General features: G+C 72.4%; 50 protein-coding genes. 14 read left to right on the top strand and 36 right to left on the bottom strand.

Annotated features, from left to right (window positions below):
• Positions 1-55 precede the first annotated feature (55 nt).
• Positions 56-1699 (top strand): CDP-glycerol glycerophosphotransferase family protein, encoded by a 1644-nt coding sequence (locus ACWDS7_RS09865; RefSeq protein WP_451928920.1) that lies wholly within the window; start codon positions 56-58, stop codon positions 1697-1699.
• A 21-nt stretch (positions 1700-1720) separates the two neighbouring features.
• Here ACWDS7_RS09865 and ACWDS7_RS09860 read toward each other — a convergent pair whose 3' ends face one another.
• Positions 1721-2752 (bottom strand): glycosyltransferase family 2 protein, encoded by a 1032-nt coding sequence (locus ACWDS7_RS09860; RefSeq protein WP_451928921.1) that lies wholly within the window; start codon positions 2750-2752, stop codon positions 1721-1723.
• A 65-nt stretch (positions 2753-2817) separates the two neighbouring features.
• Here ACWDS7_RS09860 and ACWDS7_RS09855 point away from each other — a divergent pair, with 65 nt between their 5' ends.
• Together ACWDS7_RS09855 and ACWDS7_RS09850 are read left to right on the top strand one after the other, a co-directional pair.
• Positions 2818-4329 (top strand): LCP family protein, encoded by a 1512-nt coding sequence (locus ACWDS7_RS09855; RefSeq protein WP_451928919.1) that lies wholly within the window; start codon positions 2818-2820, stop codon positions 4327-4329.
• Between the two features lie 96 nt (positions 4330-4425).
• Positions 4426-4773 carry an STAS domain-containing protein gene (locus tag ACWDS7_RS09850; RefSeq protein ID WP_306859136.1) on the top strand — a complete coding sequence of 116 codons (348 nt, stop codon included), beginning with the start codon at positions 4426-4428 and terminating at the stop codon, positions 4771-4773.
• A 64-nt stretch (positions 4774-4837) separates the two neighbouring features.
• Here the strand turns inward: ACWDS7_RS09850 and ACWDS7_RS09845 are convergent, their stop codons facing one another.
• From ACWDS7_RS09845 to ACWDS7_RS09835, 3 genes are all read right to left on the bottom strand, one after another.
• A complete protein-coding gene (locus tag ACWDS7_RS09845) occupies positions 4838-5287 on the bottom strand; it encodes a dihydrofolate reductase family protein (RefSeq protein ID WP_451928918.1) in 450 nt (149 codons plus the stop codon).
• The gene (locus tag ACWDS7_RS09840; protein ID WP_451928917.1) at positions 5241-5570 is read right to left on the bottom strand and encodes a hypothetical protein; all 330 of its coding nucleotides are present in this window, start codon (positions 5568-5570) and stop codon (positions 5241-5243) included. Before ACWDS7_RS09840 ends, ACWDS7_RS09845 begins: the two co-directional genes overlap by 47 nt.
• Before the next feature lie 129 nt (positions 5571-5699).
• Entirely contained in the window at positions 5700-6863 is a 1164-nt protein-coding gene (locus ACWDS7_RS09835) for an acyl-CoA dehydrogenase family protein (protein ID WP_451928916.1), read from the bottom strand.
• 145 nt (positions 6864-7008) lie between these two features.
• Here ACWDS7_RS09835 and ACWDS7_RS09830 point away from each other — a divergent pair, with 145 nt between their 5' ends.
• Both ACWDS7_RS09830 and ACWDS7_RS09825 read left to right on the top strand, forming a co-directional pair.
• The gene (locus tag ACWDS7_RS09830) at positions 7009-8328 is read left to right on the top strand and encodes a UDP-glucose dehydrogenase family protein (protein WP_451928915.1); all 1320 of its coding nucleotides are present in this window, start codon (positions 7009-7011) and stop codon (positions 8326-8328) included.
• A 231-nt stretch (positions 8329-8559) separates the two neighbouring features.
• The gene (locus ACWDS7_RS09825) at positions 8560-8796 is read left to right on the top strand and encodes a YdeI/OmpD-associated family protein (protein WP_451928914.1); all 237 of its coding nucleotides are present in this window, start codon (positions 8560-8562) and stop codon (positions 8794-8796) included.
• A 200-nt stretch (positions 8797-8996) separates the two neighbouring features.
• On the opposite strand, the gene ACWDS7_RS09820 is transcribed toward ACWDS7_RS09825, so the two are convergent.
• From ACWDS7_RS09820 to ACWDS7_RS09790, 7 genes are all read right to left on the bottom strand, one after another.
• Positions 8997-10610: an OmpA family protein gene (locus ACWDS7_RS09820; RefSeq protein WP_451928913.1), complete on the bottom strand. Its 1614-nt coding sequence runs from the start codon at positions 10608-10610 to the stop codon at positions 8997-8999.
• A 324-nt stretch (positions 10611-10934) separates the two neighbouring features.
• Positions 10935-11123 (bottom strand): DUF397 domain-containing protein, encoded by a 189-nt coding sequence (locus ACWDS7_RS09815; RefSeq protein ID WP_451928912.1) that lies wholly within the window; start codon positions 11121-11123, stop codon positions 10935-10937.
• A gap of 214 nt (positions 11124-11337) precedes the next feature.
• Positions 11338-11748: a PIN domain-containing protein gene (locus tag ACWDS7_RS09810; protein WP_451928911.1), complete on the bottom strand. Its 411-nt coding sequence runs from the start codon at positions 11746-11748 to the stop codon at positions 11338-11340.
• A complete protein-coding gene (locus tag ACWDS7_RS09805) occupies positions 11745-11960 on the bottom strand; it encodes a type II toxin-antitoxin system VapB family antitoxin (RefSeq protein ID WP_451928910.1) in 216 nt (71 codons plus the stop codon). Before ACWDS7_RS09805 ends, ACWDS7_RS09810 begins: the two co-directional genes overlap by 4 nt.
• Before the next feature lie 265 nt (positions 11961-12225).
• On the bottom strand, positions 12226-12729 hold the full coding sequence (gene purE / locus ACWDS7_RS09800; RefSeq protein ID WP_451928909.1) for a 5-(carboxyamino)imidazole ribonucleotide mutase: 504 nt from the start codon (positions 12727-12729) through the stop codon (positions 12226-12228).
• A 67-nt stretch (positions 12730-12796) separates the two neighbouring features.
• On the bottom strand, positions 12797-13954 hold the full coding sequence (locus ACWDS7_RS09795; RefSeq protein WP_451928908.1) for a 5-(carboxyamino)imidazole ribonucleotide synthase: 1158 nt from the start codon (positions 13952-13954) through the stop codon (positions 12797-12799).
• Between the two features lie 36 nt (positions 13955-13990).
• Complete coding sequence (locus ACWDS7_RS09790) at positions 13991-14935, bottom strand: hypothetical protein (RefSeq protein WP_451928907.1); 945 nt, start codon at positions 14933-14935, stop codon at positions 13991-13993.
• 295 nt (positions 14936-15230) lie between these two features.
• Between ACWDS7_RS09790 and ACWDS7_RS09785 the strand changes: the two genes are divergently transcribed.
• The gene (locus tag ACWDS7_RS09785; protein ID WP_306859179.1) at positions 15231-15710 is read left to right on the top strand and encodes a GtrA family protein; all 480 of its coding nucleotides are present in this window, start codon (positions 15231-15233) and stop codon (positions 15708-15710) included.
• Positions 15711-15788: 78 nt separating this feature from the next.
• Here ACWDS7_RS09785 and ACWDS7_RS09780 read toward each other — a convergent pair whose 3' ends face one another.
• The 9 genes from ACWDS7_RS09780 to ACWDS7_RS09740 all read right to left on the bottom strand — a co-directional run bounded on the left by ACWDS7_RS09780 (position 15789) and on the right by ACWDS7_RS09740 (position 23094).
• On the bottom strand, positions 15789-17066 hold the full coding sequence (locus ACWDS7_RS09780) for an ATP-binding protein (protein WP_451928906.1): 1278 nt from the start codon (positions 17064-17066) through the stop codon (positions 15789-15791).
• A 3-nt stretch (positions 17067-17069) separates the two neighbouring features.
• Positions 17070-17738 carry a response regulator transcription factor gene (locus ACWDS7_RS09775; protein ID WP_012888073.1) on the bottom strand — a complete coding sequence of 223 codons (669 nt, stop codon included), beginning with the start codon at positions 17736-17738 and terminating at the stop codon, positions 17070-17072.
• Positions 17739-17987: 249 nt separating this feature from the next.
• The gene (gene bfr, locus ACWDS7_RS09770) at positions 17988-18470 is read right to left on the bottom strand and encodes a bacterioferritin (RefSeq protein WP_306859198.1); all 483 of its coding nucleotides are present in this window, start codon (positions 18468-18470) and stop codon (positions 17988-17990) included.
• A gap of 15 nt (positions 18471-18485) precedes the next feature.
• Complete coding sequence (locus tag ACWDS7_RS09765; RefSeq protein ID WP_306859200.1) at positions 18486-18665, bottom strand: (2Fe-2S)-binding protein; 180 nt, start codon at positions 18663-18665, stop codon at positions 18486-18488.
• Between the two features lie 247 nt (positions 18666-18912).
• Positions 18913-19530, bottom strand: coding sequence for an MBL fold metallo-hydrolase (locus ACWDS7_RS09760; protein ID WP_306859202.1), 618 nt, complete (start codon positions 19528-19530; stop codon positions 18913-18915).
• A complete protein-coding gene (locus ACWDS7_RS09755) occupies positions 19527-20612 on the bottom strand; it encodes an S-(hydroxymethyl)mycothiol dehydrogenase (protein ID WP_306859204.1) in 1086 nt (361 codons plus the stop codon). The genes ACWDS7_RS09760 and ACWDS7_RS09755 overlap by 4 nt, the downstream gene beginning before the upstream one ends.
• Positions 20613-20696: 84 nt before the next feature.
• Complete coding sequence (locus tag ACWDS7_RS09750; RefSeq protein WP_451928905.1) at positions 20697-21689, bottom strand: adenylate/guanylate cyclase domain-containing protein; 993 nt, start codon at positions 21687-21689, stop codon at positions 20697-20699.
• A gap of 46 nt (positions 21690-21735) precedes the next feature.
• Positions 21736-22236 carry a PH domain-containing protein gene (locus ACWDS7_RS09745; protein ID WP_306859208.1) on the bottom strand — a complete coding sequence of 167 codons (501 nt, stop codon included), beginning with the start codon at positions 22234-22236 and terminating at the stop codon, positions 21736-21738.
• Positions 22237-22269: 33 nt separating this feature from the next.
• Positions 22270-23094, bottom strand: a complete 825-nt coding sequence (locus ACWDS7_RS09740) for a biotin--[acetyl-CoA-carboxylase] ligase (RefSeq protein ID WP_451928904.1) — start codon at positions 23092-23094, stop codon at positions 22270-22272.
• Between the two features lie 156 nt (positions 23095-23250).
• Here ACWDS7_RS09740 and fdhD point away from each other — a divergent pair, with 156 nt between their 5' ends.
• A complete protein-coding gene (gene fdhD / locus ACWDS7_RS09735; protein ID WP_451928903.1) occupies positions 23251-24099 on the top strand; it encodes a formate dehydrogenase accessory sulfurtransferase FdhD in 849 nt (282 codons plus the stop codon).
• A gap of 115 nt (positions 24100-24214) precedes the next feature.
• Here the strand turns inward: fdhD and ACWDS7_RS09730 are convergent, their stop codons facing one another.
• From ACWDS7_RS09730 to ACWDS7_RS09715, 4 genes are all read right to left on the bottom strand, one after another.
• Positions 24215-24670, bottom strand: a complete 456-nt coding sequence (locus ACWDS7_RS09730; protein WP_306859215.1) for a GNAT family N-acetyltransferase — start codon at positions 24668-24670, stop codon at positions 24215-24217.
• 41 nt (positions 24671-24711) lie between these two features.
• On the bottom strand, positions 24712-27351 hold the full coding sequence (locus ACWDS7_RS09725; RefSeq protein WP_451928902.1) for a phosphoenolpyruvate carboxylase: 2640 nt from the start codon (positions 27349-27351) through the stop codon (positions 24712-24714).
• A gap of 65 nt (positions 27352-27416) precedes the next feature.
• A complete protein-coding gene (locus ACWDS7_RS09720; RefSeq protein ID WP_451928901.1) occupies positions 27417-29033 on the bottom strand; it encodes a hypothetical protein in 1617 nt (538 codons plus the stop codon).
• Entirely contained in the window at positions 29009-29794 is a 786-nt protein-coding gene (locus tag ACWDS7_RS09715) for an ABC transporter ATP-binding protein (protein ID WP_306859220.1), read from the bottom strand. Before ACWDS7_RS09715 ends, ACWDS7_RS09720 begins: the two co-directional genes overlap by 25 nt.
• Positions 29795-30037: 243 nt before the next feature.
• Here ACWDS7_RS09715 and ACWDS7_RS09710 point away from each other — a divergent pair, with 243 nt between their 5' ends.
• The 5 genes from ACWDS7_RS09710 (at position 30038) to ACWDS7_RS09690 (ending at position 34858) form a co-directional block, all read left to right on the top strand.
• Entirely contained in the window at positions 30038-31630 is a 1593-nt protein-coding gene (locus ACWDS7_RS09710; protein ID WP_306859222.1) for an acyl-CoA carboxylase subunit beta, read from the top strand.
• Positions 31627-31824, top strand: coding sequence for an acyl-CoA carboxylase subunit epsilon (locus tag ACWDS7_RS09705; RefSeq protein WP_451928900.1), 198 nt, complete (start codon positions 31627-31629; stop codon positions 31822-31824). The genes ACWDS7_RS09710 and ACWDS7_RS09705 overlap by 4 nt, the downstream gene beginning before the upstream one ends.
• Positions 31825-31925: 101 nt before the next feature.
• Positions 31926-32873, top strand: a complete 948-nt coding sequence (locus ACWDS7_RS09700) for an NYN domain-containing protein (RefSeq protein WP_306859226.1) — start codon at positions 31926-31928, stop codon at positions 32871-32873.
• Between the two features lie 69 nt (positions 32874-32942).
• The gene (locus tag ACWDS7_RS09695) at positions 32943-34343 is read left to right on the top strand and encodes an AlkA N-terminal domain-containing protein (protein ID WP_451928899.1); all 1401 of its coding nucleotides are present in this window, start codon (positions 32943-32945) and stop codon (positions 34341-34343) included.
• Positions 34343-34858: a methylated-DNA--[protein]-cysteine S-methyltransferase gene (locus ACWDS7_RS09690; RefSeq protein WP_306859231.1), complete on the top strand. Its 516-nt coding sequence runs from the start codon at positions 34343-34345 to the stop codon at positions 34856-34858. Before ACWDS7_RS09695 ends, ACWDS7_RS09690 begins: the two co-directional genes overlap by 1 nt.
• A 38-nt stretch (positions 34859-34896) precedes the next feature.
• Here ACWDS7_RS09690 and ACWDS7_RS09685 read toward each other — a convergent pair whose 3' ends face one another.
• The 12 genes from ACWDS7_RS09685 to ACWDS7_RS09630 all read right to left on the bottom strand — a co-directional run bounded on the left by ACWDS7_RS09685 (position 34897) and on the right by ACWDS7_RS09630 (position 45748).
• A complete protein-coding gene (locus tag ACWDS7_RS09685) occupies positions 34897-35826 on the bottom strand; it encodes a hypothetical protein (protein WP_451928898.1) in 930 nt (309 codons plus the stop codon).
• Entirely contained in the window at positions 35823-36470 is a 648-nt protein-coding gene (locus tag ACWDS7_RS09680; RefSeq protein WP_451928897.1) for a hypothetical protein, read from the bottom strand. Before ACWDS7_RS09680 ends, ACWDS7_RS09685 begins: the two co-directional genes overlap by 4 nt.
• A gap of 68 nt (positions 36471-36538) precedes the next feature.
• Positions 36539-39445, bottom strand: coding sequence for a BTAD domain-containing putative transcriptional regulator (locus ACWDS7_RS09675; protein WP_451928896.1), 2907 nt, complete (start codon positions 39443-39445; stop codon positions 36539-36541).
• A gap of 125 nt (positions 39446-39570) precedes the next feature.
• Entirely contained in the window at positions 39571-39999 is a 429-nt protein-coding gene (locus tag ACWDS7_RS09670; protein ID WP_451928895.1) for a pilus assembly protein TadG-related protein, read from the bottom strand.
• A complete protein-coding gene (locus ACWDS7_RS09665; RefSeq protein WP_451928894.1) occupies positions 39996-40538 on the bottom strand; it encodes a TadE/TadG family type IV pilus assembly protein in 543 nt (180 codons plus the stop codon). Before ACWDS7_RS09665 ends, ACWDS7_RS09670 begins: the two co-directional genes overlap by 4 nt.
• Positions 40529-40957 carry a TadE/TadG family type IV pilus assembly protein gene (locus tag ACWDS7_RS09660; protein ID WP_451928893.1) on the bottom strand — a complete coding sequence of 143 codons (429 nt, stop codon included), beginning with the start codon at positions 40955-40957 and terminating at the stop codon, positions 40529-40531. The genes ACWDS7_RS09665 and ACWDS7_RS09660 overlap by 10 nt, the downstream gene beginning before the upstream one ends.
• Positions 40929-41177: a Flp family type IVb pilin gene (locus ACWDS7_RS09655; RefSeq protein ID WP_306859245.1), complete on the bottom strand. Its 249-nt coding sequence runs from the start codon at positions 41175-41177 to the stop codon at positions 40929-40931. Before ACWDS7_RS09655 ends, ACWDS7_RS09660 begins: the two co-directional genes overlap by 29 nt.
• 2 nt (positions 41178-41179) lie before the next feature.
• The gene (locus ACWDS7_RS09650; RefSeq protein WP_451928892.1) at positions 41180-42115 is read right to left on the bottom strand and encodes a type II secretion system F family protein; all 936 of its coding nucleotides are present in this window, start codon (positions 42113-42115) and stop codon (positions 41180-41182) included.
• Complete coding sequence (locus ACWDS7_RS09645; RefSeq protein ID WP_451928891.1) at positions 42108-42995, bottom strand: type II secretion system F family protein; 888 nt, start codon at positions 42993-42995, stop codon at positions 42108-42110. The genes ACWDS7_RS09650 and ACWDS7_RS09645 overlap by 8 nt, the downstream gene beginning before the upstream one ends.
• Positions 42992-44293 carry a CpaF family protein gene (locus ACWDS7_RS09640; protein WP_306859251.1) on the bottom strand — a complete coding sequence of 434 codons (1302 nt, stop codon included), beginning with the start codon at positions 44291-44293 and terminating at the stop codon, positions 42992-42994. Before ACWDS7_RS09640 ends, ACWDS7_RS09645 begins: the two co-directional genes overlap by 4 nt.
• A complete protein-coding gene (locus ACWDS7_RS09635; RefSeq protein ID WP_306859253.1) occupies positions 44290-45045 on the bottom strand; it encodes a hypothetical protein in 756 nt (251 codons plus the stop codon). The genes ACWDS7_RS09640 and ACWDS7_RS09635 overlap by 4 nt, the downstream gene beginning before the upstream one ends.
• A gap of 1 nt (position 45046) precedes the next feature.
• The gene (locus ACWDS7_RS09630) at positions 45047-45748 is read right to left on the bottom strand and encodes a hypothetical protein (RefSeq protein WP_451928890.1); all 702 of its coding nucleotides are present in this window, start codon (positions 45746-45748) and stop codon (positions 45047-45049) included.
• A 336-nt stretch (positions 45749-46084) separates the two neighbouring features.
• Here ACWDS7_RS09630 and ACWDS7_RS09625 point away from each other — a divergent pair, with 336 nt between their 5' ends.
• Positions 46085-46351 (top strand): hypothetical protein, encoded by a 267-nt coding sequence (locus ACWDS7_RS09625; RefSeq protein ID WP_451928889.1) that lies wholly within the window; start codon positions 46085-46087, stop codon positions 46349-46351.
• 225 nt (positions 46352-46576) lie between these two features.
• Entirely contained in the window at positions 46577-51160 is a 4584-nt protein-coding gene (locus ACWDS7_RS09620; RefSeq protein WP_451928888.1) for an FtsK/SpoIIIE domain-containing protein, read from the top strand.
• The last annotated feature ends 125 nt before the right edge of the window (positions 51161-51285 follow it).

Below are 51285 nucleotides of genomic sequence, written 5' to 3'. Positions count from 1 at the left end.
GCGGGATGAGTGGCCGCTACTCCCGTTCCGGTCGGCGGCGGTTTCAACCCCCTGAATGCAGCCGGGCCTGACGGACCTGCTGAACAGGGTGCACCTGGGCCTCACGCTGCGGTTCGCCTTCCGCGAGATGGCCGTGGTCCTCCTGGTCGCGCGTACGGCGGGCACCGACTCGCCCTGGTTGGCGGCCCTGGTCCTGGGGCTGACCGCCCTGCACGGCGTGCGGGCCCTGCAGACCGGGCTGGCGATCGCCTACACCCGCGTCCTCGGCCAGCTGCCGGTGCTGACCCGCAACATCGACGGCGTGCCGGAGATCCCGGCGCCCCCGGCCGACATCCTGGTCGGCCACCGGAGCATGCGAGCGCTCTACCTCGACGTGCTCCCCGTCGGGGGCGCCGCCCTGGGCGCGGTCCTCGGCACCGACCGCCTGGGCGCGGCCGGGGCGGCGCTCGCGCTGGGCCTCGGGAGCGCGGGCGTGCTCGGCGTCCTGCCCCACCTGCGCCGGGTCCGGCCGCTGCGCAACCGGCGCGCCGTGCTGAAGGCGGCCGGCAGGCGCCTGGCCCGGTACCGGCCGGAGGTGATCCTCTACTTCTCCGGGCCGAACGACTCCGCCTACCAGGTCAGCATGTGGCTGCGCCCGCTGGAGCGGATCGACCGGCGGGCCGTGGTGGTCCTGCGGGAGCGGGGGATGCTCCGGACGCTGGGAGAGACCTCGCTGCCGGTGGTCTGCATCCCCTCGGCGGCCGACCTGATGAGCTTCCGGGCGCTCGGTTCGGCCCGGGTGTGCCTGTACCCGTCCAACGTCGGCAAGAACATCCACATGCTGCGCATCCAGGGGATGCGCAGCGTCTTCGTGGGTCACGGGGACAGCGACAAGGAGGCGTCGTTCAACCCGTTCACCAAGGTCTACGACGAGGTCTGGGTGGCCGGGCGGGCCGGGCGCGACCGCTACCTCCGCGCCCGGGTGGGCGTGCGCGACGAGGACATCCACGAGGTGGGCCGCCCGCAGCTCACCGGCGTCCGCACGGCCGGGCCCGGCCTGCCGTACCGCACCGTCCTCTACGCCCCCACCTGGGAGGGGTGGACCGACGACCTGTTCCACACCTCGATCATCACGATGGGGCCGGCGATCGTCCGGGCCCTGCTCGCCCACTCCCCCGCACTCCGGGTGATCTACAAGCCGCATCCGCTGACCGGCTACCGCAACCCCGCCGCCGACCGCGCCCACCGGGAGATCCTCGCGATCCTGGAGGGGGCGGAGCTGTCCCGGTCGATCGCCCGCCACCCCGCCGGTACGGCCCACGCCGAGCCGATCAGGCACCAGGCCGTCACCGGGCCCCGGCCGCCCCTCTACGACTGCTTCAACCAGGCCGACCTGATGATCGCCGACATCTCCAGCGTGGTGGCGGACTTCATCGCCAGCGGCAAGCCGTACATGGTGACCAACGTGGCGGGGCTGCCGGAGCGGACCTTCCGCGAGCGGTATCCGAGCGCGGAGGCCGGCTATCTGCTCACCGAGGGCCTGAGCGAGCTGCCCGCCGTCCTGGCGGGCCTGGACCACGCCGAGGAGGACGCCCTGGCGGCCGCCAGGCGCACGCTGAAGACCTATCTGCTCGGCTCCGGCCCGGACGCCATGGCCCGCTTCAACGGGGCGGTGAACGGCGCCTACGGCCGCGCCGTGCACGGCGGCGGAGACGGCTGAGGCCGTCTCCGCCCGCGCGGGTCAGCCCCGCGTCCTCGCGGGCCTGCTCAGGCTCTTCGGGCTCGTCAGGAAACCCCAGCCCCACGACATGTGCATGGTGATGTAGGCCAGGGGCAGCCGGAGGAGCGAGGCGGCGGGCAGGCCGCTGCCGGTCACCGCCGAGCCGGCCAGGATCGCCGCCAGGTAGGCGCCGGGGACCAGCAGGCCCGGCCAGAAGAACGGGGAGACGGCCAGACCGGCGAGGATGGCCAGCACCGCCGCCGGGGGCGCCAGGTAGCGCAGGTTGATCGTGCCCTCGTGGGTGCGGGCGACGACCCTCCGCCAGCGGCCGTAGTGGAAGTATTGCTTGGCGAGGGCCTTGACCGTGGGCCTGGGCCGGTAGGAGACGCGCATCCGGGGCTGGAACCAGACCAGGCCGCCGGTCTCGCGGATGCGGTGGTTCATCTCCCAGTCCTGCGCCCGCTGGAAGTGCTCGTCGTAGCCGCCGACCCGGTCCAGCGCCGCACGGCGGAAGACGCCGAGGTAGACCGTGTCGGCCGGGCCCGCGGTGCCGCCGGTGTGGAACCGGGCTCCGCCGACGCCGATCTTGGAGGTCATGGCCCGGGCCACGGCCTGCTCGAACGGCGTGACGCCCTCGGCGGCCATGACGCCGCCGACGTTGTCGGCGCCGGTCTCCTCAAGCGTCTCGACCGCGACCTGGAGATAGTCCTCCGGGAGCATGGCGTGGCCGTCCACGCGGGCGATGATCTCGCTGCGGGAGGCGCCGATGGCGGCGTTGAGGGCGTTGGGGGTGCGTCCGGTCGGGTTCGGGACCACGGTCACCCGGGGGTCCTCGGCCGCGATCGCGTCGGCGACCTCCTGGGTCCGGTCCTTGGAGGGGCCGATGGCGAGCACGACCTCGATCGGTCCCGCGTATCGCTGTGCGAGGACCTGGCGCACCGCCTCCCGCAGATGGCGCTCCTCGTTCAGCACCGGGATGACGATGGAGATGGGGGGCCAGACACGTGTCTCGGGAGACGACGCCGGCGCGGGCGAGTCGGGGAACTGCTTCATGGCGTCGCTCACGCTACTGTACGGACGGGTACCTCATCGACCCAGCCGAGCCTAGGGGGCCACGCATGCGCGACCCGGAAGAGGACGACTCGGGTGTGCAGGTGGGCGGTGACGCCTACGGCACCGTCCGGGTCAATCCGAGGCGTGAGCGCAGGTCCGTGCGGGGAGCCCGCTCCCGGCGCCGCGGTCTGTTCGTCGCCGGCGCGCTCTCGTGCCTGGTCCTGAGCAGCTCCGGGGTGACGTGGGCGCTGACGAACTACGCCGAGCGGAAGATCGAGGCGGTCGACGCCGGGGTGCCCGGCTCGCAGTCCACCGGCGCGATGAACATCCTGGTCGTCGGCGTGGACCGGCGCGACAACCTCTCCCGGCAGAAGCAGAACCAGCTCAAACTCGGCCGCGAGAGCGGCGAGCGGACCGACACCATGATGGTGCTCCACCTTTCGGAGGACCACACCAGGGCGACCGTGGTCAGCCTCCCCCGCGACACCTGGACGACGATCCCCGGCAAGGGCGACCACAAGATCAACGCCGCCTACCAGCTCGGCGGCCCGAAGCTCGCCGTGCGGACCGTGCAGAACGCCACCGGGCTGACCATCCACCACTACGTCGAGGTCAACGTGCTCGGCTTCATCGAGGTGGTCGACGCGCTGGGGGGCGTCTCGGTGTGCACCCCGGTCGCGATCAACGACCCGAAGACCGCGCTCACGCTCCAGCCGGGCACCTACTCCCTCGACGGCGTCAAGGCCCTCGCCTACGCCCGCACCCGGGCCACCGCCCGATCCGACCTCGACCGCATCGACCGCCAGCAGCAGGTGATCTCCGCCATGCTGCACCAGGCGCTCAGCGGCGACACGCTCACCAACCCGGTCAGGCTCGCCTCCTTCGTCGACACCGCCCTCGGCACCCTCCGGGTGGACGACGCCCTCCGCAAGGACCTGCTCGGCCTGGCCAACCAGCTCAAGGACGTCTCCACCGACGACGTGGCCTTCGCCACGGTCCCGCTCGCCGACGTCGACTACAGGACGCCGACCAACGAGTCCGCCGTGCTCTGGGACAAGGACGCGGCCAAAGACCTGTTCCGCCGGATCGCCGCCGACGAGCCGCTCGTCGAGCCCGCCAAGCCCGCCAAGTCCACGGCGAGCCCGGCCGCGACGCCGAGCGCGACGCCGTCCCCCTCGGCCACCGCGCTGACCGTGCCGCCCTCGCGGATCTCGGTCAAGGTGCTCAACGGCACCCCGATCACCGGCCTCGGCGCGCGGACCCGGACGGACCTGCTGAAAGCCGGGTTCCTGGTCCCTGAGGCGGCCGGCGACACCAAGGACAGAGACCACGACAAGACGGTCATCCGATACGGCCCGGGCCGCGAGGACTCGGCGCGGACCCTGGCCGCCGCGCTGCCCGGCGCGGAGACGCGCCTGGTGGAGGACCTCGGCGACCGGATCGAGGTGATCGTCGGCCGGAAGTATCCGGGGGCCAAGAAGGTCACCGTCGACGAGGCCGTCAAGCCGTCCGCGTCCCCCTCCGCCACCCCCGCCCCCACGGCCAGGACCGCCACCCAGAACATCTGCAAGAAATGACCCGGGGGCGTTCACCCGGCACGTCCGCGAAAAATGAGCTGCGCGCATAAAAGCCTCCCACCAGGGCAGTAAGCCCCCACGGAGGTGATGATCGTGATGCCGGCATTCGATGTTCAGAGTTGGAACAACGGTCCCTGCGTGGTGGTGCGGGCGGCGGGCGAGCTCGACATGGCCGTCGCCCCCAGGCTCCGTGCGGAGGTGGACCGAGCCCTGGAGACCCCGGGTCACCCATGCCTGGTGATGGACCTGACCGAGGTGCCGTTCTGCGACTCGGTGGGGCTGGGCATCCTGGTGGGCGCGCTCACCAGGATCAAGGACACCCACGGCCGCCTCATCCTGGTGGTGAGCCCCGGAATGATCACCCATCTGTTGACGATCACCAATCTCAACCGGCACTTCGAGACGTGCGGGAGCCTGCGCGAGGCCCTCGACGCCGCCGCCTGACCCTTCGGGCCGGCCCGTCCCCGCGCACGGGGGCGGTGACTGTGAGAGCGGGTGGCGCGGCCCGCTACCTGCGGACGCGGTAGCAAAGGTGGGTGACCCCGCTGCCCTCGACGACGGTCGGCCCCTCCAGCTCGATGGGCGCGCCCGCCAGGTTGTCGAAGAACCGGATGCCCCTGCCGAGCAGGACGGGCACCAGGTTCACCCAGATCTCGTCCAGCAGCCCCGCGTTGAGATACTGCTGGGTGAGGGTGGCGGTGGCGACACCGACCATCTTCTCGCCCGCGACGGCCCGCGCCTGCGCCAGCGCGCTCTCGATCCCGTCGCCGACGAACGTGAAGGGCGCGTCCTCGCGCGGCCAGCCGTCCGGGACGCTGTGGCTGACCACGAACACGGGCACGTCCATGGGATGGTTGCCGCCCCAGCCCACGAAGCACTCGAAGCCGATGGTCGCCTCCTGCTGACAGGTCCTACGAGATCTGCTCCTGTCGTTCACGTCCCGTGTCGAAGAAGGCATTGAGATACTCCTCCGGTTCGAGATCACTGTCTCGGAGAAGAGAGAAGATCTCCGTGCCCGACTCGATCACGTCGTCCGCCAGCCGGTACACCTGCGCCAGTCCCAGATACTCGAACGGGCTGTCGGCCACGTGTTCGCCCGCCTCGTGCTCTGCCATGGCGATGGCCTCGTCGAACGGACCCGCCCTCCACAAGGTGACCCGCTCCTCGTAGGTGTCGTGTGGCGGGCCCCAGCGGAAGACGCAGCGGACCGCGTACCAGCCGGTGTCAGAGGTCTCGATCATGAGGCAATGATGCCGGACGGCAACCCTCGTCCTGTCTCCGACGGAACAGGGTGGTTCCTGAGGTCACCGCCCGGCTTCCGCAGCCGGGCGGTTCTCCGTTGGTGAGCAGCGCTTCCCCGGCTCGGCGCCCTACTTCAGGAGCTGGCGGGCCATGACCATGCGCTGGATCTGGTTGGTGCCCTCGTAGATCTGGGTGATCTTGGCGTCGCGCATCATGCGCTCTACCGGGTAGTCGTTGGTGTAGCCGTAGCCGCCGAGGAGCTGGACGGCGTCGGTGGTGATCTCCATGGCGGCGTCGGAGGCGGCGCACTTGGCGGCGCTGGAGAAGAACGTGAGGTCCTTCTGCGGCTCGCCGTGCATGGCCAGCTCGGACTTGGCGGCCGCGGCGTAGGTGAGCTGCCGGGCGGCCTCCAGCTTCATCGCCATGTCGGCGACCATGAACTGGACTCCCTGGAAGTCGGCGATGGCCTTGCCGAACTGCTTGCGCTCCTTGACGTAGCCGACCGCGTAGTCCAGCGCGCCCTGGGCGATGCCGAGCGCCTGGGCGGCGATCGTGATGCGCGTGTGGTCCAGGGTGGCCAGGGCGGTCTTGAAACCGGTGCCCGGCTCGCCGATCATCCGCGAGGCGGGGATGCGCACGTCCTCCAGGATGACCTGGCGGGTCGGCGAGCCCTTGATGCCGAGCTTGCGCTCCTTGGGGCCGAAGCTGACGCCCTCGTCGCCCTTCTCCACGACGAACGCGGAGATGCCCCTGGCCCCGGCTCCGGGCTCGGTCACGGCCATCACCGTGTAGTACTCCGACACCCCGGCATTGGTGATCCACATCTTGGCGCCGTTGAGCACGTAGTGGTCGCCGTCGGCCACGGCGCGGGTCTTCATCGCGGCGGCGTCGCTGCCCGCCTCGGCCTCGGACAGGGCGTAGGAGAACATCGCCTCACCCCGGGCGACCGGCGCGAGGTAGCGCTGCTTGACCTCCTCGGACGCCGACAGCAGCAGCGGGACCGTCCCCAGCTTGTTGACCGCCGGGATCAGCGAGGACGACGCGCAGGCCCGCGCCACCTCCTCGATGACGATGACGGTGGCGAGGGCGTCGGCCCCCGCCCCGCCGTACTCCTCCGGGACGTGCACGGCGTGCAGGTCGGCGGCGACGAGCGCCTTGTAGACATCCCAGGGGAACTCCCCCGTCTCGTCGGCCTCGGCGGCGCGAGGGGCGATCTTCTCGTCGGCAAGGGCGCGGACGGTCTCCCGGAGCATCTCGTGCTCTTCGGGCAGCGCGTAGAGAGGGAAGCTCATGGGCAAATAGTAGGACGTCCAACAAAGTCTGGACCGATCCATCGCATGTGATATGTGTCCCTACCCGTTTATGCAGGTGGCGAGCGGCGGGAGGGATACCGATACTCTGACGGCACATAATCGGGCAGAACCGAAAGGAACACCAGTGGCCTACCGCCTGACGATGGTGGGAACCGGATACCTGGGTGCGACGACGTCCGCGTGCATGGCGGAGCTGGGCTTCGAAGTCCTCGGCGTCGACGTCGACGCGGAGAAGATCGCCCGGCTGCAGGCCGGGGATCTGCCCATCTACGAGCCCGGTCTGGAAGAGGTCCTCAGGCGCAACCTCGCCAACGGGCGACTGCGCTTCACCACCTCCTACGAGGAGGCCGCCGCCTTCGGCGACGTGCACTTCCTCTGCCTCGGCACCCCGCAGAAACCCGGCGAGTACGGGGCCGACGTCTCCTACCTGGACACCGCGATCGAGTCGCTGGCCCCCCACCTGAAACGCGAGTGCCTGGTCCTGGGCAAGTCCACCGTCCCCGTGGGCACCGCCCAGCGCCTGGCCGACAAGCTGGCCCGGCTGGCCCCCATCGGTCCGGGCGCCGAGCTGGCCTGGAACCCCGAGTTCCTCCGCGAGGGCTTCGCCGTGAAGGACACCCTGTACCCCGACCGGATCGTGCTGGGTGTGGCCTCCGACAGGGCCGAGAAGATCATGCGCGAGGTGTACGCCCCCATGCTGGAGCAGGGCACCCCGATCGTGATCACCGATTACCCGACCGCCGAGCTGGTCAAGGTCGCCGCCAACGCCTTCCTGGCCACCAAGATCTCATTCATCAACGCGATGGCCGAGGTCTGCGAGGCCTCGCACGCCGATGTCAAGCAGTTGTCCCTGGCGCTCTCCTTCGACGACCGCATCGGCGGCAAGTTCCTCAACCCGGGCCTGGGCTTCGGCGGCGGCTGCCTGCCCAAGGACATCCGCGCCTTCATGGCCCGCGCCGGGGAGCTGGGCGCCGACCAGGCGCTCACCTTCCTGCGCGAGGTGGACGCGATCAACATGCGCCGCCGGGCCCGCATGGTCGACCTGGCCCGCGAGCTGGCCGGCGGCTCCTTCCGCGGGTGCACGGTCGCCGTGCTCGGCGCCGCCTTCAAGCCCAACTCCGACGACATCCGCGACTCTCCCGCCCTGGACGTCGCCGTCAAGATCAGCGAGCAGGGCGGCCGGGTCACCGTCTACGACCCCGTCGCCCAGGAGAACGCCCGCCGGGCCCATCCCGAGCTCTCCTACGGCGACTCCGCCCTGGACGCCGCCCGGGACGCCCACGTGGTGCTGTTGCTGACCGAGTGGCAGGAGTTCATCGAGCTCGACCCGGAGGCGCTCGGCGCCGTCGTCGCCGCCCGCAAGATCGTCGATGGCCGCAACGCCCTCGACGCCGAGACCTGGCGCGCCTCGGGCTGGCACTACCGCGCCCTCGGCCGCCCGTAGTGAGCAGCTGAGGTCCCGCTCCACCCGCGGCTCCTCCCGGCCTACGGCTCAGCCCGCTCGGCGCCACCCGCCGACCGTGGCGCGCTCCGCGACGGCCCGCTCCTCCAGCGTGAGGAGCGGGCCGCCGCGACGCCTCTCCTGCGAGGGCGCCGGACGCCCCTTCCATGGTGTACCCGGCAGCCGGCATCGGAGGCGTGGCCCGTCGCCGTCGCGCTGATCGAGCGGGGCCGGATGAAGCCTCCAGGCCTGCTGGAGATCGAACGCGCGAAGGGGGGCGGCCGATGGGAGGCGGCGTATGACGGATCGCGGACCGCCACCGCGCCTGAAGACCTGGCGCTCGCCCTGGCGCGGAACCCCGTCGCGGAGGAGTTCTTCGCGACGCTCGACAGCCGCAACCGCTACACGGTCGTCTACCGCGTGCAGGAGGCCAAGAAGGCCGAAACCCGGGCGCGCCGTATCAAGCAGTAACGTCACGATGCTGGCCGAGCACAGGAAGCTCTGTCCCTGATCCGCAAGGCGCCGTGTCCGCCCACCTTCTGACCGACGGCGAGGACGGTCTCAGCCCTGCCCGGCCACCGGTGGCGGGGCACCGCGTCGCCGGCCCGGCATGAGCGTCGCCAGCGAGACGACTCCGATGAACCAGGGATGCAGGGGTTCGGGGATCCGTCCTACCGCACGGGGACGCGTAGCGGAGGGTACTGGGCGATCTTGACCTGTGCCGACGAGGCGCCGGCGGGCAGCGCGAAGAGGCTCCAGAACTCCTTCGTCCGGCCCGGAGCGATCTTCTCCGTGCCCACGCGGACGCCCGCCAGCTCGGTGCAGGCGCAGTAGGCGTCGGCCTTGTCGCCGGTCTGCACCATGATCCTGCCCGGCAGGTACTGCCGCCGGGTGGCGGGGTCCGTCAACCGCACATTGCTGGCGGCCTGGTACTTGTACGACATCCATTCGGCGGAGCGGTTGAGCTCGTGGTGCCATGCCTCCGCGTCGCCGTCATTGGTGATCTTGTAGGTGAGGACGCCCAGATCGCCGGGGAGCCGCCGCAGGCCGGTCACCTCCAGGGTGAACGGCTGCCCGTCGTCCTTCCCCTGCGCCGTGAGGCCGTCTCCGTCCGGCACCGGGTCCGCCTCGGGGGTCGCCGCGGGCCGCGTCTCGGCGGGCCGCGGTTTGGCGAACGTCACAGTGACACGCCGGTTGCGCCGCCGTCCCTCCTCGTCCTCGTTGCCGTAGAGCGGCCGGCGCGAGCCGTACCCCTTCGCCTGGAAACGCACCCCCGTCCTGGTCAGCAGGCCGGACAGGGCGCGCTGCACGGCCTGGGCCCGGCGCTGGGAGAGCGGGTCGTTGATGGCGTCGGTGCCCGAGGAGTCGGCGTGCCCCTCGACCGTGATCGTGGCGCCCTCGGAGGCGTCGATCAGCTTGGCCGTACGCATGAGCACGGCCCTGGACCGGGGCGTCAGGTCGGCCTTGTTCAGCGCGAACAGCACGTCGGAGGAGAGGTTGACGTGCAGGTCCTCACCGTCGTCGCTGGTCTCCTCCGACCTGTCGGGCGACTCCGACGGCGCCACGATCTGGTGGCTGATCACGGTGACCGGCTGGGCCTCGGGGTCGGGGAAGGTCTGCCCGGGAGGCGGCGTGACGGGCTCGTCGCTGATCGGCACGTCCATCATGGGCGGGCCGAGCGGAGTGACGACGGTGGTGGTGGCCGGGTTCCCCGAGGGGGCGGGCAGAACGGCGTATACGGACAGCGACTCACCGGGCTTGATGAAATAGCCGAGGTCGTCACGGCGCTCGTCGCTGCACAGGCACGGGCTGTCGGCCGGCTTGTACGGCAGCAGCCAGCGGCGCGCGGCCGCGTCCAGCACGCCGATGCCCGAGGCCCAGCGGATCTCGCCGAGCGGGCGGGTGTTGTCCCCCAGCTCCCCGGTCCAGGAGATGTTCTCGCCGGTGCCGGTGTTGGAGAGCCTGAGCTGGACCACGAGGTGCTTGCCCGCGACCCGGTTCAGGCCGACGACCTCAGCCTTGTAGGCCGAGGTGCGGGTGCTCTGCGTGCTCGCCAGTGCGGGACGGGTGTCCGCTCCGGCGCCGGTCGGCGAGGAGGCGGTGGCCGTCGTCTCAGGAGTCGCCGGCTGCGAGGTTGGCACGGCCTCGGTGGGACTCGCCGCGGCGGCCGGCCCGGACTGGCGTTCCTCACCTCCGCCGCCCTGCGGGACACCCGTCAACCCGCATGACGTCAGCATGACCGTCGCTGTCGCCACGGTCGCGAGCGACACCGGCTTCCTCACCATGGTTGGCTCCTCATCCTCAGTCGCGGGGAAAGCCCTCAGGCTAGTGAGCCGACCTTCAGGATCGATATAGCCCTCCATCGCCTCGGGAGGAGCCCCGGAGTCGCCGGGCGAGCACACCCGGTCCGCACTGATCCTCCAGCACGGCGGAGCGGAGGCTCGGCGGAGCTCGTGAGCCGCCTGCTCCAGCTCAACAAGGAGATCACCGCAGGCCAACGCCCGTATGCCCCGTTCGGCACCAAGGACGATCAAGGCACTCTGGATATCGGGGTCTGAGGCCGCAGTCGGTGAAGGCTCCCGCCGTGAACGGGAGCCTTCACCAACTGATCAGTTGTCGAACTCGCCGAGCTTCATGCCACCGACGGAGGCGTCCCACTCCGACCGGGTGAAGAACAGCTTCGGGCCTTCGGGGTTCTTGGAGTCGCGCAGCACGTGGAGGGAGCCGAGGCCCGCCTTACGGCACCGGCCCGGGACACTCTCCGCGAGGCCCGCCGGTCCGCCACCGCCCGAAGCCATGGAAGCGAACGCGGAAAAGCCGGGTCAGGAGGGGGCGACCGTACTGTGAATCACGGACACGTCGCCTGGCGGCCGTCCGCCGGGAGATGGGGATCATCAGACGGGATCTCGGCTGCTCGGCCGTACGGATCGTCGACAGGGCTCCGGCGTGCCGATCTACGCCCTGTCCGAAGAGGTGCGGCCAGCGGATCGGCAGGAAAAGATGGATGGCAGGTTATTTCCCCGCCCCGGGGCCATACCACTGGAGCGGCTGACCGGTGACCGCGGCGACACGGTCGAAATCATGGTCACGGTGCAACAACGTGAGCCCCCGCAACTCCGCCGTCGCCGCCACCACCAGGTCCACCGGCCCCGCGCCCCGATGCTGCCCCTTCGCCGTGAGCAGACCCTGGACCTGCCAGGCGCGGTCGTCGACAGGCACCCATCCGAGCAGTTCCCGCATGTCCTCGATCCCCCGCTCACGGTCCGCCGGTGACCGCGCGCTGCAGAAATACTCGAGCTCGGTGATGGGGCAGACGGCGACCAACCCTGCCGCGACAGCTTGGTCCCAGCCATAGGTCCCGGCCTCACCGCGCATGAGCCGAGCCAGGGCGCTGGTGTCTATGAGGAACTGCGAGGCGCTCACCGCCGGTAGTTCCGCTTCTCCTCGAAGATCTCCAGGTCGAAGGCGCCCTCGGCGGCGGCGCCGCGCAGCCGAGCCAGCGCCAACGCCCGGCGCCGATTCTCCAGAACTTCGCGCAGGGCGGTGTTGACCGTCTCCTTCTTCGTGCCGGTTCCCAACGCCTTGGCCACCTCGGCCAGCAGGTCGTCATCCAGGTCGATCATCGTCCAGCTCACCGGGCGCCTCCCATGTATGCCTAGAACTGAATCAGATATGCATAGGAATATGCCTTCATGCTGAGGACCGCTGGACCCGCCGTACATCCCGGCGCGGGCGAGTAGCTTCCGGGACCGATGGCTCCCCCCTCCGCTGGAGAGGGGAAGGGCGGCGGCGCCGCCACACGCCGACCGGAGGTCCCTCACCGCCGCCCGGCGCGCTCCGGAAGTCCCTCACCACCGCCCGGCGTGCTCCGGAGGTCCCGCCGCCCGGAGGCCGTACGGCTCAGGCGCCGAGACCGGCGGCCTCGGCGCGGAGCCTGGCGCCCTTGGCGTGGGCCTGCTCCTTGAGGGAGACCTGGAACTCCTCCATCCGGGTCCGCAGGTTCTCGTCGGCGGCGGCGAGGATGCGTACGGCCAGCAGGCCCGCGTTGCGGGCGCCGCCGACGGCGACGGTCGCGACCGGGACCCCGGCGGGCATCTGGACGATCGACAGCAGGGAGTCCATGCCGTCGAGATACTTCAGCGGCACGGGGACGCCGATCACCGGCAGCGGGGTCACCGAGGCGAGCATGCCGGGCAGGTGAGCGGCTCCCCCGGCCCCCGCGATGATCACCTTCAGACCGCGCCCGGCCGCCTGCGCGCCGTAGGCGATCATCTCCTCGGGCATGCGGTGCGCCGAGACCACGTCCGCCTCGAACGCGACCCCGAACTCGGCCAGCGCCTCGGCGGCGAGTTTCATCACCGGCCAGTCGGAGTCGCTGCCCATGACGATGCCGACGGTGGTCATGCCTTCTCCTCGCCTCGCGGCGCACGGGCCGCGTCCGCAGTGGTGTCGTGCCGGTGGACCCGCCCGCTCACGTGTATACGCCCTCGGTGAGGTAGACGGCGGCGTGCCGGGCCCGGGCCCGGACCTCCTCCAGGTCGGTGCCCAGGGCGGTGACGTGGCCGATCTTACGGCCGGGCCGTACTTCCTTGCCGTAGAAGTGGATCTTGATCCCCGGGTCGTGCGCCATCACGTGCTCGTAGCGGGAGAAGATGTCGGGGTCGTCGCCGCCCAGGAGGTTGGCCATCACCACGACCGGCGCGGTCTGCGCGGGCGAGCCGAGCGGCAGGTCGAGCACGGCGCGCAGGTGCTGCTCGAACTGGGAGGTGCGGGAGCCGTCGATGGTCCAGTGCCCGCTGTTGTGGGGACGCATGGCCAGCTCGTTGACCACCAGCCCGGAGGCGGTGGCGAACATCTCCACGGCCAGCAGCCCGCTGACGCCCAGCTCGTTGGCTATCGTCAGGGCGATCCGCTGGGCCACCGCGGCCTGCTCGGGGTCGAGCCCCGGCGCGGGGGCGAGCACCTCGACGCAGATGCCGTCGCGCTGGACGGTCTCCACGACCGGGTAGCTGACGCCCTGCCCGTGCGGCGACCGGGCGACCAGGACGGCCAGCTCCCGCTCGAAGGGCACGAACGCCTCGGCCATCAGCGGCACCCCGCTCGCCAGGACCTCCGCCGCGTCCGCCGCGGACCGGCAGACCCAGACGCCGCGCCCGTCGTAGCCGCCGCGCACGGCCTTGAGCACGACCGGCCAGCCGTTCTCCCCGGCGAACTCCTCGACGTCGGCGGCCGTGGCGATCCGCCGCCAGGGCGGGCAGGGGGCGCCGATCGCGGTCAGCCGCTCGCGCATCACGGCCTTGTCCTGGGCGTGCACGAGCGCGTCGGCACCGGGGTGTACGGCGAGGCCGTCCGCGGCCAGCGCGCGGATGTGCTCGGTGGGCACGTGCTCGTGGTCGAAGGTGACCGCGTCGCACCCCTTGGCGAAGTCGCGCAGGTCCGCCAGGTTGCGGTAGTCGCCCAGGCGCACGTCGGCGATCACGCGGGCGGCGCTCTCGTCCGGCGAGTTTGCCAGCACCCGCAGTTCCACCCCGAGGGCGATGGCCGCCTGCTGGGTCATGCGGGCCAGCTGGCCCGCTCCGATCATGCCGACGACGGGTCCGAGGGGACCGGCCAAAGAAGGGCTGCTCACGGCGGTTGAGTTTACCGGCCCCCCGGAAGGCGGAGGTCAGCCGGTGGTGAGGTCGGCGAGGGAGCTGCGCGCGGCGACGGTGGACAGCTTGGCTCCGCCGCCCACCTCGGTGACCAGGAGCACGATCTCGGTGCCGGTCAGCCCGGCGGCCCGGCCCTTCCCGGTGAACCCGCGCAGCACCTCCTCGCCGTAGATCGGGTGCCTCAGCGAGGTACGGCCCGGCCCGGCCCGCTGCCGGTGTTCGATCTCCAGGGCGTGGATGACGAGCGCGCCCCCGCCGGGCAGCAGCAGCGCGCGCTCCGGTCCGACGAGCAGCCGGACGTCGGAGGCGAGCCGGTCGGGCCGTACCTTCCGGGGCCGCTGGACCAGCTCGTCGAACAGCTCCCTGGCGGCGTCCTTCTTGGGGAAGGTCACCCCGCTCACCCCGGCGGGGTCGGTCAGGTAGGTCAGGTAGCGCTGCGGCGCCAGGCGCGCCTCGACCCCGGTGCCGGGATCGTCGGCGGGCACCGCGCCCCCGGCCGGCTCGCGCGGCTTGCCCCGCACCGGGATGGGGCCGGCGGCGAGCCTCCAGTCGTCGCCCCCGTGGACGAACAGGAAGTAGGCCGGGACGGGCCTGCGGGCCAGCGCGACGAACCAGCGGTCGGCGCCGGCCGTGGCCGGCAGGAAGAACTCCGCGTCGGTGTATCTCTTCCTGGCGGGAGCTGGGCGGCCGTTCCGGGTCGCCTCGCAGGCACGGCCGCCCAGCGTATTCTCCGCCCAGGTGGTGAGCTCCTCGATCGCCGGGCAGTCCCGCTCTCGCCAGGCCCGGTCGAGCCGGTCCAGCAGCTCGAAGGCCCGGGCGGCCTCGGCGGGCTCGACCGCGCGGGCGGACGCCTCGGGCGGCGGCCCCGCCTCACGGGGTGTGCTCCCCCCACCGGCCGTCGCGCCGCAGCCGGCCGTCACGCACAGGCCGAGGAGCAGGACGAGCAGGCGGCGGGGCAAGGAGTGGTCCCGTGGTCGTGGCCGTCGCGGGCGGCGATCCGTCTGACCGATCGCAGGGCATCGACTCCCCCCGAAGTCTCCCTGTGATCTACCGGATCAGAGTAACGTCAGATGCCCCGATTTATCGGGCTAACGCGCGATAAATGTTGAAATATTCTTAGCTGACTGCTATGCACAACAGCCGGTCAGCGGCGGGCGGAAGGCGGGGCTGCACCGGTAGCCTGGCAGGAGAATGTCCAAGGTCCTCCCGAGTGGCGGATCCACAGCCAACCCTGGAAAGGACCGTGCAGGAGACGTGCAGTTTCTGCGACGTGCCTACGAGCGGTTCGCCGACCTGGTCCGCGAGCTGTCGAAGTTCGGGACCATCGGAGCGATCGCCTTCGTCATCGACACCGGAGGCTTCAACCTGCTCCAGTACGGCCTGCACTGGGGGACCCTGACCTCGAAGGTGATCGCCACGGTGGTCGCGACCACCTTCGCCTACTTCGGCAACCGCCACTGGACCTACCGGCACCGGGAGCAGAGCGGGCTCGCCCGGGAATACTTCCTGTTCTTCCTGCTCAACGGGGTCGCCCTGCTGATCGGGCTGCTGTGCATCGGCTTCGCCCGCTACACCCTGGAGCTGACCGACCCGCTGAGCATCAACATCGCCAACCTGATCGGCATCGGCCTGGGGACCCTGTTCCGGTTCTGGTCCTACAAGAAGTGGGTCTTCCTGTCGGCCACCGAAGACGTGCCGAAGGAGCTCCCCAACGAGCCCACGCGGACCCGCTGACCGACCGCCCGCCGGCTCACGCCGGCCCGCACCGGCCGCCAGGTCACGCCGGTCCGCTGACCACGCCGGTCCGCCAGGTCACGCCGGTCCGCTGACCACCCGGGTCCTGCCGGTGTCGCCGACCTGCCGCAGGAACAGCGCGAAGGCCGCCGGGCGCGGCCGTACCAGCTCAAGGCGGCCGCCGTCGGCGGCGGCCAGCGCCCGCGCGAGGGTCAGCCCCAGCCCGGTGCCGCCCGCCCCGCTCACGTTGCGCTCGAAGACCCGGGGGGCGAGGTCATCGGGGATGCCCTGCCCCTCGTCGGCGATCTCGATCACGATGGACCTGTCCTTGTCGCTGGTGGTCAGCGTCACCGTGCCGTCGCCGTGCTCCAGCGAGTTCTCGAGGAGGGTGGAGATCACCTGGCTGATGCCGCCGCTGGTGCCCACCGCCTGAAGCCCGCGCGTGCCGGACAGCTTGAGCTGCCGCCCGACCCTGCGGAAGGCCGGGCCCCACTCGATGAACTGCTGGTCCAGCAGGTCGTCGAGCTCGACGACCTCGGCCTGGGCGTGCCGCTGCCGCCGGGCCGCGGCCAGCAGTTCGTCGATCACCGCGGTGAGCCGCTCGGCCTGCACGATGGCGGCCTCGCCCTCCTCCTTGACGACGCCGGGCTCGTGCGCGGCGGCCACGATCTCCTCCAGCCGCATGGTCAACCCGGTGAGCGGGGTGCGGAGCTGGTGCGAGGCGTCGGTCGCGAACTCCCGCTCCCTGGCCAGCAGGTCGGAGATCCGGGTCGCGCTGCGGTCCAGCACCTCGGCCACCCGGTCGAGCTCCTGGATGCCGTAGCGGTGCTTGCTCGGCCTCGCGTCCCCGGAACCGAGCCGCTCAGCGATCATCGCCAGGTCGCTGAGCGGGAGCGTCAGACGGCGTGACTGCACGATGGCGAGCCCCACCGCCACCGCGAGAGCCGCCGCGGCGAGCGCCAGGATGAGCAGCAGCCACGCCCGGATCTCGCGCTCCACCTCCGTCTTGTCCCGGCTGACCGCGACGTACACCCCGTTCTCCGACTGGGCGTCCTGGGTCATCTTGTGGCTCTCCGGTGGCTCGTCGCTCACCGTGATCACCTGGGGAGGTGTCCCTTTTGCGTAGATTTGTATGTAACGGTCAGGGTATTTGCGCTTGAGCTGCTCGGGGTCGATGGGCTGATCCTGGATGCGGGCATACTCCACCTCCCCCAGCAGGCTTTTGGCCTGGGAGGAGAGTTCCTGGGTCGCTTCTTCCTCGATCAGCCGGTTGACCGCCACGCCCAGGGGGATGCCGAGCAGGAGCACCCCGATGACCGCGACGAGCAAGGTGGAGGAGAGTAGTCGACGACGCATCACCTACTCGCGTTCGAACCGGAAGCCGACCCCTCGGACCGTCGTGATGTAACGGGGCTTGGCGGCGTCGTCGCCCAGCTTGCGACGCAGCCACGAGATGTGCATGTCGAGGGTCTTGGTGGAACCCCACCAGTTGGTGTCCCACACCTCGCGCATGATCTGCTCGCGGGTTACCACCTTGCCGGCGTCGCGGACGAGGACGCGCAGCAGGTCGAATTCCTTGGTCGTCAGGTGCAGCTCCTTGTCGCCCATCCAGGCGCGACGTGAGTCGGCGTCGATGCGCACGCCCTGCACCACGGGTGTCTCGGAGGTGCCGCGCCGCAGGAGGGCGCGGACCCGGGCCAGGAGCTCCGCCAGGCGGAACGGTTTGGTGACGTAGTCGTCGGCCCCGGCGTCGAGGCCCACCACGGTGTCCACCTCGTCGACCCGGGCCGTGAGGATGAGCACGGGCGTGCCGTGGCCCTCCGCGCGGATGCGCCTGGCCACTTCGAGGCCGTCCATCTCGGGCAGGCCCAAGTCAAGAACTATCAAGTCGATGCCACCCGACAGTGCCCGTTCCAGGGCCTGCGGGCCGTCGGGGCTCACCTCAACTTGGTAGCCCTCGCGGCGTAGCGCACGCGCCAATGGCTCGGAGATCGAGGTGTCATCCTCGGCGAGAAGTACACAGGTCATGTTGCGATCGTAGGACCTTAGGGGATCGTTTCCCGGGCACAGCGCGCGGTTTGACTCGTCATTGACCTATCCATTGACCTGGGCAAACACTGATAAATCCCGGATAGTCGTCCCGCAACGGTTCAGGGCCGCGCGGTACTGCTCCCGCCTCGTAAGGGCCTGGAAAGGACAGGACCGCCAATGACCTCCCCGACAAAACAGAACACGCCCAGCCGTAAAGGATGCGGCGGGCGTGTTCGGGCGATCGGCTCAGGAAGCCGACGGCGGCTCGGCGTAGCGGGCCAGATAGAGCTGCTCGCCGAGGCTCTCGATGAGCCCCAGCTCGGTCTCCAGGTAGTCGATGTGGTGCTCCTCGTCCTGGAGGATCTCCTCGAAGAGGCGGGCCGAGGTGTGGTCGCCCTTCTCGCGCATCAGGATGATGGCGGGGCGGAGCCGGGTGACGACCTCCAGCTCGATGTTCAGGTCGGCGCGGAGCTGCTCCTGGACGGTCTGGCCGATGTGCAGGATGCCCAGCTTCTGGTAATTGGGCAGACCCTCGAGAAAAAGGATGCGGTCCGTCAGCTTCTCGGCGTGGCGCATCTCGTCCATGGACTCTTCGCGGGTGTATTTCGCGAGTCTGGTGTATCCCCAGTTCTCCTGCATCTTGGCGTGCAGGAAGTACTGGTTGATGGCCGTCAGCTCGGCTGTGAGCTGTTCGTTGAGCAGTTCGATGATTTTCTTGTCGCCCTGCATGGCGGGCTCCTCGTGCTATGCGGTCGGCATCAGATCTTCAGACCGCTTCAGGATCGCACAGATCTTCCGCACGCATGAAGCGCAGTCGCCACCGGCACCGGTGATGTCGCGGACCTGGCGCGCGCTCTTCGCACCGCCCGCGATGCAGTCATGCACCTCGTTCTCGGTAACCGCGCGGCAGACACATACATACATGGCGGGGGACGGGCCTCTCGTGGAGCGTAAGTAGGTTAGGCACACCTAATGTAACTCATTCGGTAAGGCTTGCCTATGTGCTGTGCGACACATAAGGCGCACTCCCCGCCACGTACGACATATAGGGCGCACTCTCCCGCCACGTACGACATATGGGGGTACGCTCCCCCGCCACGTCACCGGCCACGCCGCGCCGCGCCGCCCGGCCCCGTCGGGTCATCGGCGGCCGGGCGGCGTGACAGCGGCGTCAGTGCCCTCTGGCCAGCCACTCCTCCAGGTGCGGGGCCTCCGCGCCGATCGTGGTGGAGTCGCCGTGGCCGGTGTGCACGGCGGTGTCCTCCGGCAGGGTCAGCAGCCGCCTCCGGATCGAGTCGATGATCGTCTCGAAGGAGGAGAAGGACCTGCCCGTCGCGCCGGGGCCGCCCTTGAACAGCGTGTCGCCGGTGAAGACCGCGCCGGCCCCGGGGGCGTGCAGGCAGACCGCGCCCGGCGCGTGGCCGGGCGTGTGCAGCACGGTGAGCTCCACACCGCCCGCCGAGAGCACCTGGCCGTCCTTCAGCGGCGTGTACGGCATGTCGCCGTAGACCATCTCCCACAGCACCTGGTCGGCCGGGTGGAGCAGGATCGGCGCGCCCACCCGCGCGGCGAGATCGGCCGCGGCGTTGATGTGGTCGTTGTGCCCGTGGGTGCAGACGATCGCCGTGACCTCACGGCCGCCGATCCCCCCGACGATGGCGTCGGCGTCGTGCGCCGCGTCGATGACGACGACCTCGCTGTCGGAGCCGACCAGCCAGACGTTGTTGTCGACCTCCCACGTCCCGCCGTCCAGCGAGAACGTGCCCGAAGTGACGATCTTGTCGATCACAGGACCACCACCGAACGGAGCACCTCGCCGCGCTGCATCTTGGCGAAGGCCTCCTCCACGTCACCGAGGCCGACCGTCTCGGAGACGAAGCCCTCCAGGTTCAGCCGTCCCTGGAGGTAGAGGTCGATGAGCATGGGGAAGTCACGGCTGGGCAGGCAGTCGCCGTACCAGGACGACTTCAGCGCCCCGCCGCGGCCGAAGACGTCCAGCAGCGGCAGCTCCACCGTCATCTCGGGGGTGGGCACGCCCACCAGGACCACGGTCCCGGCCAGGTCACGGGCGTAGAAGGCCTGCTTGTAGGTCTCCGGACGGCCGACCGCCTCGATCACCACGTCCGCGCCGTTGCCGTCGGTGATCTCCCTGATCGCCTCCACCGCGTCGGTGGTGCGGGAGTTGACCGTGTGCGTGGCGCCGAAGTCCTTGGCCCAGGCGAGCTTGCGGTCGTCCACGTCGACCGCGATGATCTTCGTGGCGCCCGCCAGCCAGGAGCCGTGGACCGCCGCGCCGCCGACGCCGCCGCAGCCGATGACGGCCACGCTGTCGCCGCGGGTCACGCCGCCGGTGTTGATGGCCGCGCCGATGCCCGCCATCACGCCGCAGCCGAGCAGGCCCGCCACCGTCGCCGGCGCCGCGGGGTTCACCTTGGTGCACTGCCCGGCGGCCACCAGGGTCTTCTCGATGAAGGCGCCGATGCCCAGGGCCGGGCTGAGCGGTGTGCCGTCCGCCAGGGTCATCCGCTGGGTGGCGTTGTGGGTGTTGAAGCAGTACCACGGACGGCCACGCCGGCAGGCGCGGCAGTCGCCGCAGACCGCCCGCCAGTTCAGGATCACGTAGTCGCCGGGGGCCACGTCGGTGACCCCCTCGCCGACGGCCTCGACCACTCCGGCGGCCTCGTGGCCGAGCAGGAACGGGAAGTCGTCGTTGATCCCGCCCTCGCGGTAGTGCAGGTCCGTGTGGCAGACGCCACAGGCCTGAACGGTCACCACCGCCTCGCCGGGACCGGGGTCGGGCACGTGGACCGTCTCCAGGGAGACGGGCTCACCCTTGCCACGCGCGACCACTCCTTGCACGGTGTACGGCATGTCCTGCACCTCATCTTCGAAATCTTCGAACTCGGTTACCGGTGGAACAGCGTCTTCACGGACGCGCCCCCACGTCCATGCCTATCAGGCCCTGCGGAGCACGTACGGCTGGACCACCCCGAGGCCGCGGGCGGGCCGGCGCCGGATGCGGTGCGCCTCGATGCCGGGCACCTCCGCGACGGCCTCGGCCAGCTCGCCGTCGACGACGATCGTGCCCGGCCGGGCGATGGCCGTCAGCCGGGCCGCCAGATTGACGGTGGTCCCGAAGACGTCGCCCATCACCGGCAGGACCGGGCCGTAGGCCAGGCCGATCCGCACCTCGGGCCCGTAGCGCCGGATGACCTCGACCAGCTCCAGCGCGATCACCGCGGCCTTGCCCGGGTCGGCCGCGGTGAACAGCACCTCGTCGCCGAGCGTCTTGACCAGCCGCCCCCCGTGCGCGGCGACCACGTCGGAGGCCCGCGACTCGAACCCCTCGACCAGCTCGGCCAGGGCCCGTTCGTCCAGCTCGCGGGAGACCTGGGTGAAGGAGACCAGGTCGGCGAAGCCCACCGCGAGGGTCAACCGGGTGGGCACGACCTCCTCGGTGAGGTCGGTGATGGCCAGCAGCCGGGTCCCCGCGGCGGCCAGCTGGGCGCGCCAGACATGGGCCAGCACCCGCTCGAAGTCCGGCAGCAGCCGGTGCGCGGTCTCCAGGACCGCGGCCAGGTCGGCGTCGGAGGGCGGCTGGTCCGGGTCGAGCATGGCACCGACCATGATCTCGGCCTGCCACTGCGCCAGCCGGGCGGTCGTCTGGCCCAGCGCCCTGGCCATCCGGACGACCGTCTGCTCGTCCAGCAGCCCGCCCTCGATCATCGCCCGGACCCGCCGGAGCGCGGCCACGTCGGCGTCGGTGAAGGCCACCGCGTCGTCGGCGAGCGTGGCGAAGCCCAGGGCCCGCCAGATCCGCTCGGCGAGATCCTGCGGCACGTCGGCGAGCTCGGCCACCTGGACCCGGGTGTAGCGGGGCGACGAGCCGACGAAGAGGCGTTCGATCTCCTCGGCCGTCGGACGTCTCGTCACTTCCCCTCCGCCCATCTTCCTGCTCCAATCCAGGAGGTTACGCCACCTGGTCCGCCGTCCCTCACGGGTCTCCGTCGGCCGCGTCGTCGAGCGCCCGGAACAGCTCGGCCCGCACCTCCTGGATGCGGGGGATGTCGCGCAGGGTGATGTGGCCCTGCTCGCCGGCCGACTCGACGTTGAGCGTCCCGGAGCCGAACATCCGTTCCACCAGCGTCTGGTCGGCGCTGACGGTGTTGACCTTGCTCATCGGGATGTCGTCGTTGGACTTGTTCAGCACGCCCGTGCTGATCGTCAGCCGGTGCGAGGTGAGCACGTAGGAGGTGTTCTTCCACTGCAGGTACGGCGCGAACGACCACACGGTCAGCAGCCCGACGGCGAGCACGGCCACCGCGATGCGCGCGTAGGAGTCGTACTCGAAGGCGGGCATGAGGAAGATCGCCGCACTGGACCCGGCGATGATGAGGACCAGCGCGAGGAACGGGATGACGAGGCGCTTCCAGTGAGGGTGGAACGTGCGGATGCGCTGTTCCCCCTCCGTCAGGTGGTGATCAGGGAGACCCATGGGGCAAATCGTGGCACGCCTGGCCGCCCCGCGTCATGATGTGTGCGGTCTGACGTGCACGACGTCGCCAGCGCTCAGCGTGTGCTCCTCTCCCTTGGAGCGGACGATCAGGTGGCCGGAGTGGTCGATGCCGGTGGCCAGCCCGGTGAGCACCCGCTCCCCGGGCAGCTCCACCCTGACCTCGCTGCCGACCGTCGCGCTGACCCCGAGGTAGGCGGCCCGCAGCCCGCACGCGTCGGCGTCGCCGTCGGCCTGCGACCACTCGCGGTAGTGGGCCTCGATCTCCCGCAGCACCGCCCGGATGATCGGGTCGCGGTCGACGCAGGCGGCCTCCTCGACGGCCAGCGAGGTGGCGGTCTCCACGGGCAGCTCGTCGGCGCGGACGCTCACGTTGAGCCCGACACCCACGATCACCGCGCTGTCCACCCGCTCGGCGAGGATGCCGGCGAGCTTGCGCTCCCCGATCAGCAGGTCGTTGGGCCATTTCAGGCGGACGTCCACCTCGGCGATCCTGCGCACGGCCGAGGCGACGGCCAGGCCGACGAGCAGCGGCAGCCAGCCCTGTGCGGCGGGAGGCGGGTCGGGCCGCAGCAGCATCGAGAACGTCAGGCCGGAGCGCGGCGGCGCGCTCCAGACGCGGCCCAGCCTGCCGCGGCCGGCGAACTGCGCCTCGGCGATGACCACGGCTCCCTGCCGGGCACCGTCCCGGACGGCCTGCGCGAGGTCGGCGTTCGTCGAACCGGTCCTGCCGACGACGGTGATGTCGGACCACAGGCCGCCGGGGCGGACCAGGGCACGGGTGAGCGCCGCCTGGGACAGCGGCGGGCGGTCTAGATCGGTGAAGGGCGAGTCGAGCACTTAGCCATCTTCCCTCCCTTAGCGACCGCCTGTTACCGAATTACGGCAATGACCTGGGAATACTGTGACCGTGGGTGAGGAGTGGCCCGGAGGGCGGCTGTCCGCACAGGTGGGGCGGGGGATGATGGGACACGTGCGGAGCGGGACGGAGCGTTCATGAATGGCGTCACGAGGCCGGGGCCGACCACGCGGACCCGGATCCGGCAGGTGTCGGCCGGGGCCGTCAGCGACCACCGTGACGACCTGGCCACCGAGGAGCCCCTGGAGATCCGGATCCAGGCCGGCGCGGCCCGCCGCACGGTCGCCATCACCATGCGGACCCCGGGGCACGACTTCGAGCTGGCCGCGGGGTTCCTGCACGGCGAGGGGCTCGTCGCGGCGGAGGAGGTCTCCTCCATCGCCTACTGCACCGACGACGACGTGGCGCCCGAGGCGCGCTACAACACGGTGACGGTACGGCTGCGCGGCGGGCGGCTGCCCGACCTGCCCGCCCTCGACCGGCATTTCATGACGTCGAGCGCCTGCGGCGTCTGCGGCACCGCCAGCCTCGACGCCCTGCGCGGCCGCTGCTCCCCGCTGCCCGCCCAGGAGGACCTGCGCATCTCTCCCGAGACCCTGTACGGCCTGCCGCACCGGCTGCGGGAGGGCCAGGGCGTGTTCGGCAAGACCGGGGGGCTGCACGCGGCCGGGCTGTTCACCGCCGGAGGGGAGCTCCTGGCGATCCGCGAGGACGTGGGGCGGCACAACGCGGTGGACAAGCTGGTCGGCTGGGCCCTGATGGGCGGGAGGCTGCCGCTGGGCGGGCACATCCTGATGGTCAGCGGGCGCAGCAGCTACGAGATCATGCAGAAGGCCCTGGCCGCGGGCGTGCCGGTCGTCTGCGCGGTCTCCGCCCCCTCCTCCCTGGCCGTCGACCTGGCCAGGGAGTTCGGGATGACGCTGGTCGGCTTCCTCCGCGAGGAGCGCTTCAACCTCTATTCGGCCCCGGAGCGGGTCCTCTCCTGAGCCCCGTCGCTCACGGTGCGACCGGCCCGCCGGACTCCCCGGCCGGCCGGTTCAGCGCCTCCCGCCTCGGCAGCGCGGCGGCGAGGCCGGCGGGCCGTCCCGTCACGGGGACGGCTCAGCCGTCGAGCCGTTTCGCCATGAAGACCACATCACGCGGTCCCGACCTGCGACGTTCGGTGATCTCGTAGCCCAGGCGCAGATAGAGCGCGATGTTCGGCTCCATCCGGGCGTTGGTGTACAGCCGCAGCGCCCCCAGGCCCGCCGTACGGGCCCGGTCCTCGGCGAAGGCCAGCAGGCGCCTGCCGAGCCCCCGGCCGTGCCGGCCGGGGGCGACCGCCACGTTGTCCACCAGCAGCACGCCGTCCTCGGGGACCAGCACGATCAGCCCGGCGATCCCCTCCCCCGGCTCGTCCTCCTCCAGCAGATGGACGTGGCCGGCCGCGACGTGCGCGGCGTAGTCGTCGTCCATCGGCTTGGGGCGGATCCCGATCAGGTCCGCCCACGGCTGGTAGGCCGCCGCCACGAGCTCCTCGACCGCCGGCACGTCGCCGGGCCGGGCGGGACGGATCACCGTACCTCCGGGGCCCGCGGGGCCCGGCGGCGGGCAGGCCGTCATCCGGTGTTCTGCAGACCGGCGGCGACGCCGTTGACCGACAGCAGCAACAGCGTGGACAGCCGCTCACGCTCCTCCTCCGACAGCCCGTCGTCGGCGCGGAGCGTCGACAGGGCACGGAGCTGGAGATGGGAGAGCGCGTCCACGTAGGGGTCGCGGAGCTGGACCGCGCGCGACAGCACCCGGCGGTTCTCCAGCAGGCGGCTGTGACCGGTGATCTCCAGGACCAGGCGGCGGGTGAGGTCGTACTCGTGCAGGACCTGCTCGACGAAGTCGTCCCGGCCGCCCAGCGCGAGGTAGCGGGCCGCGATGTCACGGTCGGTCTTGGCCAGCGACATCTCCACGTTGTCCAGCAGCGAGGCGAACAGCGGCCACTCGCGGTAGGCGGCGCGCAGCTCGTCCAGGCCGGACTCGGAGATCACCGCCTCCAGGCCGCTGCCCAGGCCGTACCAGCCGGGCAGGTTGACCCGGGTCTGGGCCCAGGCGAACACCCACGGGATGGCCCGCAGGTCGTCGAGGGAGCGGGGCGCCCCGAGGCCGCGCCTGGCGGGGCGGGAGCCCAGCCGGAGCGAGCCGATCTCCTCCAACGGACTGACCAGGGAGAACCACTCGGGGAAGCCGGGCGCCTCGGTCAGCGACCGGTAGGCCTTCTCCGAGGCGGAGGCGACCTGCTCGGCGACCCCCCGGAAGCGCCCGGCGGCCTCGGCCGTACGGGCCTCGATGGACGGGGTGGAGGCCAGCAGCACCGCCGAGGTGACCTGCTCCATGTGGCGGCGGGCGATGGCGGCGTGGCCGTAGCGGGCGAAGATGACCTCGCCCTGCTCGGTCACCTTGAAACGGCCGCCGACCGAGCCCGGGGCCTGGGCGAGCACGGCCCGGTTGGCCGGTCCGCCGCCCCGGCCCAGCGCGCCGCCCCGGCCGTGGAACAGCGTCAGCCGCACCTCGTGCTCGGCGGCCCACGCGGCCAGCGCCTCCTGCGCCTCGTACAGCTTCAGGGTCGCGGCGGCCGGGCCGAGCTCCTTGGCGGAGTCGGAGTAGCCGAGCATGACCTCCAGGCGCCGGCCGGCGGCGGCCAGACGGGCCTGGATGCCGGGGATCTCCAGCATCCCCGACAGCACCGAGGGGGCGTTGGCCAGGTCGGCGCCCGACTCGAACAGCGGGACCACGTCGAGCTGCGGCGCCTTGTCGCCGAGCGCGTGCTCGGCCAGCGCGTAGACCGCGGCGATGTCGTCGGCCGAGCGGGTGAAGGAGACGACGTAGCGGGAGCAGGCGGTCACGCCGTAGCGCTCCTGGATCCAGCCGATCGTGCGGATGGTGGCCAGCACCTCGTCGGTGCGCTCGGAGGTCCGCCCCTCGGCGAGCTCGGCCAGCGCGGCGGCGTGGACCTGCGAGTGCTGGCGCACCTCCAGCTCGGCCAGGTGGAAGCCGAACGTCTCCACCTGCCAGATCAGGTGCTGCAGCTCGCCGTACGCCTGCCGCCTCGCCCCGGCCGCGACCAGCGACGCCTGGGCGGTCCGCAGGTCGGCCAGGAGCTCCTCGGGCGAGCGGTAGGCCAGGTCGAGGCCGCGCTGCCGGGTGGCCGCGATCCGGGCGGCGACGAACAGCAGCCACTGCCGGTGCGGCTCCTGCGGGGAGCGGGTGGCCATCTCCGAGACCAGGTCGGGATGGTCGTTCTCGGCGGCGGCGAGCGCGGCGCGCAGCTCCGCCGAGGCAGGGGTGTAGCCGGTGGTCAGCGTGAGGGTCCGGGCGATCCGGTGGGTGGCGTTCTCCAGGGCGATCAGCACGTGCTCGGCCTGGATGAGCACGGCGTCCCTGGTCACCTTGGCGGTGACGTTGGGATTGCCGTCGCGGTCGCCGCCGATCCAGCTCCCGTAGCGGATGAAGGGGCGGGCCAGCGGCTCGCGGGTGCCGGTGCCCTCGCCGAGCGCGGCGTCCAGCGAGCGGTAGACCATCGGCACCACCCGGAACAGGGTCTCGTCGAAGGCCGCCATGGCGGTGCGGACCTCGTCCAGCGGGTCGAGCTTGGTCGACCTGAGCTGGGAGGTCCGCCAGAGCAGGTCGATCTCCTCCAGCAGCCGCCGCCGGGTCTCGGCCCGCTCGGCGGCGCCCCGCTCGGGGCTGTTGTAGGCGGCGAGCTGGTCGCTGATGCGCTGGATCGCGGTGACCACCGCGCGCCTGCGGGCCTCGGTCGGGTGCGCGGTCAGCACCGGGTGCAGCCGCAGCCCCTCCACCAGCTCGCCGACGCGCTCGCCGCCGAGCTCCTGGACGGCCTGCGCCAGGGACTCGGGCAGCGGCTCCTCGCCGGTGTCGCGGATCCGGAGCGTGCGGATGCGGAAGTGCTCCTCGGCCAGGTTCGCCAGATGGAAGTAACAGGTGAACGCCCGGGCGATCTGCACCGCCCGATCGACGGGCCACTCGGCGACCATCGCGGTGATCTCGTCGACCGAGACCTTCCCGCGACGGGCCGCGATGACGGCCTTGCGTAGACGTTCGACATCGGCGAGCAGATCATCGCCGCCGTACTCGGCGATCACCTGCCCCAGGAGCTCGCCGAGCAGCCGCACGTCCGCGCGCAGCGCGTCGGGCATCTCGGTGACGGCGGAAGAACGTTCTGCCTGCTGGTGCGCGATTGCGGACATGTTTGCCAGCGTAGCCAGTCCGTTTTCTCCGGCGGAGACTGGTCTCACCTATTGGACTAGACCATTCAGCTCGGCTGCGAGGTCGCCGCCAGGATCTCGGGATATCGCCGGAACCCGAGGTCACCGGCGATCCGGCGGCCGCCCCAGGAGATCAGCAGGCCGTACGGCAGGGCCAGAGCGCTGACCCAGGTGAGGCCGAGCAGGACCGGCAGCGCGACCGGCAGCGCCAGCAGGCTGCTGCCGATCATCGCGCCGAAGGAGGCGGCGAAGGCGACGCCGCCCTGTCCGGGCGCGGCGCCGGTGAAGGCGTTGAGCCGCTCGGGCACCGTGTACGGCAGGAGCACGCTCGTCATGGCCCCCACCCCGAGCCCGACGCCGAGGACGCCCCACGCGGTGAGCGCGGCCGGGACGGCCCACCGGAGGTCTCCGGCGAGGACGGCGGCGACCACGGCCAGCACGGCCAGCGTCGGGGCCGCGATCGTCACGACGGCCAGGTGCCGCCCGGCGAGGTCGGCCCGCCAGTCCCGGCCGGTGCCGTAGATCATGGAGTTCATCCACAGCGAGCGGCCGTCGATGCCGAAGGAGTTGGACGTCTGCAGGCCGATCATCACCGCGCCGAGGCAGGCGGGGGCGATCGCCATGGCCATGCCGGTCGGCCCGGACCCGTCACCGCGGGTCAGGGAGAAGGACATGATGCCGGTGACCGCGATGGCGGCGAACCAGCCGACCCGGCCCCGGGGGTCACGGCGGGCGTACTTGAGCTCCTTGGTGGCGACCGCGGCGAGCGGCCCGTCGGGCAGGACGCGCGCCAGCAGGCCCCTGGAGTTGCGGACCGAGGCGGCCTCGGTGGAGGCGTCGGTCGTCACCAGCGCCCGGCGGAGCGCCGCGATCCAGAGCCGGCCGATCACGACGACCAGGACCGCGAGGAAGACCAGCTCGCCGGCCGCCACGGCGCCGCCGTCGGTGATGGCGTGCGCCGCCATGCCGGGCGGGGTCCAGCGGAGCACCGAGGCGACCTCGCGCAGCATCCCGGCCGGGTCGCCCGCCAGGCCGCCGTTGAGCAGCAGGTTGGGGAGCTGCGCGGCCAGGATGAAGAAGATCACCGAGACGGCGAGCACGTCCCGGCCCCGGCGGGTGCGCAGGATGCCGGACAGGGAGGTGGTGACCAGCCGCGAGGTGACGATGCAGAGCGCGAACTGCAGCAGCACCGCGACGGCGCCCAGGAGCACCCCGCCGGCCCCGGTGGCCAGGCCCGCGACCGCCCCGGCCGTGACGACCAGCGTGGCGATCGGCCAGACCCCGGTGACCGAGGCGGCGAACATGCCGGCGGCGAGCTGGCCGGTCCGCAGCGGGAACAGCGACAGCCGGGACGGGTCGAGCGTGTCGTCCAGGCCGAACGCCAGCAGCGGGACGATCACCCAGCCCGTCAGGAGGACGGTGAACAGCACGGTCACGACGTCCGCCGCGATGTCGGCGGGCGCGAAGCGGAGCATGCTCGTCCCGAGGAACCCGAGAGTCGCCACGGTGAGCGCGGCGATCACGGTGAAGACGAATCCGAGCAGCCGCTCGGTGCTGCCGCGCAGGTTCCCGGCGACCAGCCGGAGCTTGAGCCGGACGAAGACCGCGGGCCCCACCCGGGCGGGGGTGTCCACCGCGCTCATGCCGAGGTCGCGCCCAGCCATGACAGGCCCTCCCCTCCGCCACCGCCGTCGTCGCCGCGGACGCCGACCAGCCCGAGGAACGCCTCGTTGAGGCTGCGCCCCGCGCGGACCTGGTCCAGCGGGCCCTGGGCGACGATCTGGCCGCGGTTCATCACCGAGACCCAGTCGCACAGACGCTCGACGAGCTCCATCACGTGGCTGGAGAAGACGACGGTCGAGCCGGAGGCGGTGTAGCGCCGGAGCACCTCGACCAGCGTGTTGGCGCTGACCGGGTCGACGCCCTCGAACGGCTCGTCCAGGAAGAGCACCCTGGGGTTGTGCAGCAGCGCGGCGGCCAGACCGATCTTCTTGCGCATGCCGGTCGAGTAGTCGACGACGAGCTTGTCGGCCGACTCCGCCAGGTCCATGACCCGCAGCAGCTCCTCGGCCCGCTGCTCCACCTCGGCCTTGGGGATGCCCCGGAGCTGGCCGTTGTAGGAGAGCAGCTCCCGGCCGGACAGCCGCTCGAACAGGCGCAGGCCCTCGGGGAGCACGCCGATGCGGCCCTTGACGGGGACCGGGTCGCGCCAGACGTCGAGGCCGTCGATGTGGACGGCGCCGCCGTCCGGGCGGAGCAGGCCGGTGACCATGCTGAGCGTGGTGGTCTTGCCCGCGCCGTTGGGACCGACCAGACCGGCGAAACTGCCACGCGGCACGATGAGGTCGACACCGCCCACGGCCACCTGCTGCCCGAATCTCTTGAAGAGCTGCTGCGTGCGTACCGCGTCGGCTATGTCGGTCATGACACCCACTTTGGCAGAATTTCCGATTTTGAGGATCAGGTCTCCGGCCGGGCAACGAACGGCCGCCCCCGATAGTTCGCCGTGTCAGGAAACGGTTACCCTGCTGAGGATGGGCGGGTGCCGGGGCGCGACCGGCGCGCCGGACGGAGTGCGGTGCCGGAGACGGCGTGCCGCACCCGCCGGGATCACCCTGAGCGGGATCACCCGGAGACCGTGTGGAGCGGATAGGAGTGGAAGAACCCGATGAGCGCTGAGCCGGTGGCCGCCGGGATCGACATTCACACCACGGCCGGCAAACTCGCCGACCTGGAACGGCGCCTGGACGAGGCGGCTCACGCCGGCTCCGCGCGCGCGGTGGACAAGCAGCACGCCAAGGGCAAGATGACCGCCCGGGAGCGGGTGCTGGAGCTGCTGGACGACGACAGTTTCGTGGAGTTCGACGAGCTGGCCAGACACCGGTCCACGAGTTTCGGCCTGGAGCGCGAGCGCCCGTACGGCGACGGCGTGGTGACCGGCTACGGCACGGTCGACGGCCGTCCGGTGGCGGTGTTCGCCCAGGACTTCACGGTGTTCGGCGGATCGCTGGGCGAGGTCTTCGGCGAGAAGATCGTCAAGGTGATGGACCACGCGCTGAAGACCGGCTGCCCGGTGATCGGCATCAACGACTCCGGCGGGGCGCGCATCCAGGAGGGCGTCGTCTCCCTGGGCCTGTACGCCGAGATCTTCAAGCGGAACGTGCACGCCTCCGGGGTGATCCCGCAGATCTCACTGATCATGGGCCCGTGCGCGGGCGGCGCCGTCTACTCGCCCGCGCTCACCGACTTCGTGCTGATGGTGTCGGAGAAGTCGCACATGTTCATCACGGGCCCCGACGTCATCAAGACGGTCACCGGCGAGGAGGTGACGTTCGAGGAGCTCGGCGGCGCGCACACGCACAATTCCAGGTCGGGCGTGGCCCACTACGAGGCCGCCGACGAGGCCGACTGTCTGGAGTTCGCCAGGGCGCTGCTGTCCTACCTGCCCTCCAACAACCTGGACGAGGCTCCGGCCTTCGACGTGGATCCGGTCCTTTCCACCACCGACGAGGACCGCGAGCTCGACACGCTGATCCCGGATTCGGCGAACCAGCCCTACGACATGCACACGGTCATCGGGCACGTCCTCGACGACGCCGAATTCCTTGAGGTGCACGCGCAATTCGCGCCCAACATCGTCGTGGGTTTCGGTCGGGTCGAAGGGCGTTCCGTGGGGGTCGTGGCCAACCAGCCGCTGAGTTTCGCCGGGACGCTGGACATCGCCGCTTCGGAGAAAGCCGCGAGATTCGTCCGGACGTGCGACGCCTTTAACATTCCGGTGCTGACATTCGTGGACGTTCCCGGCTTCCTTCCGGGCACCGACCAGGAGTGGAACGGAATCATCCGCCGCGGCGCCAAGCTGCTCTACGCCTACGCCGAGGCGACCGTGCCGCTGGTCACGGTGATCACCCGCAAGGCGTACGGCGGGGCCTACGACGTCATGGGCTCCAAGCACCTGGGCGCCGACGTCAATCTGGCCTGGCCGACCGCGCAGATCGCGGTGATGGGCGCGCAGGGCGCGGTCAACATCCTCTACCGGCGGGAGCTGGCCGCGGCCGACGATCCCGACGCCCAGCGGGCCCGGCTCGTCACCGAGTACGAAGACACGCTCGCCAACCCGTATCTCGCGGCCGAACGTGGGTATGTGGACGCCGTGATCCGCCCGTCCGAGACCCGAGTCCAGATCGTCAGGGCACTGCGCGCCCTGCGCAACAAGCGCACGAGCCTGCCCCCGAAGAAGCATGGGAACATCCCGCTATGACGCACCTGAGGATCGTCCGTGGGGACGCGACGCAAGAGGAGATCGCCGCACTGGTGATCGCGCTCGCGTCACAGGCGGATCCGGCGCCGAAAGCCGTACGGAAGGCCGGAACCTGGCGTAATCCCACACATCGCATGCGAAAACCTCTTCCGATCGGACAAGGCGCATGGAGATCAAGCGGACTGCCGAGATAGATCCCAAGAACGGGGTGTCAAGTTGCGCGAGAGTTGGGACTATCTAAGAAATGGGCGCATATAGTCAGCCGATCAGCTAGTTCCGAGGCCTGGAGGACGACATGACCATCCTGGACCTCAGCTCCCATCCCGTCGCCGCGAAGTACGCAGTCTTGGTGGACGTGGGGTATCTGTACGCGGCGGCGGGGGAAGTGCTTCTCGGCGCCAAGGAGCGCAAAGAATACCGCGTCGCGGCTGACGAGCTCATCCAGGCGCTGCAGAAACACGCCGAAACCCGCATTCACGGCGAGCTGCTGAGGATCTACTGGTACGACGCCGCGCGCGACCGGGTGCCGACCGTGGACCAGCGTGTCATCGCCCAGCTCCCCTGGGTCAAGGTGCGCCTGGGCAACCTCAACGCGCGGGGCCAGCAGAAGGGTGTGGACGCGCAGATCAGGAGCGACCTGGAGGCGCTGGCCAGGCATCACGCGGTGAGCGACACGATCCTGCTGGCCGGGGACGAGGACATGGTCCCCGCCGTCGAGGCCGCCCAGGCCTACGGGGTCCGGATCCACCTGTGGGGCGTCGAGCCGCCCTACGGCACCAACCAGGCCGAGCGCCTCGTCTGGGAGTCCGACACCGTCGAGATCATCACCGCCGACTTCCTCCGCTCCTTCTTCAGCCGCACCCCGGTCCCCGTCCCCGTCCCCGCCGCCCCGGTGGCCCCCTCACCCGCCCAGGTCTTCGCCGCCCGCACCCCCGCCGCGGTCAAGCCCAAGGCGCCCGTCGGCCAGATCGCCAAGCTCGGCCCCAGCCGCCCCCGGGTCGAGGAGGTCGGCGAGCACGTGGCCCAGAAGTGGATCCTCACCCGCGGCCGCGACAACATCCGCGACCTGCTCCCCGGCCCGATCCTCCCCACGGTCATCGACACCGAGCTCCTCATCGAGGCGGAGAAGGAGCTCGGCCACTCCCTGCGCCCCTACCCCGAGGCCAGGGTCTGGCTCCGCGACGGTTTCTGGGCCCGCGTCTACCGGGAATTCGAGATCGGAGTCGGCGTCTCCTCCAAGTGACCGGGCGCCTGACGGTCGCGTCCGATTCCCGCCAGTCGCCCGGAATGCGCTGCGGCTAACGTCGTCAGTGTGTCCGTGAGAGAGCTTGACTTCGATTCCTGTTACCGCGCGGTGACCGCGAGGGACGCCCGGTTCGACGGGCGGTTCTACACGGCGGTCACCTCCACGCACATCTACTGCCGGCCGATCTGCCCCGCCCGCACCCCCGCCTCCCGCAACGTGCGCTTCTACCGCCACGCGGCCTCCGCCGAGGCGGCCGGGTTCCGGCCCTGCAAGCGCTGCCGGCCCGAGCTCAGCCCCGGCGACCCCGGCTGGGACCACCGGGGCGACCTGATCGGCCGGGCGCTCCGGCTCATCGACGAGGGCGTGGCCGACGACGGCGGGGTCGGGGAGCTGGCCAGGCGGCTGCACATCACCGAGCGGCACCTGCACCGGCTGTTCACCACCGAGATCGGCGTCGGGCCGCTGGCCGTCGCCAGGACCAAGCGGCTGCTGCTGGCCAAGCAGTTGCTGACCGAGACCGGGCTGTCGATCACCGACGTGGCGTTCGCCTCGGGGTTCGGGAGCGTGCGGCAGTTCAACGCGACCATGAAGGAGACCTACGGCTTCACCCCCGGCGAGCTGCGGATCACGGCGGGCCGGGCGGTCACCGACAACACGCTGACGCTCCGGCTGCACCGGCGCGAGCCGTACGAGGCGGAGCTGCTGATGCGCTTCCTCGGCGCACGGGCGATCCCCGGGCTGGAACACGTCGACGAGACGGGCTACCGCCGGGCCGTCCCGGGCGGCACGGTCACCCTCACCCCGGCGCCCGGCCACGTCCGGCTGGAGGTGCGCCTCGACGACACCCGCCACCTGGCCCGCATCGTCGCCCGCTGCCGCCGCCTCCTCGACCTCGACGCCGACCCCGAGGCCATCTCCGACGCCCTCGGCCAGACCTCCCTGGCCGGCCTGGTCGCCGCCCGCCCCGGCCTGCGGGTCCCGGGCGCCTGGGACGGCTTCGAGGTGGCCGTCCGCGCCGTGGTCGGCCAGCAGATCTCCGTCGCCGGCGCCCGCACCATCCTCGGCCGCATCGTCGGCCGGGCCGGCCGCCCCACCGGCGCCGAGGAGCTCACCCACCTGTTCCCCACCCCTGACGAGCTCATGGGGGCCGACCTCGACGGGCTCGGGATGACCGGACGGCGGGTGGCCACGCTGAAGGCGCTCGCCGCGAGGGTGGCGGCCAGGGAGATCGACCTGGACGGGGCCCAGGAGCCCGGGGAGGCCGTGGCCCGGCTGCTGGAGGTGCCGGGCATCGGACCGTGGACGGCCAGCTACATCGCCCTGCGGGCGCTGGGGGACCCGGACGCGTGGCCCGTGGGAGACCTCGGGCTGCGGCGGGCCATGGCGGACCTGGGCATCCCGGAAGAGCACATCGAGCGGTGGCGCCCCTGGCGGGCCTACGCCGCGCTACACCTATGGAGTTCGTGATGATCGAGGCACAGATCCTCCCCACCCCGACCGGCCCGCTGGCGCTGCTCTCGCACGAGGGGGTCATCGTCGCGGCAGGCTTCACCGCCGACCCGTCCGAGATGTTCGCCCGGCTCTCGCCCCGGCTGCAGGAGTCCGGCCTGCGCCAGGTGGCGGACCTGGGCCGTCCGGCGCAGGCCGTACGTGACTACCTGGACGGCGACCTGACGGCCCTCGACGACGTCGAGCTGACGCAGCCGGGGACGCCCAAGCGGCAGCGGCTCCTGACGGCCCTGCGCCAGGTCCCGCCCGGGGTCACGATCAGCTACGCCGAGCTCGCCGAGCGGGCGGGGATGCCGAGGACGGCGGCCAGGGCCGCCGGGGCGGCGTGCGCGCAGAACCTGATCGCGCCGTTCGTCCCCTGCCACCGCATCCTGCCCTCCACCGGCGGCTTCGGCGGCTACTACTACGGCACACCGGTCAAGCGGTGGCTGCTCACCCACGAGAACGCGCTCGCCCAGACCAGCGTGCTGTAGGCGGCCGGCCCGCGCGCCGGGCCGGCCCCCTCCCGGCGTCACCTGGTCCCGGTGACGGTGCTCTGCACCTCGCCCACCTCGACGTCACGGGTGGCGCCGGCCTCGATCGGGTCGTAGGCGAAGGGCACCACGTTGTCCTGCACCTGGACGGGCCAGACCGAGGTGACGGTCAGCGTGTAGACCTCACGCGGCTGGTCGGCGGAGGCGCGCAGGTATCGGACGCCGCAGGTGAACTTGCCGCCCTTGACGTACGGCCTGCCGCCCGGCCCGCAGTCCTCCTTGACCTCGGCGCGGTCGGCGGTCGTGCCCGCGTCTATCTTGACGTCCTGCAGGGTGGCGGTCACGGTCGCGCTCATGAACCCCGGGATCGTGGCCGTCACCGACCGGGTGGGCGCGCCGATGCCGCCCAGCCATACCCAGGTCGGCAGGTTGACGTAGCTCCTGGCGTCCGGATTGAGCTGGATCTTCGGCTCGGGCACGGTCAGCGCGGCGCGGGCGATCTCGACGAGCTCGGCGATGGTGATCCCGCTGGGCGGGGTCGTGCCGGGCGGCACCCACACGAAGGGGTCGAGCCCGTTCCAGCAGGACACCCCGTCGGGATCGGCCCCGTTGTAGGCGGGCTTCCACCAGCGGCCCTCCTTGCCGGCCTTGTCCTTGAACTGCTTGAGGAACTCCTGGAACTTCTCCTCCGTGGCGCCCGGGGTGTAGCGGAACCACAGGTTCCGCAGCGCCTCCTGGTCCTTCAGCGTCTCGTCGGCACCCTTGTCGGGTTCGTACCAGCAAGGGCGCTTGATCCGATAGCCGTCACTCTTGCCGCTGAGCCCGGTCCCGGTAATGATGATCTTGGAGTTCTGCAGGCGGACCCCGGCGGTGCGGCCGTCCTGGAAGCCCTCGCCGCCGCCGCCCCCGGGATCGGCGCCCACCGGGGCGAGCAGCAGCAGTCCCGCGAGGGCCACATTCATGATCATCGAAGACATCCCTTCGCGCGTTCGCTGGGAAGTTCCGCGTGCCGGAGCAGCTTGATCCGCCAGACCCCGTCCTCGCCCTTCCGCACCCCGGCGAGCTGGAAGTAGGGCTCCCTGGTCCAGTCGGGCTGCTCGCCGACCGCCTCGCCGGTCCCGGAGTCCACGAGCCGCATCCCCGACTCGTCCACGCACACGTCGAGCTGCGCCCCGGGGCCGGTGACCGAGCTGACGTTCAGCGCGTACAGGCGGGCGGTCCCGCGCACCGACCTGCGCTGGTCCAGGAACTCCTGGACCCACGAGTAGGCGTCCCGGCTGGCGCCGTCCTGGACCGTCTCCAGGTAGGCGGTGTCGCGCCCCCCGGTGACGACTGCCTTGAACGACCCGGCGAAGTAATCACGGAAGACGTTGATCATTCCGGTGGTGTCGGGGTCGGCCACGGCGGGCCACTCCACCACCACCTGGACGCCGGGCGCGACCTCGACCGTCTCCACCCGGGGGGTGGGCGCGGCCCGCACCGAGGTGCTCGGAGCGCCCACCGGGAGGTCGACGGGGGTGAACGGCCGGGGGGCGGGTGAGGAACAGCCCACCACCGGCACGAGCAGAGCCAGCGCCACCATCGCACGCACCAGCACCGTACGCACAGCCACCACACGCACGGCCATGGCACGTACAGCTACCGCACGCATACGCAGCGCACGCACAGCCACTGGCCCGCTCATGCCGACGGCGCCGAACGTATCCGCCACGAAGGCAGCAGCTCGTCGATGAGCGCCTCCGTCTCCGGCGCCATCCCGCCCGCGCCGTGGTGGGACGCCCGCCGGTGCAGGGCCTCGGCCACGGCCCGCAGCCGGCCGGGGTCGCCGGTGAGATGGGTGGCCCGCAGCAGGTCTCTCCAGAGTCCTTCGTCGTCGGCGGCCAGCAGCAGCCCGGCCCGCGCCGCCGCGACGGCCTGGGCCGCCTCGCCGTCGGCCAGCCGTATCTCGCAGAGCCGGTGAGCGGCGTCCGCGACGGCGGCGGTCACGTCGTACTCCAGGTCGTCTGCGGCCAGCCAGGCGTAGCGGCCGCGCGGGCGGCCGTTCAGCAGCGGGCCGCGCACCAGGTTCAGGGCCTTCTCCAGCAGTACGGCGCGCAGGGCGGGATCGGCGTGCGAGCGGCGGACGGACTCGCGGAAGAGCATCCAGTCGGTCCGCACCTCGGGGCCGAGCCGGAGCCGCCCCGACTCGTCGGCGTAGAGGTTGGGCCGCCCGGCGCTGTCGGTGCCCAGCCACGCGACGACCCTGGCGATCGTGGCGTCCCTGACCACCGGCTGCACGCCCCGCGGCCAGAGGATCCCGCCGAGCACCACCGGGTGGACGCCGCCCGGGTGGGTCGCCAGGTAGACGACGAGCTCGACGGCGAGCACCGCCCGCCCCTCCTCCATCGGCGGCGGACCGGTGATCTCGGCCGCGCCGAGGATCCGCACCTCGATCGAGGGCGTCTGCGGGACCGGCTCCGGCCCGTCGGGCAGGAGCTCCCCGTCGAGCTGCCCGGCCGTGTGGAACAGGTCGACCAGCGCCCGGTAGTGGCGGCGGGGCAGCAGCTGCGCGGTCACCTCGAAGCCGAGCGCGTCCACCGTGACCCGGCCGTCGTCGGTGATCTCCCAGTTCCAGGTGGCGTGCGGGACCTTGCCCGCCACGACGTACCCGGCGGCCGTGCGGACGCCCTTGCGGGCGAGCACCGCCAGGCGGCGGCCCTCCTCGGCGCTCGGGGCGACCGCGGACAGCACGTAGTGCGGCGGCCAGATCGGGTCGGCGGCGCGGCCGTGGACCCGGCCGGTGAGCACCTCGCCGCCGTGGCCCCGCTCCTCGGCCGTGGCCTCCAGCTCGGGCAGGATCTCGGCGAGACTGCCCGCGCAGCGGATCCGGTCGGGGGCGATCACGGCGAGCTCCTCCCCGAAACCGACGAGCGTGACGCGCATCCGGTCCGACCAGCGGTTGGTGGCCAGCTCCACGGCGAGCGCGGCGAGCGCGGCGGTGCTCTGGGCGCCGCTGAGGCTGATCAGCCCGTGGGCCGCCTCCAGGTCGACGAGCACCCGGCCCTCGCCGTTGGAGCCCAGCGAGACCAGGCCCGGATACGGCGCCGGCGCGCCGGCGAGCGCCTGCTCGTCGAGCATCCGTCCCTCGTGGGCCGGCAGCCGCCACACCTGCCCGCCGTCGTGGGCGGCCCAGGGGGCCGGGGCGTCGCGGTCGGGCGGGTGGATCCACAGGTCGAGGGTCCGCGAGGACAGGTGCGCGGCGTAGATCGTGGGCGGGACGCGGTCCTGGGCCGCCAGGGACCTGCCGAGCAGCCGCAGCCCGATGTCCAGCATCCGGCTGCCCGGAGCGTCGGCGCCCAGCCGCAGCGCCAGCTCGGCCTGGGCCGCGTCGTCCCTCGGCCGGACGATCCGGTGCCCGAACGCCCGGTACCACAGCTGCCGCCGGCGCCTGCGGCCGAGCGCCGCCAGCAGCCCGGCCGCCGCCAGGGAGGCCCCCGCCAGGTAGTCGAGCAGCTCCAGCCCGGAGTCCTGACCGCCGGGGCCGGCGGCCACGGACGGGTCGTGCCCGGTGCCGCGCTCCGAGGCCTGCTGCCCGGCGCCGCCGGGATCGGCCGCCGTGCGGGACTCCCGCCCGGCGCCGCGCTCGGTGGCGGGCTCCTGGGGGGAGCGCCGGGAGGGATCCGCGGGGACCCGGCCCGTCTCGGCGTTCTCCCCGCCGCCGGGGACGACGGAGGTGTCCGAAGGGCGGGAGACGTCCGGCCGCGCCTCCGCCGGGAGGTCCGCCCGGTCGGGGGTGAGGGTCCGGGCGCGGCCGTCGAGCTCCACCGGCTTGCCCGGGTGCTCCTTGAGGGTGTCGTCGCGGGGCTGGTCGGCCGGGACGATGTGGATGTTCCGGGCGTCGTCCGGCATGTCCAGCACCCAGCCGGGCCTGATCAGGTCGGCCATGTGGAGGCGGCTGCCGTCGGGCTGCTCCTTGTGCTGGTTGAGCCGGTAGATCTCCGGATAGCGCCGCCCGTCGCCGAGGCACTTCTCGGCGATCTCCCACAGGCTCTCGTGGTGCCGGCCGTGCGGCGGCTGGACCACGTAGACCTTCTTGGCCTTTCCCACCGGCACCAGCGGCGCCCGCTCCTCGGCGACCGGCGCCGGCAGCGCCGACAGCGCGGCCGCCGCGGCGACGGCGGGGCGGGCGGGCGGCGGGCCGCCGGCCTTCGCGATCGGCACGACCACCGCCGACACGGTGAACAGCACCAGCACGGCCGAGACCAGCCGGTTGGCCAGCGCCTGGGTGCTCCCGGAGAGCGGGACCCTGGCCGGCATGCCGACCCGCCGCAGCCCGGCGTAGACCTCGACGATCACGCAGACGGCCAGCTGCAGCCAGGCCAGCCAGACCAGCAGCACGAGGATCGCGACGATCGTGCCGGTGCCGACCTGGCTGGTCAGCAGGTCGAGGTCGAGCAGCTCGGGCGGGAGCGGCGGCCCGGCCAGCCGGAGCAGGGCGTAGGGGACCCCGCCGAGCAGCGCGACCAGCGCGGCCAGCGCGCCGAGTCCGGCGAACAGGTCACCCGCGGTGCGCCTGGGCCTGATGCGCATGGGCTGTCGCGTGGGCATGAGTCTCCCTCCCCGTTCAGATTCGTCGTCCGTCACCCGCTCGGCCAGTGATTCGCCGCAATTGGTCTAGGGCGTCCGGGGCGGCCCTTCCCGCCCGCCGGGACCGCCGCGGCCGTGCCGGGCCATCAGACGTCCTCCCCCGTGTCGGGCCCGGCGGTGGCCTCGCCCTCCGCCTCGGAGCCGGAGAAGCCGAAGGCGGCGAGGAAGAACGCCTCCCACGGCACCGAGACCCGCACGGTGACCTCGGCCTGGCCGCCGCCGACCGTGCACCCGGCGAGCTGGACGTCGTCGGTGCGGTGCGCGGAGACGATCTCCTCGGCCTCGGCGCAGGCCGCGTCCCCCTCCAGCAGCCGGGCCTGGCCGGTGGCGCGCAGGTGCTCGACGTCGATCTGGTCGGCGGCCGCCCGGGCCGCCTGCTCGGCGATGTCGGCGGCCCGCAGCCTGGCGTTGATGGCGGCCCCGCCGTCGACCAGGAGCCCGGCCAGCAGGAAGACCGCCACGGAGAAGATCACTGTGAAGACCGACATCGACCCCCGGTCACCCGCGCGGCTCACTCGACCCTCCGGAACTGCTCCAGCGGGACCACCGAGTCGCCCTTCATCTGCTTGGCGGCGCCGAAGCCGAGGAAGCCGAGGTCCAGCGTGCAGGTCACCTCGGCCCGGACCTGGCCGCCCTCCTGCCAGTCCGTGCCGGCCAGGCTCACCTCGGGCTGGCACTCGCCCGACAGCGACTCCTCGGCGGTCCTGCCCGCGGCCTCCTCGGCCTCCGACAGCGTGCGCTCGACCGAGGCCGCCCTGGCCGCGTCCCTGGCCGCGCCGTTGACCTCGCCCTGGGCCTCCACCACCCTCCCCGCGCCGACCAGGAAGAGCAGGAACAGCAGGAAGACCGGGGCCAGCAGCACCGTCTCGGCCGTCAGCGACCCGCGTTCGCGGCCGTGCCGGGCCGGCCCGCGGCCGTATCGCGCCGATCCACCGCCGCACCGCACCGGGCCGCGGCCGTACCGCGCCGATCCGCCGCCGCACCGCACCGGGCCGCGGCCGTATCGCGCCGGGCCGCCGCCGCGCCGGAAGAGGGCCGGGAGTGTCACGGGCATCCCTCGCTCCCGTCGTCGGGGCGGAAGCACTCGACCGGGCCGCCGAAGCGCGAGGTGATGGTGAACGTCGTGGCCGGCAGCAGCGGGACGACCTGGACCGCGGTGGCGGTGATCTCGACACCCCGCTGGTCGCCCTCCTCCCAGGCGGTGACGGTGGCGCCGTCGAGGAGCTTGGGGCCGACGGCCCTGAGCACCTCGCCGGCCCGCTCCTCGGCGTCGCTCTCCCAGGAGTCGGTGTCGACCCGGGCGAGCCGGGCCCCTTCGCGGGCGGCCGCGTCGGCCACCTGGCGCCCGTGGAACCACAGGGCGAACTGCACGACGAGCAGGATGACGGCCAGCACCACCGGCATGATCATCGCCAGCTCGATGACGGCGGCGCCCCGCTGCCGGTCACGGCTCTCCGCCGCCACCCTGGTCACCTCCGCCGCCACCACCGCCGAACTGGTTGGAGATCTCCGCCTGTTTCCCCTCGACCAGGGTCTTGATGAGCGTGGCGAGGCCCAGCGCGACCCCGGCGATGATGGCCGTGATGATGACCCACTCGACGGCCGAGGCCCCTCGGGTGGGGGCGTTGCGCGCCCTGTCGATCCGCGTGCTCAGGAAGGCGGCCGTATAGACGATCCACGGATGGCTCAGCATGGTCAGGACCCCAACATCTTCATAGCGGCCGGAAAACTCAGGAAGATCACGAAGCCCGCGCAGAGCAGGAGCTGGGCGACGAGCATCGACTGGGACCGCTCACCCGCCTGCCCCTCCACCTCGGCGAGCTCACGCCGCCGCAGGGTCGCGGCGCGGGCGGACAGGGACGCGCGGACCTTGGCGCCGTCGTCGGCGACCAGGCCGAGCGCGGCGGACAGGTCGCGCAGCTCGTCGACGTTGATCTCGTCGCCGAGCTGCCCGAGGGCCTGCCAGGGGGTGATGCCGACGATCCTGGCGTTGCCGAGCGCCTCGCGGATCCGGTTCATCGCCCAGTTGGCCCCCTCGTCGTCGGCGCCGGGGCTGCCCACCGAGACCGCCATCATCAGTGCCTCCGGCACGCCGCGCCCGCCCGCCAGGTTCATCGCGACCAGGTCCAGGAAGGCCCCGACGACGTGCCGGAAGTCGCGGCGCATCCGGGCCGCGTCGCGTTTGATCTGCAGGTCCGGCAGGACGAAGAAGACCCCGGCGACGGCGAGGGCGGCCCACAGCGGGATGGTGAGCGAGACGCCCCACTCCATCAGCACCAGCCAGCCGATCAGCAGCGGGAAGGCCAGCAGCCCCGAGGCGGCCAGCAGCATCTTGGTGGCCAGGAACCCCTCGAACGACCTGCCGAGCAGGGCCAGGTCGGCCTTCGCCGAGCGGGCCTCCCACCCCCGGGCCGCGTAGAAGCGCGCCAGCCGCACGCCGAGGCCCCGGCGGAAGGCGCTGACCTCCTCGTCGGGCAGGACGAGCTGCATGCGCGGGACGTCGGTGCCCTCCCTGGCGGCGTCCAGCGCCAGCAGCCGCGTCACGAGCCCGGGCCGGGCGGGGAACAGCGCCCGGATGAGCAGGAAGAGGCCCAGCCCGAGCACCGATCCGGCCAGCAGCGGCTCAGTCATCGCGCACCTCTCCTCCCGAGGGCAGGCCCAGCAGGCGGGCGGGTTTGTCGAAGCGGGCCAGGCGGCGCATCCAGGCGAAGCCGGCGCCGAAGAACCCGGCGACCACCACGAGCACGGCCTGGCCGAGGGTGTTGTCGTACTCCTCGACGTAGGAGGGGTTGAACACCACCAGCGCGACGGCGAAGGCCAGGGCCGTACCGACCACGATCTGCACGCTGCGCCGGGTGGAGCGGCGCTCGGCCTCGACCCGGCGGCGCATGTCGAGCTCCTCCCGGGCCGAGACGGCGAGCGCGCCGAGCACGTCGCGCAGGCCGGGGCCGCGCAGCTTGGAGTTGAGGATCAGCGCGGCCACGACCAGGTCGGCCGAGGGGTCGTCGAGCTCGTCGGCGAACAGCCGCAGCGCGTCGGGCAGCGGCATCCGGGTGTGCAGGCGGTCCACCAGCGCGCGCAGGTGCGGGCGGAGCATGGGCGCCGCGGCCCGGATCGACGACGGGATCGCCTGCTCCAGGCCCGCGGCTCCGGCGATGGTGTCGCGGAGCGACTCGGTCCAGGCGGCCAGTCCCTCCAGCCGCCGCATCGCCGTGCGCTCCTCGGCCGCGCCGCCGGACAGGCCCCGCCAGCCCAGGGCGAGGAGCACCGCCCCCACGGCCATGACCGGCCAGCCGGTCACCACGAGCACGAGCACGCCGGCGATGGCGCCCGCTGCCGACCGGGTGGACAGGGCCTTGAGGAGCCGGCGCCGACCGGCCTTCTTGTCGGGGGCCGACGGCCGGGGGCGCGTGCCGTACAGGGCCAGGCCGAGCAGGAACAGCCCGGCGCCGACGGCCGCCCCGGCCAGCAGGGCCAGCGGGTCGAGCAGTCCGGGCGGCAGGGGGATCACCTCCAGCCTCCCGGGTCGTAGCCGTGGCGGGTGAGCTCCTCCAGGCAGGACAGCGGGGCGTGCGGCAGCACCCGGCCGTCGGGGGACTGCGCGAAAACCTCCGAGGAGAGCACCCTGCCGTCCACCCCGGCCACCTCCCGCACGCTCGACACGTAGCGGCGCAGCCGCCCGCCCGCCGCGTACTCGTTGCGCTTCTCGATGAAGACCACGAAGTCGATCGCGCCCGCGATGAGCATGTGGGTGGCCTCGATCGGCAGGCGCTCGGCGGCCTGGAGCGCGTAGGTGGCGATGCGGTTGAAGACCTCCATCGAGGAGTTGGCGTGGATGGTGGACAGCGAGCCGTCGTTGCCCTGGGTCATCGCGTTGAGCATGGTGACGATCTCGTCGCCGAGCACCTCGCCGACGATCACCCGGGACGGGTTCATCCGCAGCGAGCGGCGGACCAGCTCCGCCATGCTGATCTCGCCCTGGCCCTCGGAGTTGGGCAGCCTCTGCTCGAAGGCCACCACGTTGGGATGGAGCTCGGGGAACTGGTCGAGGCCGAGCTCCAGCGCGCGCTCCACGGTGATCAGCCGCTCGGACGGCGGGATCTCGTTGGCCAGTGCGCGCAGCAGGGTCGTCTTCCCGGCGTTGGTGGAGCCGGAGATCATGATGTTCTTCCTGGCGGCCACGGCGGCCGACAGGAAGCGGCCGACCTCCGGGGTGAGCGTGCCGTTGCCCACGAGGTCGCTCAGGAAGACCTTGCCCAGCCGGGAGCGGCGGATGGAGACCGACGGGCGGACCGTCACGTCCATCACCGCCGAGAGCCGGGAGCCGTCCGGCAGGCGCAGGTCGAGCTGGGGGTTGGCGGTGTCGAACGGCCTGCTGGACAGGCCGCTGTAGGCGGCGAGGATCTGGATCAGCTCGACCAGCTCCTCGTCGGACTCGGCCACCGGATCGCGCATGATCTCCTGGCCGTCGGCGTAGCCGACGAAGACCCGGTCGCAGCCGTTGATGTCGATGTTCTCGACCTCGGGGTCGTCCAGCAGCGGCTGCAGCCGGCCGACGCCGAACAGCGCCGCGTGGATCCCGGCGGCCAGCGCCTCCTCCTCCTCGGCCGTGGGAGGGGTCCTGCCGACGCCGATCTCGCCGCGCGCGAACTCCTCCAGGACCTGCGCGATCAGCGCGCGGGCGAACTGGCGCTCGTCCTCGCCGGTCATCGGCACCAGGCCGCTGGCCTGGTCCAGGCGGCGCTGGTGGGCCAGCCGGTCGCCGACCTCCTGCCGGAAGCGCTTCACCAGCGTGTGGTCGATGGTCATGCGGCCGGCTCCGGGGCGCGGACCTGGGCGGCCAGGCGGCCGGCGAGCTCCCGGGCGGTGCGGATCAGCAGGGAGCGGTCCAGGCGCCCGCCCCACTGGCCGCGCAGCAGCTCCGCGCCCTTGGGGTCGTGGGCGAGCCCGCTCACGAAGGCGGCCTCCCTGCCGGTGGCGGCGACGATCCGGCGGACCTCGTCGATCGTCGTGCGGTATTGCCGGGGGTCGGCGATCACCACCACCCCGACCTGCGGGTCGCGGGGCATCACCTGGAGGCGCTCGCGCAGGTGGGCGACGTGGTCCAGGCTCGCCCTGGTGAACAGCACCACCATCGCGGCCTCGGCGGTCAGCTCGGCCGTCTCGGGGTGGCCGCCGAGGCGGCCGCAGTCGGCCAGCACGTCGGCGTGGGGCAGGGCGGCCAGCGCCCGGCCGAGCGGGCCCCACAGCCACCTCAGCCCGGCGGCCTGCTCGCCGTGGGTCAGCCCGGTCAGCACGTCGAGGCCGCCGACGATCTTCTGGGTGTGTTCGTAGACCTGGTCGGGGTGGAGGCCGCGGCGGGCGGTGGCGCCCAGGGTGAGCAGGCCCCGCCCGGGATTGAGCACGCCGCCGTCGGCGGCGGGCAGGCGGTAGGCGATGTCCCCGCCGGCGGGGTCGCACTCGGCCAGCAGCACCGGGCGCGGCCAGACCGCGCCGAGCGCGGTGGCCGCCGTGGTCACGCCCGGCGCCCCCTTGTCGGCGGCCAGCACGATGAGCGCCACGTCAGCGCGCTCCCGGCAGCTCGGCCAGGGCGATCTCACCGTTGGAGGCGTAGGCGGCGATCGTCGGCGACACCGTGGCGTCCACGATGATCGTCACCTGGCCGGACAGACCGCTCTTGCTCTGGCCTCCGACGCTGTGGACGAGCGCGGCCTGGGCGAGCACGCGGCTCTGGGCGCCGGCCCCGCCGCCCCGGCCCGGCACGTGGATGACCTGGACCCGGTCGCCCTGCGCCAGGTTGGCCGGGAGCTGGCCCGGTTTGAGCGCCAGGCCCACCCGTGCCTTGCCCGGCCCCAGCTCCGCGCTCGCCGAGACGACCATCTCCCTGGTCAACAGGGTCCCGGGCAGCAGGGTGACGCGGGCGTAGTGCTCCGAGACGCGGACGCTGTCGGCATAGGCCACGTAGCCGATGCCGGTGTCGGCGATCTGGACCTCCCGCATGGCGGCCCGGGGGATGCGCTGGCCGGTGCCGACCTGCTGGACGATCTGGATCGCCGAGACCCGGTCCCCGCTGCGCAGGACCAGCAGGGTGGTGGCCAGCGCGCCGCCCAGGATGAGCAGCAGGGCCAGGGCCGCGAGTGCGGGCCTGCGCTCGCGCGGGGGGACGGGGAGCTTGCGCGACGCCGGTCCGGAAAGGGCGGCCGCCGGGCCTTGCCGCTCGGAGTTCACCGGGGGACGGCTCGTTGGCTTCTCACTGGTCCTCATGGGCAGGGGGACTCCCAGAGTGATCACAATATGGGGACTACGTGGTCGAATTTACGCCATTATGCGCACCGTGCCGATGAACTGCCGGACAAAAGCCAAGACCCATGCTCGTTTGATAGGAACGCCTCTGTCAACGCTGATCTGGAAGAAACTGACGGTTTGGCTAGGTGACAGCTGACTTATCAAGGTGATAAGGGATGGATTAACCCACGTAACAGGCTTCCCACTATTTACACCTTTCATTCCGGCAAATGTCTCGCCGCCTTCACTCCCCCGTCGCCGGATCGCACGTCTCCTACCACCCTGAACCCGTTCAAAATGTGCCATCCTTACGCCATGGCCAACTGGTTCAGGCGCGGCACACCGGGGTCAGGGCGGATCCGGCTTCTCCGGACGGCGATCGGACGGCTACGCCATCGCGGGGCCGAACGCATCGCCGGCGCGCCGGCGACGGGGCGGGTCGTCGCGGGGCTGCACCGCGCGGCGGCCGGGCTGGCGGAGGTCGCCTCCGAGGTCAGCGCGTACGCCGGGCTGCTGGAGGAGAAGGCCGGCGAGCTCCACGCCCGGACCCGGGCCCGGCGGGACCCCACAGGTCCCGGCTGAGTTTTCCACAGCTCCGCGCGGTGAATCCCCAGCCTCTCCGGAGCGCTCAAATCGGCAAACGCCCATTAAGAACGGCATAACCGGGCAACAGCGTCCGACAGTTGTCCACAGGCCGCCATGTTTTCCACATACCGGCCCGTGCCCCACGGCATTGCCGCAAACAGCTCCTCCCGGACCGTTCCCACTCTGTACCTTGGACCGGGGCCCGACCCGAGGAGAGCGTCGATGCGGATCATGCTCACCGTGCTCAGCGAGCACGCCGACCGCGATGTCATGGTCGAGGGGGACGAGACGACCACGGTGGCGCGGCTCGCGGAGTCGCTGGCCGGGCAGGGCGGCGAGCGGCCGACCAACGTGGTGCGGCTGACACGGAGCAAGGCGCCTTACGGGCTGGGCCACGACTCCCCCGGCGCCGCCCCTCCGACGCTCTGGCGCGACGGCCGTCCCCTGGACCCCGACGCCCCCGCGCTCGGCCTGCTCCGCGACGGCGACCTCGTCACCCTCGACCGCGACCTGGCCGGGGCGACGATGGCCGAGGAGCCCGGCGGCATCGTGGAGGTCCGGGTGATCGGCGGGCCCGCCGCCGGATCCGTGCACCGCCTCAGCCTGGGCGTCCACACCGTGGGCTCCGACCCCGCCTGCGGGGTGGCCGTCCCCGACCCCCGGCTGTCCGGCGAGGCCGCCGTGATCAGGCTCACCCCCGACGCCATCACCGTGGAACCCGGGGCGGGGGCCGTGGCGCTGCTGGCCGGCGAGCCCCTCGAAGGCCCGGCGCCGTGGCCCGAGCACGCCCTGCTGACCTGCGGCTCGACCGTGCTGACCCTGAAGGCCGTGGAGCCGCCCGACGCGCATCTGGACGCCCAGCCCGACGGCGGGCTCGCCTACAACCGGCCGCCCCGGCTCCGCGCCCCGGACGGCGAGCGGCGCTTCGAGGTCCCGGCCGAGCCCAAGCGCGCCGAGACCATGCGGCTGCAGCTGCTGACCGCCTTCCTGCCCGCCGGGCTGGGGCTGGCCATGGCCTGGGCGTTCAAGACGTGGTATTTCCTGCTGTTCGCGCTGATGACCCCACTGATCATGATCGGTCAGTGGTGGAGCGACCGGCGGCACGGCCGCAAGCAGTACCGCCAGCAGGTCAAGCAGTACAAGGAGCGGCTGAAGGCGTTCGAGGCCGCCGTGGAGGAGGCCCGCGCCGCCGACGAGACCCGCCGCCGGGCCGCCGCGCCCGACCCCGCCGAGGTGCTGCTCACCGCGACCGGCCCCCGGCGGCGGCTGTGGGAGCGCCGCGACCACGACCCCGACGCGCTCCGCCTCCGGGTCGGCCTCGCCGACCTCCCCGCCGCCCTGGAGTTCGTCCCCGAGCGCTCCGCCCCGCTCGACGGCCCGCTGCCCGAACTCCCGACCTGCCACGCGGTCCCGGTGGCGCTGGTCATGCGCCGCCTGGGCGTGGCCGGCCTGACCGGACCGCGGCAGGCGACGGCCGGCCTGGCCCGCTGGCTGGTCGGCCAGGCCGCCGCCCTGCACAGCCCGCGCGACCTGGCGATCGTGGTGCTGTCGGCGCACGGCGACGGCGACGAGCGCTGGAACTGGGTCCGCTGGCTGCCGCACAGCGCCCCGCACGGCGGCGAGGACTGCGTGGCGCTGGTCGGCGCCGACCCGGAGGCGGCCGCCCGCCGGGTGAGCGAGCTGACCAGGCTGATCGACGAGCGTCTCGGCGAGGAGGAGAGTCCGTCGGCCAAGCTCGCCCGCGTCCCGACCGGCTGGGGCGACCTCGGCGGCGGCCCGGGGGCGGCGGAGGCCGCCCCGGTCTACGACGAGCGCCCCTACGACGTGCTGGTCGTCCTGGACGGCGCCCAGGTCCTGCGCGCGCTGCCCGGCATGCCGCAGGTGCTCCGCCAGGGCCCCCGGGCGGGCGTCTACACCCTGGCCGTCGACGACGACCAGCGGCTGCTGCCCGAGGAGTGCGCCACCGTCGCCGCCGTGACGGACGGCGGCATGATACGGCTGCGCGGCGGCGGCCTGGACGACCTCGGCGAGATCCTGGCCGACCAGGTCTCGGTGACCTGGTGCGACCGGCTCGCCCGCTCCCTGGCCCCCATCCGCGACGTCAGCCGGGACGACTCGGCCCTGGCGCTGCCCGGCTCCGCGCGGCTGCTGGAGCTGCTGGAGCTGCCCTCGGTGTCGGGCGCGGCCCTCGCCGAGCGCTGGGGCCGGAGCACCGAGGCCGTGATCGGGGCCGGCCCCGACGGGCCGTTCTCCGTCGACCTGCGGGTGGACGGGCCGCACGCGCTCATCGCGGGCACCACGGGCGCGGGCAAGTCCGAGCTGCTGCAGACCCTGATCTGCTCGCTCGCGGTGGCCAACCGGCCCGACGAGATGACGTTCGTGCTGATCGACTACAAGGGCGGGGCCGCCTTCAAGGAGTGCGTACGGCTCCCGCACACGGTCGGCATGGTCAGCGACCTGGACGGCCACCTGACGCAGCGGGCCCTGACGTCCCTGGCCGCCGAGATCCGCCGCCGGGAGCGGCTGCTGCTGGCCGCCGGGGCCAAGGACATCGAGGACTACCACGCGATCCGCGACACGCGGGCGGCCCGCGCCTCCCGCGACCTGCTCGTGGCCGGCGGCAGGACCCCGGCCGGGCCGCTGCGCGGGCGCGCCGGACCGCCGGCCGCGCTGCCCCGGCTGGTGCTGGTCATCGACGAGTTCGCGGCGATGGTGAGCGAGCTGCCCGACTTCATGACCGGGCTGGTGGACATCGCCAGGCGGGGCCGTTCGCTCGGCATCCACCTCATCCTGGCCACCCAGCGGCCCGGCGGCGTGGTCACCGCCGACATCCAGGCGAACACCTCGCTGCGGATCGCGCTGCGGGTGACCGACGCCGCCGAGTCCGCCGACGTCATCGGCCGGCCGGACGCCTCGCACATCCCCAAGTCGGCCCCCGGCCGGTGCTACGTGAAGTCGGGCGCGGGCGCGGCGACGGCCGTGCAGACGGCCCGGATCGGCGGCCGGAGCCCCGGGGGATCCGCCGAGGTCAGGGCACGGGTGACGGAGGTCGGCTGGCGGGCCCTGGGACAGCCGCTGCCGGCGCCCGGGACGGCCCCCGAGGGCTCGCCGGTCACCGACCTGTCCATACTCGCCGACGCCCTGGCCGACGCCGCCCGCATCGCCGGGGTGCCGCGGCAGCCCAGCCCCTGGCTCCCGCCGCTCGGCGACCTCGTGGTCGCCCCCGGCCTGGCCGACCCGCCCGGCGGCGCGCCGCCGTACCGGGCGGGGGCGGAGGAGGTGCCGCCGCTGCCGTTCGGGGTGACGGACCTGCCGTGGGCGCAGGACCGGCGGGCGCTGACGCTGGACCTCGCCCACGGGGGGCACCTGCTGCTGGCCGGCGCCTCGCGGAGCGGGCGCTCCACCGCGCTGCGCACGCTGGCCGGGGCGATCGCGGCCGGGGCGTCCCCGCAGGACGTGCACGTGCACGCGATCGACTGCGGTTCGGGGGCGCTGCTGCCGCTGATGGCGATGCCGCACTGCGGGGCGGTGGTGACCCGCGACCAGCTCGACCGGGTGGAGCGGCTGCTGGCCCGCCTGCGCGCCGAGGTCGGGCGGCGCCAGCAACTGCTGGCCGAGGCCGGATACGCGTCGCTGGCCGAGCTGCGCGCCGCCGCCGGGGGCCCGCGGCTGCCCTGGCTGGTGCTGATGCTCGACCGGTGGGAGGGATACGTCGCCGCCTTCGAGGGCTACGACTACGGGCGGCTGATCGAGTCGCTGATGCAGCTGCTCCGGGAGGGCCCGGCGGTCGGGCTGCGCGCCGTGGTGACCGGCGACCGCTCGGCGCTGATCGGGCAGATCTCCACGGTCTTCGACGACCGGCTGATCCTGCGACTGGCCGACCCGGCCGACTACGGCCTGGCCGGGCTGCCCGTCAAGGACCTGCCGGCCACGCTCGCCCCCGGCCGCGCCCTGTCCACCGGCGAGCACGGCCTCGCCGAGAGCCAGATCTCCCTGCTCTGCGACGACCCCTCCGGGCCGGCCCAGGTCGGCGCGCTCCAGGCGCTGGCCCGCGCGGTGCCCGCCCGCTTCGCCGGGGACGCGGCGGCGGGGTCCGGCGGGTGGCTCTGGGACTGCGAGCCGCCCCTGCGGGTGGACGCGCTGCCCATGCGGATCACCGCGGCGCAGGCGCTGGAGCTGGCGCCGTCCTTCGAGCCTCCCTCGCCCCTGTGGGCACTGCTCGGCGCCGGAGGCGACTCGCTGGCCCCGCTCGGCGTCGACCTGCTCGCCCACGGGCCCGGCGCGGTCGTCGCGGGCCCGTCCAGGTCCGGCCGCTCCTCGGCGCTGCTGACCGCCGCCCGCTCCCTGCTGGCGCGGGGCACGCCCGTGGCCCTGGTCACCCCCCGGCGCAGCCCGCTCAGCACGCTGGTGGACGCCCCGGGGGTGCTGGCCGTACTCGGCGCGGACGGCGACCTGCCCGAGGCCCTAGCGGGGCAGGAGCGGTATGTGGTGATCGTCGACGACGCCGAGCTGATCTCCGCCGACACCCCCCTGGGCACGGCCCTGGAGCAGGTGCTCCGGACCGGCCGCGACGGCGAGCACGGCCTGATCATCGCGGGCACCACCGGCGACCTGACCACCGCCTACCGCGGCTTCGTCGCCGAGGCCCGCAAGGCCCGCACGGGTCTGCTGCTGTCGGTCCAGAGCCCCGCCGACGGCGACCTGTTCACGATCCGGCTGCCCCGCGGCGCGGTCGGCGGCCCGCCCGGCCGGGGCCTGCTGGTCACCCTGGGCTCGGTGACCCCCGTCCAGACGGCCGTGACCTGAGGGGCCCGCGCACGCCGAGACGCCCCGGCCCTCTCGACCTCCACCCCACCGGCACGCTGACGGTACGGATGCCCCACAGCGGCGAGGTCATCGGGTTCGTCCTGCGCGGTGGCCAGCCGTTGCAA

The sequence above is a fragment of the Streptosporangium sp. NPDC003464 genome, assembly GCF_053588315.1.
Note: the sequence above shows the minus strand (reverse complement) of the source record. Positions and strands in the feature narration are given on the sequence as shown.

Bases quoted from the DNA above. Each gene is read 5' to 3' on its own strand.
- purE (WP_451928909.1), bottom strand. From the start codon at position 12,729: ATGACCACCGTCGGCATCGTCATGGGCAGCGACTCCGACTGGCCGGTG.
- ACWDS7_RS09850 (WP_306859136.1), top strand. From the start codon at position 4,426: ATGCCGGCATTCGATGTTCAGAGTTGGAACAACGGTCCCTGCGTGGTG.
- ACWDS7_RS09860 (WP_451928921.1), bottom strand. From the start codon at position 2,752: ATGAAGCAGTTCCCCGACTCGCCCGCGCCGGCGTCGTCTCCCGAGACA.
- ACWDS7_RS09715 (WP_306859220.1), bottom strand. From the start codon at position 29,794: ATGACCGACATAGCCGACGCGGTACGCACGCAGCAGCTCTTCAAGAGA.
- ACWDS7_RS09710 (WP_306859222.1), top strand. From the start codon at position 30,038: ATGAGCGCTGAGCCGGTGGCCGCCGGGATCGACATTCACACCACGGCC.
- ACWDS7_RS09725 (WP_451928902.1), bottom strand. From the start codon at position 27,351: ATGTCCGCAATCGCGCACCAGCAGGCAGAACGTTCTTCCGCCGTCACC.
- ACWDS7_RS09835 (WP_451928916.1), bottom strand. From the start codon at position 6,863: ATGAGCTTCCCTCTCTACGCGCTGCCCGAAGAGCACGAGATGCTCCGG.
- ACWDS7_RS09700 (WP_306859226.1), top strand. From the start codon at position 31,926: ATGACCATCCTGGACCTCAGCTCCCATCCCGTCGCCGCGAAGTACGCA.
- ACWDS7_RS09815 (WP_451928912.1), bottom strand. From the start codon at position 11,123: ATGGCTTCGGGCGGTGGCGGACCGGCGGGCCTCGCGGAGAGTGTCCCG.
- ACWDS7_RS09825 (WP_451928914.1), top strand. From the start codon at position 8,560: ATGAAGCCTCCAGGCCTGCTGGAGATCGAACGCGCGAAGGGGGGCGGC.
- ACWDS7_RS09750 (WP_451928905.1), bottom strand. From the start codon at position 21,689: ATGGGCGGAGGGGAAGTGACGAGACGTCCGACGGCCGAGGAGATCGAA.
- ACWDS7_RS09745 (WP_306859208.1), bottom strand. From the start codon at position 22,236: ATGGGTCTCCCTGATCACCACCTGACGGAGGGGGAACAGCGCATCCGC.
- ACWDS7_RS09820 (WP_451928913.1), bottom strand. From the start codon at position 10,610: ATGGTGAGGAAGCCGGTGTCGCTCGCGACCGTGGCGACAGCGACGGTC.
- ACWDS7_RS09865 (WP_451928920.1), top strand. From the start codon at position 56: ATGCAGCCGGGCCTGACGGACCTGCTGAACAGGGTGCACCTGGGCCTC.
- ACWDS7_RS09625 (WP_451928889.1), top strand. From the start codon at position 46,085: ATGGCCAACTGGTTCAGGCGCGGCACACCGGGGTCAGGGCGGATCCGG.
- fdhD (WP_451928903.1), top strand. From the start codon at position 23,251: ATGAATGGCGTCACGAGGCCGGGGCCGACCACGCGGACCCGGATCCGG.
- ACWDS7_RS09685 (WP_451928898.1), bottom strand. From the start codon at position 35,826: ATGATCATGAATGTGGCCCTCGCGGGACTGCTGCTGCTCGCCCCGGTG.
- ACWDS7_RS09705 (WP_451928900.1), top strand. From the start codon at position 31,627: ATGACGCACCTGAGGATCGTCCGTGGGGACGCGACGCAAGAGGAGATC.
- ACWDS7_RS09630 (WP_451928890.1), bottom strand. From the start codon at position 45,748: ATGAGGACCAGTGAGAAGCCAACGAGCCGTCCCCCGGTGAACTCCGAG.
- ACWDS7_RS09665 (WP_451928894.1), bottom strand. From the start codon at position 40,538: ATGCCCGTGACACTCCCGGCCCTCTTCCGGCGCGGCGGCGGCCCGGCG.
- ACWDS7_RS09755 (WP_306859204.1), bottom strand. From the start codon at position 20,612: ATGCCGTACACCGTGCAAGGAGTGGTCGCGCGTGGCAAGGGTGAGCCC.
- ACWDS7_RS09720 (WP_451928901.1), bottom strand. From the start codon at position 29,033: ATGGCTGGGCGCGACCTCGGCATGAGCGCGGTGGACACCCCCGCCCGG.
- ACWDS7_RS09765 (WP_306859200.1), bottom strand. From the start codon at position 18,665: ATGTATGTATGTGTCTGCCGCGCGGTTACCGAGAACGAGGTGCATGAC.
- ACWDS7_RS09690 (WP_306859231.1), top strand. From the start codon at position 34,343: ATGATCGAGGCACAGATCCTCCCCACCCCGACCGGCCCGCTGGCGCTG.
- ACWDS7_RS09655 (WP_306859245.1), bottom strand. From the start codon at position 41,177: ATGCTGAGCCATCCGTGGATCGTCTATACGGCCGCCTTCCTGAGCACG.
- ACWDS7_RS09780 (WP_451928906.1), bottom strand. From the start codon at position 17,066: ATGCGTCGTCGACTACTCTCCTCCACCTTGCTCGTCGCGGTCATCGGG.
- bfr (WP_306859198.1), bottom strand. From the start codon at position 18,470: ATGCAGGGCGACAAGAAAATCATCGAACTGCTCAACGAACAGCTCACA.
- ACWDS7_RS09775 (WP_012888073.1), bottom strand. From the start codon at position 17,738: ATGACCTGTGTACTTCTCGCCGAGGATGACACCTCGATCTCCGAGCCA.
- ACWDS7_RS09845 (WP_451928918.1), bottom strand. From the start codon at position 5,287: ATGCCTTCTTCGACACGGGACGTGAACGACAGGAGCAGATCTCGTAGG.
- ACWDS7_RS09840 (WP_451928917.1), bottom strand. From the start codon at position 5,570: ATGATCGAGACCTCTGACACCGGCTGGTACGCGGTCCGCTGCGTCTTC.
- ACWDS7_RS09650 (WP_451928892.1), bottom strand. From the start codon at position 42,115: ATGACTGAGCCGCTGCTGGCCGGATCGGTGCTCGGGCTGGGCCTCTTC.
- ACWDS7_RS09640 (WP_306859251.1), bottom strand. From the start codon at position 44,293: ATGACCATCGACCACACGCTGGTGAAGCGCTTCCGGCAGGAGGTCGGC.
- ACWDS7_RS09675 (WP_451928896.1), bottom strand. From the start codon at position 39,445: ATGCCCACGCGACAGCCCATGCGCATCAGGCCCAGGCGCACCGCGGGT.
- ACWDS7_RS09855 (WP_451928919.1), top strand. From the start codon at position 2,818: ATGCGCGACCCGGAAGAGGACGACTCGGGTGTGCAGGTGGGCGGTGAC.
- ACWDS7_RS09620 (WP_451928888.1), top strand. From the start codon at position 46,577: ATGCGGATCATGCTCACCGTGCTCAGCGAGCACGCCGACCGCGATGTC.